34 protein-coding genes are annotated in these 40,765 nt (G+C 75.1%); 14 read left to right on the top strand and 20 right to left on the bottom strand.

The window, feature by feature from the left end; translation table 11 throughout:
• From CCE01nite_RS14555 to CCE01nite_RS14545, 3 genes are all read left to right on the top strand, one after another.
• Positions 1–963: carbohydrate ABC transporter permease (locus CCE01nite_RS14555; protein WP_218026481.1), on the top strand; the 963-nt coding region annotated here is incomplete at its 5' end.
• Positions 960–1,853 (top strand): carbohydrate ABC transporter permease, encoded by an 894-nt coding sequence (locus CCE01nite_RS14550; RefSeq protein WP_141372622.1) that lies wholly within the window; start codon positions 960–962, stop codon positions 1,851–1,853. The genes CCE01nite_RS14555 and CCE01nite_RS14550, both read left to right, overlap by 4 nt.
• A gap of 128 nt (positions 1,854–1,981) precedes the next feature.
• Positions 1,982–4,678 (top strand): beta-xylosidase/alpha-l-arabinosidase, encoded by a 2,697-nt coding sequence (locus CCE01nite_RS14545; RefSeq protein ID WP_141372621.1) that lies wholly within the window; start codon positions 1,982–1,984, stop codon positions 4,676–4,678.
• Between the two features lie 18 nt (positions 4,679–4,696).
• Here the strand turns inward: CCE01nite_RS14545 and CCE01nite_RS14540 are convergent, their stop codons facing one another.
• Positions 4,697–6,496: a CYTH and CHAD domain-containing protein gene (locus CCE01nite_RS14540; protein ID WP_141372620.1), complete on the bottom strand. Its 1,800-nt coding sequence runs from the start codon at positions 6,494–6,496 to the stop codon at positions 4,697–4,699.
• 163 nt (positions 6,497–6,659) lie between these two features.
• Here CCE01nite_RS14540 and CCE01nite_RS14535 point away from each other — a divergent pair, with 163 nt between their 5' ends.
• Together CCE01nite_RS14535 and CCE01nite_RS14530 are read left to right on the top strand one after the other, a co-directional pair.
• A complete protein-coding gene (locus CCE01nite_RS14535; protein ID WP_034629583.1) occupies positions 6,660–8,927 on the top strand; it encodes an esterase-like activity of phytase family protein in 2,268 nt (755 codons plus the stop codon).
• Between the two features lie 197 nt (positions 8,928–9,124).
• On the top strand, positions 9,125–9,361 hold the full coding sequence (locus CCE01nite_RS14530; protein ID WP_034629589.1) for a helix-turn-helix domain-containing protein: 237 nt from the start codon (positions 9,125–9,127) through the stop codon (positions 9,359–9,361).
• A 99-nt stretch (positions 9,362–9,460) separates the two neighbouring features.
• On the opposite strand, the gene CCE01nite_RS21390 is transcribed toward CCE01nite_RS14530, so the two are convergent.
• Entirely contained in the window at positions 9,461–9,616 is a 156-nt protein-coding gene (locus CCE01nite_RS21390) for a hypothetical protein (RefSeq protein WP_157464185.1), read from the bottom strand.
• 218 nt (positions 9,617–9,834) lie between these two features.
• Here CCE01nite_RS21390 and CCE01nite_RS14525 point away from each other — a divergent pair, with 218 nt between their 5' ends.
• Together CCE01nite_RS14525 and CCE01nite_RS14520 are read left to right on the top strand one after the other, a co-directional pair.
• Positions 9,835–10,323, top strand: coding sequence for a hypothetical protein (locus tag CCE01nite_RS14525; RefSeq protein WP_034629594.1), 489 nt, complete (start codon positions 9,835–9,837; stop codon positions 10,321–10,323).
• 94 nt (positions 10,324–10,417) lie between these two features.
• Positions 10,418–12,562: a SpoIIE family protein phosphatase gene (locus tag CCE01nite_RS14520; RefSeq protein ID WP_052104096.1), complete on the top strand. Its 2,145-nt coding sequence runs from the start codon at positions 10,418–10,420 to the stop codon at positions 12,560–12,562.
• Positions 12,563–12,599: 37 nt separating this feature from the next.
• On the opposite strand, the gene CCE01nite_RS14515 is transcribed toward CCE01nite_RS14520, so the two are convergent.
• From CCE01nite_RS14515 to CCE01nite_RS22425, 8 genes are all read right to left on the bottom strand, one after another.
• Positions 12,600–13,784 (bottom strand): hypothetical protein, encoded by a 1,185-nt coding sequence (locus tag CCE01nite_RS14515; RefSeq protein ID WP_052104098.1) that lies wholly within the window; start codon positions 13,782–13,784, stop codon positions 12,600–12,602.
• A 10-nt stretch (positions 13,785–13,794) separates the two neighbouring features.
• A complete protein-coding gene (locus tag CCE01nite_RS14510) occupies positions 13,795–14,586 on the bottom strand; it encodes an amino acid ABC transporter ATP-binding protein (RefSeq protein WP_034629599.1) in 792 nt (263 codons plus the stop codon).
• Positions 14,573–15,238 (bottom strand): amino acid ABC transporter permease, encoded by a 666-nt coding sequence (locus tag CCE01nite_RS14505; RefSeq protein WP_034629603.1) that lies wholly within the window; start codon positions 15,236–15,238, stop codon positions 14,573–14,575. Before CCE01nite_RS14505 ends, CCE01nite_RS14510 begins: the two co-directional genes overlap by 14 nt.
• 34 nt (positions 15,239–15,272) lie before the next feature.
• Complete coding sequence (locus tag CCE01nite_RS14500) at positions 15,273–16,103, bottom strand: amino acid ABC transporter substrate-binding protein (protein WP_034629607.1); 831 nt, start codon at positions 16,101–16,103, stop codon at positions 15,273–15,275.
• Positions 16,104–16,201: 98 nt separating this feature from the next.
• Positions 16,202–19,780: an urea carboxylase gene (gene uca / locus CCE01nite_RS14495; RefSeq protein WP_034629611.1), complete on the bottom strand. Its 3,579-nt coding sequence runs from the start codon at positions 19,778–19,780 to the stop codon at positions 16,202–16,204.
• Positions 19,781–19,783: 3 nt separating this feature from the next.
• On the bottom strand, positions 19,784–20,533 hold the full coding sequence (locus CCE01nite_RS14490) for an urea amidolyase associated protein UAAP2 (RefSeq protein WP_084142675.1): 750 nt from the start codon (positions 20,531–20,533) through the stop codon (positions 19,784–19,786).
• Positions 20,530–21,399, bottom strand: a complete 870-nt coding sequence (locus CCE01nite_RS14485) for an urea amidolyase associated protein UAAP1 (RefSeq protein ID WP_034629613.1) — start codon at positions 21,397–21,399, stop codon at positions 20,530–20,532. The genes CCE01nite_RS14490 and CCE01nite_RS14485 overlap by 4 nt, the downstream gene beginning before the upstream one ends.
• Positions 21,400–21,614: 215 nt before the next feature.
• Positions 21,615–22,340, bottom strand: a complete 726-nt coding sequence (locus CCE01nite_RS22425; RefSeq protein WP_084142676.1) for a TetR/AcrR family transcriptional regulator — start codon at positions 22,338–22,340, stop codon at positions 21,615–21,617.
• Positions 22,341–22,500: 160 nt separating this feature from the next.
• Here CCE01nite_RS22425 and CCE01nite_RS14475 point away from each other — a divergent pair, with 160 nt between their 5' ends.
• On the top strand, positions 22,501–24,042 hold the full coding sequence (locus tag CCE01nite_RS14475) for a high affinity choline transporter 1 (RefSeq protein WP_034629616.1): 1,542 nt from the start codon (positions 22,501–22,503) through the stop codon (positions 24,040–24,042).
• 195 nt (positions 24,043–24,237) lie between these two features.
• On the opposite strand, the gene CCE01nite_RS14470 is transcribed toward CCE01nite_RS14475, so the two are convergent.
• A complete protein-coding gene (locus CCE01nite_RS14470) occupies positions 24,238–25,653 on the bottom strand; it encodes a glycoside hydrolase family 10 protein (protein WP_174774699.1) in 1,416 nt (471 codons plus the stop codon).
• A gap of 323 nt (positions 25,654–25,976) precedes the next feature.
• Positions 25,977–26,654 (bottom strand): NAD(P)H-binding protein, encoded by a 678-nt coding sequence (locus CCE01nite_RS14465; RefSeq protein WP_034629649.1) that lies wholly within the window; start codon positions 26,652–26,654, stop codon positions 25,977–25,979.
• A gap of 68 nt (positions 26,655–26,722) precedes the next feature.
• Here CCE01nite_RS14465 and CCE01nite_RS14460 point away from each other — a divergent pair, with 68 nt between their 5' ends.
• Entirely contained in the window at positions 26,723–27,610 is an 888-nt protein-coding gene (locus tag CCE01nite_RS14460; RefSeq protein WP_052104104.1) for a pentapeptide repeat-containing protein, read from the top strand.
• A gap of 21 nt (positions 27,611–27,631) precedes the next feature.
• Positions 27,632–28,936: a cation:proton antiporter gene (locus tag CCE01nite_RS14455; protein ID WP_084142678.1), complete on the top strand. Its 1,305-nt coding sequence runs from the start codon at positions 27,632–27,634 to the stop codon at positions 28,934–28,936.
• Positions 28,937–29,101: 165 nt separating this feature from the next.
• Here the strand turns inward: CCE01nite_RS14455 and CCE01nite_RS14450 are convergent, their stop codons facing one another.
• The 3 genes from CCE01nite_RS14450 to CCE01nite_RS21385 form a co-directional block, all read right to left on the bottom strand.
• Positions 29,102–29,755 carry a DUF1684 domain-containing protein gene (locus tag CCE01nite_RS14450; protein WP_034629651.1) on the bottom strand — a complete coding sequence of 218 codons (654 nt, stop codon included), beginning with the start codon at positions 29,753–29,755 and terminating at the stop codon, positions 29,102–29,104.
• A gap of 210 nt (positions 29,756–29,965) precedes the next feature.
• Positions 29,966–30,793: a class F sortase gene (locus tag CCE01nite_RS14445; protein ID WP_141372618.1), complete on the bottom strand. Its 828-nt coding sequence runs from the start codon at positions 30,791–30,793 to the stop codon at positions 29,966–29,968.
• A 16-nt stretch (positions 30,794–30,809) separates the two neighbouring features.
• Positions 30,810–31,463 (bottom strand): DUF4142 domain-containing protein, encoded by a 654-nt coding sequence (locus tag CCE01nite_RS21385; protein ID WP_052103527.1) that lies wholly within the window; start codon positions 31,461–31,463, stop codon positions 30,810–30,812.
• Positions 31,464–31,701: 238 nt separating this feature from the next.
• On the opposite strand from CCE01nite_RS21385, the gene CCE01nite_RS14435 reads away from it, so the two are divergent.
• Positions 31,702–32,163: an NUDIX hydrolase gene (locus tag CCE01nite_RS14435; RefSeq protein ID WP_034625531.1), complete on the top strand. Its 462-nt coding sequence runs from the start codon at positions 31,702–31,704 to the stop codon at positions 32,161–32,163.
• Between the two features lie 31 nt (positions 32,164–32,194).
• On the opposite strand, the gene CCE01nite_RS14430 is transcribed toward CCE01nite_RS14435, so the two are convergent.
• Genes CCE01nite_RS14430 through CCE01nite_RS14420 form a run of 3 tightly spaced genes read right to left on the bottom strand, consistent with a single transcriptional unit; the run spans position 32,195 to position 34,547 of the window.
• Positions 32,195–32,941: an MBL fold metallo-hydrolase gene (locus CCE01nite_RS14430; protein WP_034625526.1), complete on the bottom strand. Its 747-nt coding sequence runs from the start codon at positions 32,939–32,941 to the stop codon at positions 32,195–32,197.
• Complete coding sequence (locus tag CCE01nite_RS14425; RefSeq protein WP_034625521.1) at positions 32,938–34,107, bottom strand: zinc-dependent alcohol dehydrogenase; 1,170 nt, start codon at positions 34,105–34,107, stop codon at positions 32,938–32,940. Before CCE01nite_RS14425 ends, CCE01nite_RS14430 begins: the two co-directional genes overlap by 4 nt.
• Positions 34,104–34,547: a hypothetical protein gene (locus tag CCE01nite_RS14420; protein WP_034625516.1), complete on the bottom strand. Its 444-nt coding sequence runs from the start codon at positions 34,545–34,547 to the stop codon at positions 34,104–34,106. The genes CCE01nite_RS14425 and CCE01nite_RS14420 overlap by 4 nt, the downstream gene beginning before the upstream one ends.
• Positions 34,548–34,703: 156 nt before the next feature.
• Between CCE01nite_RS14420 and CCE01nite_RS14415 the strand changes: the two genes are divergently transcribed.
• Positions 34,704–35,426, top strand: a complete 723-nt coding sequence (locus tag CCE01nite_RS14415; RefSeq protein ID WP_034625513.1) for a GAF and ANTAR domain-containing protein — start codon at positions 34,704–34,706, stop codon at positions 35,424–35,426.
• Positions 35,427–35,433: 7 nt separating this feature from the next.
• A complete protein-coding gene (locus CCE01nite_RS14410) occupies positions 35,434–36,927 on the top strand; it encodes a PP2C family protein-serine/threonine phosphatase (RefSeq protein ID WP_141372616.1) in 1,494 nt (497 codons plus the stop codon).
• A gap of 7 nt (positions 36,928–36,934) precedes the next feature.
• On the opposite strand, the gene CCE01nite_RS14405 is transcribed toward CCE01nite_RS14410, so the two are convergent.
• Positions 36,935–37,951: a magnesium and cobalt transport protein CorA gene (locus tag CCE01nite_RS14405; protein ID WP_034625509.1), complete on the bottom strand. Its 1,017-nt coding sequence runs from the start codon at positions 37,949–37,951 to the stop codon at positions 36,935–36,937.
• Between the two features lie 135 nt (positions 37,952–38,086).
• Positions 38,087–38,863: a class I SAM-dependent methyltransferase gene (locus CCE01nite_RS14400; protein WP_034625506.1), complete on the bottom strand. Its 777-nt coding sequence runs from the start codon at positions 38,861–38,863 to the stop codon at positions 38,087–38,089.
• A 204-nt stretch (positions 38,864–39,067) separates the two neighbouring features.
• Here CCE01nite_RS14400 and CCE01nite_RS14395 point away from each other — a divergent pair, with 204 nt between their 5' ends.
• Positions 39,068–40,729, top strand: a complete 1,662-nt coding sequence (locus CCE01nite_RS14395; protein WP_034625503.1) for an ABC transporter substrate-binding protein — start codon at positions 39,068–39,070, stop codon at positions 40,727–40,729.
• Positions 40,730–40,765 lie beyond the last annotated feature (36 nt).

The raw sequence follows: 40,765 nt of genomic DNA, 5'->3' as shown, positions 1-40,765 counted from the left end.
GACCGGGCTCCCCGGTCGGCGGCACGCGCCGCGGGCGGGCGGCCGCGTGCCTCGGTCTCCGTGGAGTGGCGCAAGCGCCTGGAGATCCTCTTCTTCGTCACCCCGGCTCTCGCGCTGTTCGCCCTGTTCGTCGTGACGCCGGTCCTCCAGGCCGTCCGCTACTCGACGTACAAGTGGAACGGCCTCGGGCCGATGGACGACTTCGTCGGGCTCCAGAACTACGCGAACGCGCTGCGCGACCAGGTCTTCACCGACGCGGTCACGCACAACCTGATCATCATCGTGCTGTCGATCGTGATCCAGCTGCCCCTGGGCCTCGCGATCGCGCTGCTGCTCAACCGGGAGATCCGGGGCCGCGCGGCGATGCGCGTCATCATCTTCGTCCCGTACGTCCTCGCCGAGGTCGTCGCCGGTGTCGTGTGGCTCATGCTGCTGCAGCCCGGCGGGCTCGTGGACGCCGTGTTCGACGGGCTCGGGCTCTCCGGTGCCAAGGAGCTGTGGCTCGGCGACCCGAAGATCGCGCTCTACACCGTGATGGTCGTGCTGACCTGGAAGTACCTGGGCCTCGCGATCATCCTGTTCCTGGCCGGGCTCCAGGGCGTGCCGACGGACCTCTACGAGGCCGCGCAGCTCGACGGGGCGTCGTGGTGGCAGGTGCAGCGCCGGATCACGATCCCGCTGCTCGGCCCGACGATCCGGACGTGGGGCTTCCTGTCGATGATCGGCTCGCTGCAGCTCTTCGACATGGTGTGGATCCTCACCAAGGGCGGCCCGGCGAACTCGACCATGACCATGGCGACGTACCTGATCAACCAGGGCACCAACCGGAGCCTCTACGGCTACGCGTCGGCCGTCGCGGTGCTGCTGTTCGGCATCTCGCTCGTGCTCGCGGCCCTGTACCAGTACTTCGTCCTGCGCCGTGACAACCAGGACGCCCCCAAGCCGAGGAAGGTCCAGCGATGAGCGCCCCTGCCGTGACCCCCGCCCCGGGCCGGCCGGCTGTGCTGGAGACCCCGCGTCGCCGGCGCGGCTCGTCCGCCACCGGCGGCAACCCGCTCGTCTACGCGGCGGCGCTCGTCGTCGTCGCGGCGACGCTCGGACCGGTGCTGTACGCGATCCTCGGCGGCTTCCGCTCGAACGCGCAGCTCGCCGCCGAGCCCGTCGGCCTGCCGGACCCGTGGGTCGTCAGCAACTACGTCAACGTGCTGACGTCCGCGAGCTTCTGGCGGTACGCGTTCAACTCGACGGTGATCTCGCTCATCACGACCGTGATCGTCGCGGTGTTCGGCGTCATGGCGGCGTACCCGCTCGCGCGGTACCAGTTCCGGGGCCGGGCGATGCTCACGACCGTCTTCACGATGGGCCTGCTGTTCCCGCTGACGGTCGCGATCATCCCGCTGTTCCTGATGATCCGTGACCTCAACCTGAACAACACGTTCTGGGGCGTCGCGCTCCCGCAGGCGGCCTTCGCGCTGCCGATGACGATCGTGATCCTGCGCCCGTTCCTCATGGCGCTGCCCAAGGAGCTCGAGGAGGCGGCCATGATCGACGGCACGTCGCGCGTCGGGTTCTTCTGGCGGATCCTCCTGCCGCTCTCGGGCCCCGGGCTCGTGACCGTCGGGGTGCTCGCGTTCGTCGCGTCCTGGAACGCGTACCTGCTTCCGCTGCTCATCCTGAGCGACCCGACGACGCAGACGCTGCCGCTCGGGGTCGCGAGCTTCTCGAGCGAGCACGCGCAGGACACCGCGGGCGTGCTGGCGTTCACGTCGCTCGCGATGATCCCCGCGCTGGTGTTCTTCCTCGCGATGGAGAAGCGCATCGTCAACGGCCTGCAGGGCGCGGTCAAGGGCTGACGCCCGCCCGCCCGGACCGGACCACCACGGACCCCGGCCGCGCGCCCGTCACGGACGGGCGCCCGGCCGGGGGACCGCCGCCCGGCGTGCGTCCGCCGCCGGGCGCTCCTCCAGTGAGGACACGAACCGTGACAGACACCGACCTGGGCGTCGTGCGCCCGGACCGCACCACCGACGGCCCCTGGAGCGACCGGGTCGTCGCCCTCCTGCAGCAGATGACGCTGCGCGAGAAGCTCGCCCAGCTCGTCGGGCTGTGGGTCGGCGCCGGCGCGGACGGCGAGGTCGTCGCTCCGCTCCAGGACGCGATGATCGGGGAGCAGGCGCCGCCGTTCGAGGAGTTCGCCGGCGAGGGGCTCGGCCACCTGACCCGGATGTTCGGCACCCGTCCGGTCGAGCCGGAGGCCGGCAGGCGCGCGCTGCGCGACGCCCAGCGCTGGCTCGTCGCGAACACCCGTCTCGGCATCCCGGCGATCGCGCACGAGGAGTGCCTCACGGGGCTCGCTGCGTGGCGCGCCACGACCTTCCCGACGCCGCTCGCATGGGGCGCCAGCTTCGACGCCGAGCTCGTCGAGCGCATGGGCGCCGCGATCGGCACGAGCATGGCGGACCTCGGGGTGCACCAGGGGCTCGCGCCGGTGCTCGACGTCATCCAGGACCCGCGCTGGGGCCGGGTCGACGAGTGCATCAGCGAGGACCCGTACGTCGTCGGCACGATCGGCACGGCGTACGTGCGCGGGCTGCAGAGCGCCGGCATCATCGCGACGCTCAAGCACTTCGTCGGGTACTCGTCCTCGCGCGCCGGGCGCAACCTCGCGCCGGTCCACGCCGGGCCGCGCGAGCTCGCGGACCTGCTGCTCCCGCCGTTCGAGATGGCCGTGCTCGACGGCGGCGCCCGCTCGGTCATGCACTCGTACGCGGAGGTCGACGGCGTGCCCGCGGCGGCCGACCGCACGCTGCTGACGGCGCTGCTGCGCGAGCAGTGGGGCTTCGACGGCACGGTCGTCGCCGACTACTTCGGGGTCGCGTTCCTGCACACCCTGCACGCCGTCGCGTCCGACCTCGCCGACGCCGCGCGCCAGGCGCTCGAGGCCGGCGTCGACATCGAGCTCCCGACGGGCAACGCGTTCCTCGAGCCCCTCGCCGCGGCGGTCGAGTGCGGCGAGGTGTCGTCGGGCCTCGTGGACCTCGCGGTGCTGCGGGTGCTCACGCAGAAGGAGGACCTAGGGCTGCTCGACGCCGACTTCGGCGCGGAGCCCCCGCGGACCCGGATCGACCTCGACCCGGCCGAGCACCGGGCGCTCGCCGCGCGGCTCGCCGAGGAGTCGGTCGTGCTGCTCACCAACGACGGCGTCCTGCCGCTGCGCGAGCCGGCCCGCGTGGCGGTCGTCGGGCCCAACGCGGACCGCCCGGAGGCGCTGTTCGGGTGCTACTCGTTCGTCAACCACGTGCTGCCGCAGCACCCGGGGACCGAGCTCGGCATCGACGTCGCGACGGTGCTCGGCGCGCTGCGCGGCGAGCTGGCCGGCGCCGAGGTCACGTACGCGCGCGGCTGCGAGGTCGACGACGACGTGCGCGACGGCATCGCGGCCGCGGTCGACGCCGCCCGTGGGGCCGACGTCGCGGTCGTGGTCGTCGGTGACCAGGCGGGCCTGTTCGGACGGGGGACGGTCGGCGAGGGCTGCGACCGCGACAGCCTCGAGCTGCCCGGCGTCCAGCGCGAGCTCGTCGAGGCCGTCGTCGCGACGGGGACGCCGGTCGTGCTCGTGCTGCTCACCGGGCGCCCGTACGCGATCGGGTGGGCCGTCGAGGGCTGCGCCGCCGTCGTGCAGGCGTTCTTCCCGGGCGAGGAGGGCGCGTCCGCGATCGCGGGGGTGCTCTCGGGGCGGGTCAACCCCTCGGGCCGGCTGCCCGTGAGCCTGCCGAACTCCGCGGGCACGCAGCCGTACTCTTACCTGCACCCGCCGCTCGGGGGTGCGTCGTCGGTCAGCAGCGTCGCGACGGCGCCGGTGCTGCCGTTCGGCCACGGGCTCGGCTACACGACGTTCTCCTACCCGGGTCTCGTGCTGCGCGAGTCCGAGGTCCCCACGGACGGCACGATCCACGTCGCGGTCGACGTGCGCAACGACGGCGACCGCGCGGGCGCCGAGGTCGTCCAGCTGTACGGGCATGACGTCGTCGGCTCGGTCACGCGGCCCGTCGCCCAGCTCCTCGCGTACGCGCGTGTCGAGCTCGCGCCGGGCGAGCAGGCCACGGTGCACCTGGCCGTGCCGGCGACCCGGCTCGCGTTCAGCGACCGCAGCCTGCGCCGCGTCGTCGAGCCCGGGGCCGTGGACGTGTGGGTGGGCCGCTCGTGCGTGACGGCACGGTGCCGGGGGAGGCATCCTCGGCGTGCGGGTCGCCCCGCACCCGCACGCCCACGCGCCCCGCCCACCCGTCGCCCCGGAGGTCCCATGGCCCGCGTCTGCTTCCTGTCCCGGATCCGCCCCGACCGGGTCGACGCCTACCGCGAGCGGCACGCCGCGGTGTGGCCGGAGATGCTGGCGGCGCTGCGCGAGACCGGGTGGCGCGACTACACGCTGCACCTCGCCCCGGACGGGCTGCTCGTCGGGGTCGTCGACGTGGACGACTTCGACGCCGCCCGGGAGGCGATGGCGGCGCGCGAGGTCAACGCGCGCTGGCAGGCGCAGATGGCGGAGCTGTTCGGGTCGGACGGGCCGCCCGACGAGGGCTTCGTCGTGCTCGAGTGCGTGTTCGACCTCGACGCGCAGCTCGCGGCGGCGGACGAGGGCGCGGCGGCGGGCGAGGACGGCGCAGGGCTCGACTGACCGCGGCGCGGCGCGGGCTCAGCGCAGCCAGCGGCGCAGCGCCGGCTTGCGGGCCCGCTGCCACGCGGACCGGAACGCGCTCAGGGCCTCGGCCGCGCGCACCTCCTCGTGCGCGTGCAGGCGCCCGAGCGCGAAGGCGGTGCCGGTGCTGGGGGCGAGGGCGGCGAGCTCGTGCAGGCGGCGACGGGACTCGACCGTGTCGTGGTGCGCCCCGAGGCTCTCCTGGAGCGCCTCCATCGCCGCGGCGTACGCGTGCGCGCCGCCGCCGAGCGCGCCGTCGACCGCCTCGGCGGCGTAGCGCGAGCGCTTGGCCGCCTTGCGCGCCTCGTGCAGCAGCACGTCGCGCGCGTCCCCGGATGCGGCCGCCTCGCGCCCGGCCGCCTCCCCGCGCCCGGCTGCGTCCGCGCGCCCGGCTGCGTCCGCGGGCCTGCCTGCGTCCCCGGTCCCGGCGGCGTCCCGGGCGCCGACCGCCTCGGCGCGCCGGACGGCGGCCTCGGCCTTCTGCCACGTGCGCTCCACGAGCCGGGGGAGCACCGTCCGGGCGCGCCGCGACCCACGGTGGCGCAGCGGCGGCGCCGCGAGGAACGCGTCGAGGGCGACGAGCAGGGCGGCGTACCGGTCGCCGTCGAGCTCGGCGAGCGCACGGGCACGCGCGTCGCGCCATTCCGCGTCGAGCGCGGCGGTCACCCAGCGCTGCGCCTCCACGGGGCCGGCGTCGGGACCACGCGCACCGTCCCCGGGGGCGTCGCCGAGCGGCTCCACGCCGGTGCTGGAGCCGCGGTCCGCGGCCGCGCCGGCTCCGGTGCCCCCGTCGGCGCCGGCGTCGCCGCTGTCCGTGGCCGTCGGTGCCCCCGCCGCCCACCCGCGACGGTCGTCGGCGAGATCGGCCGTGATCCGCTCGGCCAGCACCTCCGCGTCGCGCGCCGCCCCCAGCGCGCGGGCGAGCTCGCGCAGGTCCGCCCGCAGCGGTGCCACGGCGTCGTCGAGGAAGAGCGGCCCGAAGCTCGTGAGCGCGCTGCGCAGGCGGCGCGTGGCGACCCGCATCGCGTGGACGCTGCCCGGCGACCCGAGGCGCACCGGGAGGTCCTGCGCCGCCATCGTCTCGACCTGCGCGCGGACGTGGGCGAGCACGACCTCGCCGCTCGTGGCCGAGCGGCGGAACGTGCGCGGCGGCGTCGGCCCGGCGTCGTCGACCGCGACGTCGAGGACGCGCCGGAGCTTCGAGGCGTCCGGGACGGCGCGGAGCCCAGCTGCGGTGAGCAGCGTGTCGACCGCGGCGAGGTCCGCCGGACCGCCGTCCACGACCTCGACCTCGACCTCGCGCCACTGCGTCGTCGCGTCGGGCCGGACCCCGGCGTCGCTCGCGTCGCCCGCGAGGCGTGCGCCCTCGACGCGGTCGTCGGCGACCTCGACGAGCACCGTGCCGTCCGCGTCCGCGACCCGGTGCACCGTGCGCCGGGTCGTGATGCGCGCGACCGGGACGAGCGGCACGCCGCGGGTCCGCCCGCGCACGAGCCGCTCGAGCTCGCGGGGGACCCGGTCCGCCGCGCGCCCGAGCGGCAGGCGCAGCTCGGAGCGGGTGTTCGGCGCCTCGGGGACCTTGAGGTGCCACCCGGCGTCCGTGCCCCCGGTCCGGCGGCGCAGGGTGAGCCCCGCGCGCGCGAGCCGCAGGTCCGCCGTGTCCACGTAGGTCGCGCGCAGGCGGTGCGTCGCGACGGTGACCGTGTGCCCGCGCGGCAGCGCCCCCACGAGGTCCGGGAGCACCGCGTCGCCGTCCACGGCGTAGGTGGTCTCGAGCTCGCGGTGCACCTCGGCCATCAGCCCGTTCTACCCCCGTCCCGGGACGCGCGCGTCCCGGAGGCCCCGGGGGCGGCCCGGACCCGGGGTCGAGGCTGCCCGAAGGTGCCGGTTCACCCGATCGTCACCGCGACCATGCCGTGCGTTGTGGCACGCGTCGGCGATCGGCAGTTCCATCGGGAGCATGAGACGCAGAGCAGCCCTCCCTCTCCTCGCGGTGCCCCTGACCCTCACCCTGGCGGCGACCCTGCTCGCCCCCACGGCGGCAGCCACGCCCGAGACGTTCGACGAGCGGTCGGCAGCGGCGAGCACCGAGCGCGGTGACCGCCGGTCGACCACGACGCCCACGCTCGTCGCGCGCGCGACCCTCTCGGCCGACGTCCTCGCGGACGGCCCGCCCTCGGGTGCGCTCGCGACGCCCGCCAACGGCCGGCAGGGCCCGTTCCCCGGGCAGGTCGTGCCCGGCTTCTCCGGCATGGTCGACGCGGGCGACGGCACCTTCTGGGCGCTGCCCGACAACGGCTTCGGCACCAAGGCGAACTCCGCGGACTTCCTCCTGCGCGTGTACCGGGTCACCCCGCAGTGGCAGACCGCGGACGGCGGCCCCGGCGCCCTCGAGCTCGGCGAGCACCTGTCGCTGAGCGACCCGCACCGCCACGTCGACTTCCCGATCGTCAACGACGCGACGCCGGACCGGCTGCTCACGGGCGCCGACTTCGACGTCGAGTCGATCGTGCGCGCGCCCGACGGGACGTTCTGGATCGGCGAGGAGTTCGGCCCGTTCGTCCTGCACGTGGACTCGGGCGGCGCCCTGCTCGCGCCGCCCGTCCCGCTCCCGGACGCGAAGTCGCCGCAGAACCCCTACCTCGCGCCCGGCGAGACCGCGCGGCTGCGGGCCAGCAACGGCTTCGAGGCGCTCGCGGGCTCCCCGGACGGCAAGTACCTCTACCCGATCACCGAGGGCGCGTTCGTCGACGACCCCGACCAGCGCCGCCGCACGGTCTACCAGCTCGACACCCGGACGGGGGAGTACACCGGCCGCACGTGGGCGTACCAGACCGACCGCGCCGCGAACGTCGTGGGCGACGCGTTCATGACGAGCCGCCACGAGCTGCTCGTCGTCGAGCGGGACAACTTCGACGGCCCGGCGTCGGTCACCAAGCGCGTGTACGGCATCGACCTGCGGCACCGCGAGCGCGACGGCTACCTCGAGAAGACCCTCGTGCTCGACGCGCTGAAGATCGCCAACCCCGACGGCATCGGCGCCGGCGACGGCTACGGCACGGGCGACCCGTTCGCGTTCCCGGTGCAGTCGTTCGAGACGGTCGTGCGCCTCGCGGACGGGCGGCTCCTGATCGCCAACGACAACAACTACCCGGGCAACGCCGCGCGCGTGCCGGGGACGCCCGACGACACCGAGGTCGCGCTCGTCGAGCTGCGCCGAGCCCGCCCCGAGCAGCCCGGTGAGATCACCGTCGTCGGGCACCGCGGCGCGTCGGGCTACCGGCCCGAGCACACGCTCGCCGCCTACGAGACCGCGATCCTGCAGTGCGCGGACTACATCGAGCCCGACCTGGTCTCGACGAAGGACGGCGTGCTCGTCGCCCGGCACGAGAACGAGATCGGCGGGACGACGGACGTCGCGACCCGCCCGGAGTTCGCGGACCGCCGCGTCACCAAGACCATCGACGGCGCGGCGATCACCGGGTGGTTCACCGAGGACTTCACGCTCGCCGAGCTGCGGACGCTGCGCGCCAAGGAGCGCATCCCGGCGACGCGCCCGGCCAACACGGCGTTCGACGGCCTCTACGAGATCCCGACGCTCGACGAGGTCCTCGACCTCGCCCGCCGGTCCACGACGTGCGACGGGCAGCCGGTCGGCGTGTACCCGGAGACCAAGCACCCGACGTACTTCGACTCGATCGGGCTGTCGCTCGAGGAGCCGCTCGTCGCGGAGCTGAAGGCGGCCCGCCTCGACGGGCGCCGCGCCCCGGTCATCGTGCAGAGCTTCGAGACGGGCAACCTGCGCGAGCTCGACCGCATGACCGGCGTGCGCCTCGCGCAGCTCGTCAACTGCTCGGGCGCGCCGTACGACCTCGTGGCGGCGGGCGACCCGCGCACGTACGCCGACCTGGTGACCCGCACGGGGCTGCGTGAGATCGCGCGGTACGCCGACGGCGTCGGCCTGTGCAAGGACGTGATGATCCCCCGCGACACGGACGGCACCCTGGGACAGCCGACACGGGTGATCGACGACGCGCACCGTGCGGGCCTCGTCGTGCACGGCTGGACGTTCCGGGCGGAGAACCAGTTCCTGCCGGCCGACCTGCGCAGCAGCGCCGACCCCGCCGCCTACGGCGACCTCGCGAGCGAGATCCGGGCGTTCGTCGACGCGGGCATGGACGGGCTGTTCAGCGACCACCCGGACCTCGCGGTCGCGGCGGTCGGCTGACCGCACGGGCACGGCCAGGGGCGGCCGGCGGCTCACGCCGCCGGCCGCCTCAGGGTGGGTGGGGCGACTCGCCCACGAACAGGTGAGAAGAAGTTCACGAAACCGCGTCATAGCGGTGGCGGTGGTGCCTCTCAACGGGTGACAGACGCTCGAGCACGACCCGACGGACCGGGTCGTGCCGCCCCCGGAGGAACACCATGAGCACGATCGAGGCCACGCGCACCCTGATCACCCCCCTCGCCGAGCCGCTGACCCGGCGCGAGCGCGTCGTCCTGGCCGAGCTCTCGGAGGACGTCACGCTCGAGGAGATCGCGGCGCGCCTGTGGGTCTCGCGCAACACCGTGAAGTCCCAGGTGCGCAGCGCCTACCGCAAGATCGGCGTCTCGACGCGGGCCGAGGCCGTCGCGTGGGCGCGGGCGGCCGGCCTCAGCTGACCGGCAGGACCGGGTGGCGCGCGTCCTCGACGACGTGCGCCGCACCGGAGGGGCGAGGGTCCCGGCGCCTCGGACGGCGCTCGGACCCGGGCCGACCGGCTACAGGCCGGCGAGGCCCGTGACGACGTCGACCGCGGCGGGACCGGCCACGAACACGGCCGCCACGAGCACGACGGAGACGACGAGCCGGCGACCACCCGCGGCCGGGTCCTCGCCGGCGCCGGAGAACATCGTGTAGGGATGCGTGTCGTGCATGAGGGTCCCCCTCCGAGCGGCCCCGTCCTCGTCGACCGGGCACTTGCGACAAAGCGTACGGCCACCGCGGCCCGACCCGTGCACACCGACCGTCGGCGCGTCGCGCGCGCGGTCCCGCGGCGCCTGCGCGTGCACGCGGCGCCCGATTCGCGCACTCTGGGACCGACCCGGTCGGCCCCCGGCCGCCCCGGGTCTCGGACCAGGGACGGAGAGGCGTGATGGCAGGACGGACGGAGCTCGCGGGCTCGGCGTGGCGCACGGTCACGGAGCAGTGGCCGCGCGTCGTGCAGACGTGGCGCCTCGTCGACGACTTCCTCCGCCAGCACCCCGAGCTGCCCGCAGCCGCGCAACGCACGCTCGAGGCGGGCCGTGCACGCCTGGCCGCCGCCCAGCAGCAGCGCTCGCCCGAGGCGCGCGTGCGGGCGACGCTCGCGACGGTCCGCAGGCTCGCGGACGAGTGCGTGGCGCACGCGCCGGACGACGCCGCGCTCGCCGAGCAGGTCGCGGCGTGGCGCCGGGGAGCCGACCGCATCGACCAGGCGCTCACGCTCGTCGCGGCCCGGCGCGGCCTGGCCCGACGGCGGATGCTCGCGCGCGTCGTCGAGCGCACGGACGCGCTCGCGGGGGAGGCGTTCGACCAGCTCGTGGCAGACACGGGCCGGCAGCAGCCGTCGCCCGGCACCGGGGCCGACGTTCCGTCCGGGTGACGTCCGTCGCAGTGCGCGGGTGCACGCGTGATCGTCGGGGATGATGGACGCTCACGCTGCGGGTCCACCGTCCGGCGCACATGCAGGAGGTCGGATGGTCAGCCAGGGTGCGCGCGCGGACGACGAGGCGGGGCCCGACCCGGCACTGCTGCTCGGTGAGCTCGCGATCGAGGCGGCCGGCATCGGCACCTACGACTGGGACCTGCGCACGGGCCGGATCCGGTGGGACGCCCGGATGCTCGAGCTGTTCGGTCACGACGAGACGACGTTCGACCACACGTTCCAGAGCTTCCAGGCTCGCGTGCACCCGCACGACCTGGCCACGGTCGAGACCCTCCTGGCCGAGGCGATCACCGCGTGCAGCGACTTCGAGATGCAGTACCGGGTCGTGCTCGACGACGGTGCGACGCGTTGGGTCGTCGCGCGCGGGCGGGTCCTCGCGGGCCCGGACGGCACCGCCGCCCGCGTCCTCGGGGCGGGCTACGACGCGACCGAGCGCCACGACGGCGAGGCGCGCGTCGCGCGGATCCTCGAGGCCATCCCCACAGCGTTCTTCTCGGTCGGGCTCGACTGGCGGTTCACGTACGTCAACGCGGAGGCCGAGCGCCTGCTCGGGCGCACGCGTGACGAGATGCTCGGCGGCGACCTGTGGGAGCTGTTCCCCGCGGCCGTCGGGTCTGAGTTCGAGCGGAGCTACCGCGGGGCCGTCGCGACCGGCGAGGCCGTGGTGTTCGACGCGTACTACCCCGCGCCGCTCGACGCCTGGTACGAGGTGCGGGCCTGGCCCGGGCCGGACGGGCTGGCCGTCTACTTCCTCGACATCACCGCGCGCCGGCGCGCGCAGGCGACCGCCGAGACCGCGGTCGCCCGGGCGGCGCTCACCGCGGCCGTCACGTCGAGCCTCGCCGAGACCCTCGACGCGGAGGAGGCCGTGGCGCGGCTCGCGCAGCTCGTCGTGCCCGCGCTCGCTGACTGGTGCGTGGTGACCCTCGTCGACGACGACGAATCCCGCGGTCCGCGCCGCCGGATCCGCGACGTGGGCTCCTGGCACGCCGACCCGGCGACCCGGGCGCTCGCCGCCCGGTACTCCGAGGTGCGGCTCGCGGCGCTCGCGGACTCCGCGTTCCTCCTGCGGGCGCTGGGCACCGGCGAGGTCGTCGACGTCCCGCACGGTGCGACGGAGGCCATCCGCGGGGTGCTCGCGCCGGGCGAGGCCGCGGACCTCGTCGCGCGCCTCGCGCCCGAGAGCGCGACGATGCTCCCGCTGCGCGGGCGCGGTCGGACCGTCGGGGCGATGAGCCTGTTCAACGGCGCGGAGCGCGGTCCGATCGGCGACGAGGACCGCGCGACCGCGGTCGAGGTCGCGGGCCGGGCCGGGCTCGCGCTCGACAACGCGCGCCTCTACCGCCGTCAGCGCCAGGTCGCCGAGGAGCTCCAGCGCTCACTGCTCACGGCCCCGCCCGAGCCGGACCACGTGCAGATCGTCGTGCGCTACGAGCCGGCCGCCGAGGCCGCGAAGGTCGGCGGCGACTGGTACGACGCGTTCCTGCAGCCGGACGGCGCGACGGTGCTCGTGATCGGCGACATCGTCGGGCACGACATCACCGCCGCTGCAGCGATGGGCCAGGTGCGCTCGATCCTGCGCGGGATCGCCGTCGCGACCGGCGCCGCGCCGGGCGAGCTCGTGGCGACGGTCGACCGGGCGCTGCGCACGCTCCAGGTCGGGACGCTCGCGACCGCCGTGGTCGCGCGCATCGAGCAGACCGACGACGAGCGCGCCCGGGGCGTCACGCACGTGCGCTGGTCCAACGCCGGGCACCCGCCGCCCATGGTCGTCAACCCGGACGGCACGGTCCTCGTGCTCTCCGGGCTCGGGCCCGACCCGCTGCTCGGCGTGCTCCCGGACTCCCGGCGCACCGAGTCCGAGGTCACGCTCGACCGCGGCGCGACCGTCCTGCTCTACACCGACGGCCTCGTCGAGCGGCGCGACCGCGGGCTCAAGGAGGGCATGGCGCTGCTGCGCGACACGCTCGAGGAGGTGGCCGCGCTGGGCCTCGGGCTCGACGAGCTGTGCGACGAGCTCATGCGCCGCATGCTGCCGTCGCGTCCCGGCGACGACGTCGCGCTCGTCGCGGTCCGGCTGCACCGCCAGGACCGGCCGCGCCCGGCGGAGGCCGGACCGAACGTCGTGCCGCCCGACGTGCCCGACACCCCCGAGATCACGCCGCAGCCGGGCTGACGGCTCGCGCCGTCCCCGAGCTGACGGGCTCGGCGCGTCAGGGCGTGGACCCGTCGTCGAGCTCCTCGCGGAGCCGGTCGACCTCACCCTGCGCGTCGTCCCGCGCCGCGGCGGCGTCGTCCGCGGCCTCGCGCGCGGTCCCTACCTCCGCATCGAGCTCGGCGCGCCGCGCGCGCAGGCGGGCGAGCCGCTGCTCCGCCTCGGCGATCTCGCGGACCGTCGCCTCGTGCCGTCCCTCGGCGTCCTCGACGGTGCTGTCGGCGGCGGCGAGGGCACGCTCGGCCGAGGCGAGCTGCTTCTCCGCACGCGCGAGGCGTCGACCGACCTCCGCGCGACGGCGCCGCTCGGCCGCCGCACGCTCGCGCTCCGCGGCCCGCTCGGCGGCGGCCCTCTCGCGTTCCGCCCGTTCCCGCTCCGCCTGCTCGGCGGCGGCCCGCTCCTGCTCGGCCCGCTCCTGCTCGGCCCGTTCGCGCTCCGCCCGTTCGCGTTCCTTCGGGTCTGACGCCTCGGCTTCTGCCCGCGTGTCGTCGCCGTCGGCCTCCGCTCTACGGCGCCGACCCCGGTCGGTCGACACCGCAGGCGTACGCGCGCCCGACCGCCCGGGCGCCCGTCCGGCCGCCGCACGCCGCTGCCGCGCGGCCTCGAGCTCGTCGACGTCGGCGTCGGCCCGGCGGCGGGTCCGCGGGGCCGGCTCTGAGTCCTCCCCGTCCGCCGGCGCGTCGACCGGCGCCACCGCCCCGTCGACGTCCACCGGGCCGAAGCCCGTGCTCTGCAGGTCCGCGACGAGCAGCCCGGAGCGCACGGCGTCGGCCGCGTCGGGGTCGGCCATCGCCGCGTGCAGGGTCGCATGCACGTTCTGCGCGATCGTCGGGCTCACCGGGTGGCCGGCGTCGCGCGCCGCGGCCTCGGCGCGGCGGCGGACCTCGACGAGGAGCTGGTGCTGCTGGCGGTTCAGGTCGCGCAGGTCGGCCCCGGACAGCGACGCCTGGGCCTCCCGCAGCGCGGCGCCCATCGCGAGCAGCTGGTCAACCAGGTCCGGTTCGCGGCGGACGAGCAGGTTGACCGCCCAGGCGGCGGCGCTGGGGCGGGGGAGCGCAGCCAGCCGGGTCGCGAGTGCCCGGTCCATCGCGGCGCGGGCCTCCTTGGCGCGCGCGTTGCGGGCCGCCGTGAAGTCGGCGGGGGCGAGCCCGTACAGCTCGTGCGCGACGTCCCGGAGCTCCACGCGCGCCGCCTCAGAAGGGGTGCAACAGCCGGCGCAGGAACTGCTGCGTGCGCTCGTGCTGCGGGGCCCGCAGCACCTGCGCCGGGTCGCCGTGCTCGACGATGGTGCCGCCGTCGACGAACGCGACCTCGTGGGCGACCTCCCGGGCGAACTGGAGCTCGTGCGTGACGATGACCATGGTCCAGCCCTCGAGCGCGAGCTCCTTGATGAGTCCGAGCACGTCGCCGACGAGCTCGGGGTCGAGCGCGGACGTCGGCTCGTCGAACAGCAGGAGGCGTGGACGCAGGGCCAGCGCGCGGACGATGCCGACGCGCTGCTGCTGCCCGCCGGACAGCTCGAACGGGTAGGCGTCGCGCTTCTCGGAGAGCCCGACACGCTCGAGCAGCCCGAGCGCCTCGCGCGTCACGTCGGCGACCGGGCGCCGCTGTACGACAACAGGGCCCTCGAGCACGTTCTCGAGGACCGTCTTGTGCGGGAAGAGGTTGTAGTGCTGGAAGACCATCGCCGAGCAGTCGCGCAGCGTCGCGAGCGCACGCGGCGAGGGAGCGCTGGCGAAGTCGAGGCGGACGTCGTCGCCGACGGTGATGGTGCCGCCGTCGGCGGTCTCGAGGCCGTTGAGGCAGCGCAGCGCGGTCGTCTTGCCCGACCCGGACGGGCCGATGAGCGCGAGCACGCGCCCGCGCTCGACCGTGAGGTCGACGGACCGGAGCACCGTGTTGTCCCCGAAGCTCTTGCGCAGGCCGCGCACGGTCAGCAGCGGCTCGCCGACCCCGGACGAGGTGGCGCCGTCAGTGGGCGACATAGCGGTCCAATCGCGTCTCGATCCGCGTCTGCCCGGCGGACAGCACGAGGCAGACGACCCAGTAGACGAGGGCCGCCTCGAGGTACACGAGCATGAACTCCCCGCTGAACGCCGCGATCTCCTGCGCGTTGCGGAACAGCTCGGTGACGAGGACGACCGAGGCGAGCGACGTGTCCTTGACGAGGCTGATGAACGTGTTGGAGAGCGGCGGCACGGACACGCGCGCCGCCTGCGGCAGGATGATCCGGCGCAGCGCGAGCCGCCGGGACATCCCGATCATGTACGCCGCCTCCCACTGGCCCTTGGGCACCGAGAGGATCGCGGCGCGGATGACCTCTGCCGCGTAGCCGCCCACGTTGATCGAGAACGCGGCGATCGCGCTGGGCCAGGGGTCGATCACGACGCCGACCGACGGCAGCCCGAAGAACACAAGGAAGAGCTGGACGAGCAGCGGCGTCCCGCGCACGAGCGAGATGTACGCCCGGGCGGTCCCGGCGGCCCAGGCGTGCCGGGACAGCCGCATGAGGGCCAGGACCAGCGCGAGCACGAGCCCGATCACGAACGACACGATCGCGAGCGGGATCGTGCCCGTGATCGCGCCCGAGGCGATCGGCCAGAACGACGACGCGAACAGCTCCCACGTCTCGTTCACGGCGCGCGCCCCGCGGCGGGTCCGGGCCGCGCCGTCAGCGCGTCACGTCCTCGCCGAAGTACTTCTCGGAGATCTCGGCGAGCGTGCCGTCCTCCGTGAGCGTCGCGAGCGCCTCGTCGATCCGCTCCTTGAGCGCGTCGGCCCCCTTCGGCAGTGCGAACGCGCTTTGCGAGGACTCCTCGGTCTCGACCGCGATCGCGAGGCCCTCGGCCCCGCCCTCCTGCTGCGCGTCGAGGAACGTGAGCTTGTCGTTGATCGTGGCGTCGACCCGGCCCTGCTGGACGAGCGCAGCGGCCTGCGCCCAGCCCTCGACGGCCTCGATCGTGGCGCCGGACTCCTCCGCGAGCGTGTGCCAGTTGCTCGTGAGCGACTGCGCGGTGCGCTTGCCCGCGAGATCCTCGAACGACGTGATGCCGGTCTCGCCCTCCGGCACGACGATCACCCCGGTCGACACCGTGTACGGCGTCGAGAAGGTGTAGGACTCCTCGCGCTCCGGGGTGATCGAGACCTGATTCGCGATGACGTCGAACCGCCCGGCCTCGAGGCCCGCGAAGATCGCGTCCCACTGCGTCTCCTCGAACTCGACCTCGACGCCCATCTCCTCGCCGACGGCGCGCGCGACCTCGACGTCGAACCCGGTGAGGTCGCCCGACCCTCCCTCGTGGAACGAGAACGGGCGGTACGTGCCCTCGGTGCCGACCGTCAGGGTCCCCGAGTCGAGGACCTGCTGCAGCGAGTCGTCCCCGCCACCGGTCGCGGGGCTCGTCCCGGAGCCGGCCTCGGGCTCGCCGGACGAGCACGCGGCGAGGGACAGGGCGACGGCGGTGGCGACAACGGCGGTCCGGATCAGGGCGTTCGTGGGCATGGTCCGATTCGACCACACGCGCGCGGGAGGCGCCGGGGATGATCGGCTGGCGGTCGCGTGCGGATCCTCACGTCGCCGCCGGGGAATATCCGCGGGTGTCAGGCGGCCACCTCCTCGCGGACGACCACGAGCGCCTGGCCCGGACCGACCTGGTCGCCGGGGGCCACGGCGACGTCGACGACGACCCCGGCGGCGCGCGCCGTCACGGGTGCCTCCATCTTCATCGCCTCGAGCGCGAGCAGGACCTGGCCGGCCTCGACCCGGTCGCCCGGCGCGACGTCGACGCGGAACACCGTGCCCACGAACGGCGCGTCGACGCTCGCGCAGCCCGGGGGCAGGGCCGCCGCCTGGGGAGCCACCGCGAGCGCCGGCTCGGGCCGCGGGTCGAACTCCCCGGCGGCCTCCCACGCGGCCCGCTCGTCCGCGAACGCCGCCGACTGCCGCGCCTGGAACTCCGCGATCGAGCCGGCCTCGTCGCGCAGGAAGCGCTCGTGGTCCGCGAGCACGAACTCGCCCTCGTCGATCCGCACGTCGAGCCGCCCGGCGGCCATGTCGGCGCGCATGTCGAGCAGCTCGTCAGCCTCGACGGGGAACCACCGGATCCGGTCGAAGAACCGCAGCAGCCACGGCGTGCCCGGCTCGAACGGCCCGCGCTGGCGGTGCGTGTCCCAGACCTGCACGGTGCGCCCGACGAACTGGTAGCCGCCCGGGCCCTCCATGCCGTAGATGCACAGGTAGGCCCCGCCGATCCCCACGGCGTTCTGCGGGGTCCAGGTCCGCGCCGGGTTGTACTTCGTGGTGACGAGCCGGTGCCGCGGGTCGAGCGGCGTCGCGACGGGCGCGCCGAGGTACACGTCGCCGAGCCCGAGCACGAGGTACTCCGCGTCGAAGACGGTGCGGTGCACGTCGTCGACCGAGCCCAGGCCGTTGATGCGGCGGATGAACTCGATGTTCCACGGGCACCACGGGGCGTCGTCGCGCACGCCCGCCATGTACCGCTCGGTCGCCTCGCGCGTCGCGGGGTCGTCCCAGCTGAGCGGGAGGTGCACGGTGCGCGACGGCACGACGAGGTCGCTCGTCGGCGGCAGCTCGTCCTCGGCCTCCTGGACGAGGTCGAGCATGGTGCGCAGCGGGAGGACGTCGGGGTCGAGGTGCACCTGGAGCGAGCGGATCCCGGGCGTCAGGTCGACGATGCCCGCCCGCCCGTCGGCGGCGATGCGCTCGGCGAGCGCGTGCACCCGCAGGCGGGTCGCGAGGTCGAGCTGCATCGGCCCGTACTCGATCAGGAGGTTGTCGTCGCCCGAGCGTCGGTAGGTCACCGCCGGGCGGTCCGTCGAGGCGTCGAGCCGCCCGAGCACGCCGCCGTCGTGGTGCGCCGCGCGGGAGGACACCGGGACGGTCAGCGGCGCCTGCCGCAGGACCTCGGCCCCCGGCTCGTCGACCGGCACGAACTGCACGGTGTCGCCCGGACGGAGCTGCCCGAGCTTCCACAGCTGGCCCACGGCGACCGTCGCGGGGCACGTGAAGCCGCCGAGGCTCGGTCCGTCGGGGCCCAGCAGGATCGGGACGTCGCCGGTGTAGTCGACCGCGCCGACCGCGTACGGGGTGTCGTGGATGTTCGACGGGTGCAGGCCGGCCTCGCCGCCGTCGGGCCGTGCCCACACCGGCTTGGGCCCGACGAGCCGGACGCCGGTGCGCGCCGAGTTGAAGTGCACGGACCAGCGCGCGGCGTAGAACGCGGTCACGTCGTCGGGCGTGAAGAACTCCGGGGCCGCGTGAGGGCCCTCGAGCGCGCCGATCTGCCACGCGTCGGTGACCGCCGGGCGACCGTCCGCCGGAACGCCGGCGGGTGCGGGCGCCGCGGCGTCGGGGGTCCCGAGGGCCAGCAGGTCCCCGGGCCGCAGCGGCCGGCCGGTCGCGCCGCCGATCTCCCCGAGGTCGAACGTCGCCGCGGAACCGAGCACCTCGGGGACGTCGAGCCCGCCGCGGACCAGCACGTACGCGCGCATCCCCGCGGTCGCCGTGCCGACGTCGAGCACGCCGCCCGCGGGCACCTCCACGGGTTCCCACTGTGCGACGGGCTCGCCGTCGAGCGTCACGGGCGTCGGCGCGCCCGCGACCAGCACGGTCGCCGGGGTCGCGAAGCGCAGCGACGGTCCCGTCATCGTGCACTCGAGCCCCGGCGCGCCCTCCGCGTTGCCGAGCGCGCGGTTGCCGAGCCGGAACGACAGGTCGTCCATCGGGCCCGACGGCGGGATGCCGACGTGCCAGTACCCGGTGCGCCCGGGCCAGTCCTGCACGGTCGTGAGCATCCCGGCGCGCAGGACCTGGACGCGCGGCGAGGCGTCGCGCACGTGCGCGAGCGTCGCGGTCGTGTGCGTCGCGGCGAGCACGTCGCCGTCGCGGGCGATCGAGCGCAGCAGGCCGACGTTGGTCGCGACGCCGTCGACCCGGGTCCCGGCCAGGGCCTCGCCGAGCGCCGCCCAGGCCGCCGCACGGTCGTCGCCCGCGACGACGACCTTGGCGAGCAGGGGGTCGTAGTGCGTGCTGACCTCGCTGCCGGCCTCGACCCAGGTGTCGACCCGCACGCCCGCCGGCGTCCGCACGGAGGTGACCGTCCCGGCGCTCGGCACGTGGTCGTGGTCGGGGTTCTCGGCGTAGACGCGCGCCTCGACCGCGTGGCCGCGCGCGACGAGCGGGGTCCCGACCACCGACGTGTCGCCCTGCGCGAGCCGCAGCATCCACGCGACGAGGTCGACCCCGTACACCGCCTCGGTCACCGGGTGCTCGACCTGCAGGCGGGTGTTGACCTCGAGGAACGCGACCTCCTCGCGCTCGGCGTCGTAGACGTACTCGACCGTGCCCGCCGAGCGGTACGCGACCGAGGCGCACAGGTCGTGCGCCGCCGTCGCGATCGTGCTGCGGACGTGGTCCGGGAGCGCCGGCGCCGGCGCCTCCTCGCACACCTTCTGGTTGCGGCGCTGGAGCGAGCAGTCGCGGTCCCCGAGCGTCACGACCGTGCCGAGCCCGTCCCCGAACGCCTGCACCTCGACGTGCCGAGCCGCGGTGATGAGCCGCTCGAGGAAGACCCCGGCGGTTCCGAAGCTCGCGCCCGCGACGCGGCGCACGGCCTCCCAGGCGTCCGTCAGCTCGTCCGGCCCGTGGCACGCGCGCATGCCGATCCCGCCGCCGCCCGCCGTCGCCTTGAGCATGACCGGCCAGCCGATGGTCTCGGCCGCGGCGAGCGCCTCGTCGAGCGTCCCGAGCAGACCCGTCCCCGCGAGCATCGGGACGCCGACGGCGCGGGCCGCGTCGCGCGCGGTGTGCTTGGACCCGAACAGCTCGAGGTGCTCGGGGCGCGGGCCGACGAACGCGATCCCGGCGGCCTCCGCCGCGCGCGCGAAGCCCGCGTTCTCCGAGAGGAAGCCGTAGCCGGGGTGGATCGCGCCGGCGCCCGTCGCGAGCGCCGCTTCGACGATCCGGTCCGCGCGCAGGTAGCTCTGCGCGGCGGGGGCGGGGCCCAGCAGCACGGCCTCGTCGGCCAGGTGCGTGTGCGCCGCGCCCGCGTCGGCCTCGGAGTACACCGCGACCGTGCGCAGCCCGAGCTCGCGTGCGGTGCGCAGGATGCGGACGGCGATCTCGCCGCGGTTCGCGACGAGCAGCGTGTCGAACGTCATGGGTCAGCCCTCGCTCGGGTCGGTCACGACCATGCGGACCGGCGTCGGGTCGAAGCCGTTGCACGGGTTGTTGACCTGCGGGCAGTTGGAGACGACGACGAGCACGTCCTTCTCCGCGCGGAGCGTGAGGCTCAGGCCCGGCGCCGAGATGCCGTCGACGATGCCGAGCGCGCCGTCCGGGTCGACCGGCACGTTCATGTACCAGTTGATGTTCGAGACGAGGTCCCGCTTGCCGAGCCCGTGCCGGCCGCCCTCGGCGAGGAAGTTCTCGACGCACGCGTGCTGGCCTGCGGTGTGGTGGCCGTAGCGCAGCGTGTTCGACTCCTTCGAGCACGCACCCCCGAGCGTGTCGTGGCGCCCGCAGTCGTCGGCGACGAGCGTCATCATCGGCGCGTGCTCGCAGTCCCGGAGCACGCTGCCCGTCGTGAGGAACACCGAACCCTGCGCCTGGATCGTGTCGGGCGCCGAGTACCGCAGCGACGTGTCGTGCGCGTCGAAGGCGAGGAAGTCGACGGCCTGGTTACCGCCGAGGTCGATGATCGTCAGGAGCTGCCCGCGCCGTACGACCGCAGACCACGGCGCGCGTGCGGGGACGACGGCGTCGAGCACGACGGCGCCGGTCGCTGCCGCCGGCAGCGCCGCGGGAGCGCTCGGTCCGGTGCCTTCGGGGGCGGTACCTGCCGGTGCGGTGCCCGTCGGTGCGGCGGCCCCCCGTGCGGCGGGCGGCAGGGCGGGGGTGTCGGTGGTGGTCATCGGGTGGCTCCTGCCGTCGGGCGAGCGGTGCGGGCGGCGACGTGGGCCGCGGTCCTGTCGAGCGCGCGCCGGCCCTCGGGGGTCGCGTCCCAGCGCGGGTCGGACGGCGCGGTCGGGTCCCCGCGCCACGCGAGCACCTCGAGCGGCGTGCACGTGAAGCGCTCGCGCGGGTCGAGCGGGTGCGCGGTGTTGGCGACCAGGAGGATCAGCGGCAGCTCCGCGACCAGCGTGACGGCGGCCCCGGCGCCGGCCGAGCCGCGGTGCTGCGGGGCGCCGTCGTCGTCGACCCGCACGCCCTGGAAGAACGAGATGCTCGGCGGCAGGTCGCGCCGCGTGAGGTCGTGCTTCGCGCCGGCGAGCGCGAACAGCTCGCGCCCGGCGGGGGAGGGGCCGTGCGCCGCGCCGTCGCCGTACCGGGCCTCGTTGCGGGCCCGCGTCGTGGTGCCGAACAGGGTGTCGTGGTGCCCGGAGGTGTCCGCGACGACGCTCGCGAGCGCGCGCCCCTGGTCCGAGAGCAGCAGGTGCCCGGTGGTCAGGTACACCTGCCACTGCACCTTGACCGTGTCGGCGACGTTGAGGCGCTCCCACGGCTGCTCGGCGTGGAACGCGAGCACGTGCGCGCACGCGTCCCCGTCGAGGTCGGTGAGCCGCACGTGCGTGCCCCGGGCGACCGCCAGGTGCGTGTACCCACCGCCCGCGACCGTCTCGGCGTGCACCAGGTCCTCGGGGGACACGCCGTCCGGCGGGGTCGGCCATGCGCTCGCGGGCACGACCGGCCGGGTGCGCACCGTCCCGGCGGCGGCGCCCTCCTGGGCGCGGGCGTGCTCACGCGCTCCCGCGGTCGTGGACGTGCTGGATGCCGTCATGGCGGCCCTCCCCGTGGTTCCTGTCGGCTGACAGGAACACAGTGCGAGGCGCGCGTTCCCGCGGGGTCACCGCCGTGTGTCCGGTGCGTTAAACCCTCGCGGGGCCGGTGACGGCGCCCGCCGCAGGTCGCCCGACGCCGGCACCGCGCGCCGACGGCGCTGCCGTGCCCGTTCGCCTCCGGGGGCGCCCCAGCGGCGGCCGCTGCCCGCGACCGTCAGGCCGTGCGGCGGGCGTCCGACGCGCGCTCGATGCGCACCAGCCCGGCCTCGTCCCAGCCGAGCACCCGCAGCGCCGAGCGCGCCACCGTCGTGACCAGGACGCCGCTGTCGAGGACCGGTCGCGCCCCGCCGTCCGCGCCGCCGCCATCCCCCTCCGTGCCGCCCGCCTCGCGCCCCCGCACGCCGATCACGCTCTCGACGAGCCCGAACACGACGTCCGTCAGCACGTCGAGCGGCCCGAGCATCGCCCCCGGTGCCGCCGCCTGCTCGACGAGCGTGCCGTACGCGTCGCGCAGCCGGGCGCGCTGGGCGCGGAAGTCGGCGAAGCGCTCGGCCCGCACCTCGGGCAGCAGGTACAGCGCGCCGACGTTCGCGGGGGCGTCGAGCAGCAGGCGGCAGTCGACGGTGACGAGCTCGTGCAGCCGGACCGCGGGGTCGCCCCCGTCGGCGAGCAGCCGCTCCGCCGCGTCGAGCGACGGCGTGACCGTCCGGCTCAGCAGCTCCGCGAGGATGTCGGCCTTGCTCGCGAAGTGGTAGTAGAGCGACGCCTGCCGGATCCCGACCGCCGCCGCGATCGCGCGCGTCGACGTCGCGTCGTACCCGCAGTCGACGAAGAGCTGCGCGGCGGCGCGCAGGATCTGCTCGGGCGCCGGGAGGTCGGGGTGGGCCGAGACGCCCACGCGGGGACGGCCCTTGGCCGGTGCTGGTGCCACGGTCGCCATGCTAGGTGCCGCCGTCGGGGGCCCCGTGCGCCGGCGGCGGGGGTGGGCGAGGCGCGGGGAGCGGCGTTAACACGCTTGTTTCGTGGCGGCAGCACCGCCGACACGGCCCGGGTGGTCAATGTTCCTGTCACTTGACAGGCACACGTCCCTCGGAGGACCCATGATCATCGCCGGTGTCGGGCTCAGCGTCCTCGCAGTCGTCCTCGTCGGGATCGTCGTCGCCCGCAAGGTCGACGGCGACAGCGCCAACTACCTCGTCGCGGGCCGCCGGCTCGGGACCCCGCTCGTCGCGGCGTCGCTCATGGCGGCCGCCGTCGACTCCAACGCGACGGTCGGCAACACCGACCTCACCGCCTCGTTCGGCTTCTGGTCGGGTGCCTCGCTCGCCCTCGGCCTCGCGATCTGCCTGCTGCTGACCGGGCTCTTCCTCGCCCGGCCCATGAACCGCATGGGCCTGTTCACGCTCGCCGACTTCTACCGCCTGCGCTACGGCCGCGGCGTCGAGGTCGCGTCGTCGGTCCTCATGATCTTCGCCTTCGCGATCCTCATGGCCGGCAACCTCGTGGCCTGCGGGTACCTGCTCGAGCGCTTCCTCGGGCTCGACTACACGCTCGGCGTGCTGCTCGCGGTCGCCCTCGTGCTCGTCTACACGGTCGGCGGCGGGATGTTCTCCGACGCCTACACCGCCGCGATCCAGATCGCGATCACCGTGGTCGCGACCGTCGCGCTGCTGTGGTGGGTCGGCGCGACGATCGGCTTCGAGATCCCCGAGGGCATGGGCCCGTTCGACCTCGGGCAGCTCTCCTCGACCGACCAGGGCGCGCCGATCAACTGGGCCACGCTCGTCTCGCTCGGCATCGGCGACATCGTCGCGATCGACTTCATGCAGCGGATCTTCGCCGCGAAGAACCCCGAGGTCGCGCGCCGCGCGTGCCTGACCGGCGCCGCGGGGACGGCCGTCGTCGGTGTCGCGTACGCGCTCGTCGCCCTGAGCGCCGCGTCCGTGCTCGGGCTGTCGATGGACGACGGGCCCGTGCTGTTCCAGCTGCTCGACGACCACGCCCCGACCGGACTGACGATCCTCGTCCTCTCGGGCATCGTCGCCGCGTCGTTCTCCACCGCGTCCGGCGCGATCCTCGCGACCTCGGCCGTCGCCGTGCGCAACATCCTCGGGGTGCGCCGCGTCGTCGACGCCGGCCCCGACCCGCTGCTGCGCTGGACGCGCGTCGCGATGGTGCCGGTCGTGATCGCGGGCGTGCTCGTCGCGCTGCGGGTCGCGCAGACCGGGATCCTGCTCACGCTCGCGTTCGACCTCATGCTCGCGGGGCTCGTCGTGCCGTTCCTGCTCGGGATGTTCTGGAAGCGGGGCGGCACCCGGGCGGCGGTCGCGGCGCTCGTCGTCGGCCTCACGGTGCGCATCACCCTGTTCGTGCTCACGCCGACCATGTACGGCGTGCCGAACGACGTGCTGCACGTGCCGAACACCCTGGTCGACGCCTCGTTCGACGGGTGGCCCACGTTCTACGGGGCCGTCGCGTCGCTGCTCGCGTACGTCGTCGCGGCGCTCGTCTGGCCGCGGACCGTGACGGAGGAGGCCTGGGCGCTCGCGGACGGGCTGCCCGTCGAGGCGGACGCGGCGGACGCCGCTGCACAGACGGAGCCGGTGCCCGCCCGCGAGGCGTCCGCCCCCGTCACCGCGTGAGCGCGGAGGTCCTGCCGGCCGGGTGCCGGCGCGGCCCGGGTCCGCGAGGCCGGCGGACGTGCGGCGCGCGGGTCCGGACGCGATGACGGGCGGGTCGGCACCTCTCGGTGCCGGCCCGCCCGTCCTTCAGGTGCTCACGTCAGCCCGCGGGACCTGTCCCGTCACGAGGGCCCGTGAGGCTCGGGGTGACCTGCCTCAGGAGGCGCTGCAGGTCACGCGCGGCCAGGTCCAGTCGCCGCCGTGCAGCACGGTGAAGCCGAAGCTCGTGGTCTGACCCGCCGCGAGCGTGCCGTTGCCGGCCGGTCGCATCGTCATGACCTTGCCCGAGCTGTCCCAGCTCGGCGTGCCGCTCCAGGTCGAGGTGATGCGCTGCGCCTGGCTGACCGTCACGGTCGACGTCCAGCTCGTGATCGCGCTGTTCGCCCGGATCGTGACGACCCCGTTGAAGCGGTCGCCCCACTTCTGGCCCTCGGAGTACGTCGCGGTGCAGCTGCCCGTGCCGGTGACCGGGGGAGTGGTCGTGGTGGGCGACGGCTGCGGCGTCGTCGGGTTGGGCGTCGGGTCCGGCGTCGTGGTGCCGCCCGCGTTCAGGGCGTTGAGCGTCGAGGTGTACGCGGCCTTCTTGTTGCCGGACCCGTCGAAGAGCAGCGGGGTGCCCGACGCGCGCCAGGAGTCGGTGTCCCGGACGCCCCAGACCGTGACGCCGGTGCAGCGCGCGACGGAGAGGCACGCCTGGTGGACGCCCGCGTACTGCTGGGCCTGCGAGCTGCCGGAGCCCTCGATGTCGAGCTCGGTGATCTGCACGTCGACGCCGAGCGCGGCGAAGTTGCGCAGGGTCACGTCGTAGTTCGACGGCACGGGGTTGCCGGAGTTGAAGTGCGCCTGGAAGCCGACGCAGTCGATCGGGACACCACGCGCCTTGAAGTCGCGGACCATGGTGTAGACGCCCTGCGTCTTGGCGTGGCTCCAGTTGTCGGTGTTGTAGTCGTTGTAGCAGAGCTTGGCGGCGGGGTCGGCGGCCCGGGCGGCGCGGAACGCGGCCTCGATCCAGTCGTTGCCGGTGCGCTGCAGGTTCGAGTCACGCCGCGCGCCCGACGAGCCGTCGGCGTACGCCTCGTTGACGACGTCCCACGCGTAGATCTGGCCCTTGTAGTGCGTCGCGACCTGCGTCACGTGGTTGAGCATCGCGTTGCGCAGGGCAGTCCCGGACATGTTCTGCATCCAGCCCGGCTGCTGGGAGTGCCACGCGAGGGCGTGGCCGCGGACGCGCTTGCCGTTGGAGCGGGCCCAGGACACGATCCGGTCCCCGCTGGAGTAGCTGAACTGGTTCTGCGACGGCTCGGTCGCGTCCATCTTCATCTCGTTCTCGGCCGTGATCATGTTGAACTCGCGGTTCGCGATGGTCGTGTAGGTCGAGTCGCTGAGCTTGTTCGCGGCGATCGCGGTGCCGTAGTACCGGCCGCTCTCGGCGGCGGCGGCCTGCAGCGTGCTGCCGGCTCCCTGGGCGGGGAGCGTGGCGCCGGCGAGGGTGACGGCGAGCGCGGCGACGAGGACGGCTCCCGTCCGGCGGCGGTGGGTCGAGCTCGGGGGGCGGAGCCCTGATCGGTTCATCGATTCCTCCATCTGTACCGCCGGGGACGACGATGACCCCGGCGGGGACGACAGAGTTGTGCACGCTCACAATTCCCGTCAATAGCGGCGAAAGTTGCGACAACGAGGTCAGGGCGGCGCAGGTCGCCGGTGGGAACCCTCCCAGGGTATGTGACCTGCGGTGTTACCTGACCTGCGGAAAGACGTGCCTAAACGATTTTTCCACACAACTGCTGACCGCCGAAACTATCGGCGGCCGCTGTCGGTCATGGTTCGATCGTCGCGGGACGCCCGCGGGCGTGCCCCAGCCAGGCCGCGCGAGCCCCTCACCAGCGGCGGGACCCTCAGATGGAGCCGTCGCCCGGCTCCGAGCGACCGGCCGCCTGCACCGCGGCGTCCACGACGTCGTCCCCGCTCACGAGCTCGAGGACGAGCCCGATGCTCGACGCCTCGTCGAGCAGGGACAGCAGGACCGCCGCGACGTCGTCCCGCGGGACCGACCCGCGTCCGACCTTCGGCTCGAGGGAGACGCGCCCGGTCCCGGGGTCGTCGGTCAGCCCGCCGGGACGCAGCACCGTCCAGTCGAGCGGGCGGCGACGCACCTCGTCCTCGGCCGCCGCCTTGGCGCGCAGGTAGGCGGCGAACACCTCGTCCTGCACCCCGTCCACCTCGTCGACGCCCATCGAGGACACGAGCACGTACCGGCGCACGCCGGCGAGCAGCGCGGCGTCCGCGAGCAGCACGGCGCCCCCGCGGTCCATCGAGTCCTTGCGGGCCGCGCCGCTGCCCGGGCCGGCGCCCGCCGCGAAGACCACGGCGTCGGCGCCGACGAGGTGCGCCGCGAGCTGCTCGGCGCTCGCACGCTCGAGGTCGAGCACCACGGGGACGGCGCCGTCGGCGGTCACGTCCGCGGTGTGGTCGGGGTTGCGGACGAGCGCGACGGGCTCGTCGCCGCGGGCGGACAGGAGACGGGACAGGCGGCGGGCGATCTGGCCGTGGCCACCGGCGATGACGATGCGCATCCGGCCACGCTATGCCGCGCCTCCCGGCCGTGCCCGGTGGTGGTCCCTCGGTGCGGCACGATGTGCGGGTGGACGCCGACCCAGCCGCACCTGCCGAGCCGCTCGCGCTGCGGGCCGACTGCGCGCGGTGCGCGGGCCTGTGCTGCGTCGTGCCGGCGTTCGTCGCGTCGTCGGACTTCGCGTTCACCAAGCCGGCCGCGACGCCGTGCCTGCACCTGCAGCCCGACGCGCGCTGCGGCATCCACGCCCGGCTGCGCGAGCGCGGCTTCCCGGGGTGCACCGTGTACGACTGCTTCGGCGCGGGTCAGGACGTCGTGCAGCTCACCTTCGGCGGCCGCGACTGGCGGTCCGACCCCGCGCTCGCCGAGGAGATGTTCGCGGTCTTCCCGGTCGCGCGCCAGCTCCACGAGCTGCTCTTCTACCTCACGGCCGCCCTCGATCTCCCCGGCGCCGCCCCGGTGCACGCGGAGCTCGCCCGCCACCTCGCCGAGACCGAGCGGCTCGCGCGGTCGGCCCCGTCGGTGCTGCGCGCCCTCGACGTCGGCCCGCACCGCGACGACGTCGCCGCGACGCTGCGCCGGGCGAGCGCGCTCGTGCGGTCGGCCGTGGGCCCGCGGACCGCCGACCACCGCGGAGCGGACCTGCTCGGCGCCGACCTGCGCGGGGTCGACCTGCGCGGTGCAGCCCTCGCCGGGGCGCTGCTCGTCGGGGCGGACCTGCGCGGCGCGGACCTGCGGCTCGCCGACCTCGTCGGTGCGGACCTGCGCGGTGCCGACCTCGCGGGAGCCGACCTCACCGACACGCTCTTCCTCACCCAGTCGCAGGTGAACGCCGCGCGCGGGGACGCCGCCACGCGCCTGCCGACCGGGCTCGAGCGGCCCTCGCACTGGTCGGCCGAGCGTCTGCCGGTCCCGCCGCGCTCGCGCGCCACGAGGTCCCGGCGCGCGCGGCGCTGATCCCGCGCCTACGCTCACGCGGTGATCGAGTTCGAGGGCCCGGGCGGCCTCTTCGCTGCCATCGGCCTCGCGACCCTCGCGGCCGCCCTCCTGCCCCGCATCCTCGGCCGGGCGCCGGTGTCGATGCCGATGGTGTTCCTCGCCGCCGGCTTCGTCGGCTTCACGGTCCTGCCCGGGCTGCCCGACCCCGACCCGCTCGAGCACGGCAGCATCACCGAGCACCTCACCGAGGTGTGCGTGATCGTCTCGCTCATGGGCGCGGGGCTCGCGCTCAACCGCCCGCTCGGGTGGCGGACGTGGTCGACGACGTGGCGCCTGCTCGCGATCGCGATGCCGCTGTCGATGCTCGCGGTCGGCGTGCTGGGCTGGGCGGTCCTCGGGCTCGGCGCCGCGAGCGCCGTGCTGATCGCCGCCGCGCTCGCCCCGACCGACCCGGTGCTCGCGACGGAGGTCCAGGTCAGCGAGCCGGTCACCGACGGCGAGGCCGCGGACGACGAGGCACGCTTCGCGCTCACGTCCGAGGCCGGCCTCAACGACGGCCTCGCGTTCCCGTTCACGTACCTCGCCATCGCGCTCAGCGCGGCCGCCGCGGCACAGGAGGGACCCGGTGAGTGGGTCCCGGAGTGGCTGCTGGTCGACGTCGCCTGGCGGATCGGCCTCGGGGTCCTCGCCGGGGTCGCGGTCGGCTGGGCGCTGGGGCGCATCTTCTTCTCGACCGTCGCGGACAAGCTCGGGCTGACGGAGAAGGCCGAGGGGTTCGTGGCGCTGGCCGCGACGTTCCTCGCGTACGGCGCCGCCGAGCTCGCGGAGGGCTACGGGTTCGTCGCGGTGTTCGTGTGCGCGTGCACTCTGCGGACGGCCGAGCGCCAGCACGGCTACCACGCGGTGCTGCACAAGTTCGTCGAGCAGATCGAGCGGCTGCTGACCGTCGCCGTCGTGGTGCTGCTGGGCGGGGCGGTCGCGCGCGGGCTGCTCGACGAGCTCGGCTGGGCGGAGGTCGGGGTCGCGGCGGCGTTCCTGCTCGTGATCCGGCCGCTCGCGGGGTGGATCGCGCTGACCCCGGGGAAGACCGGGCCCGGCGAGCGCGCGGTGATCGCGTTCTTCGGGGTGCGCGGCGTCGGGACGCTCTACTACGTGGCGTACGCGCTCGAGCACGCGACGTTCCCCGGCGAGGGCGAGCTGTGGGGGATCGCGGGCCTCGTCGTCGTCGGGTCGATCGTGCTGCACGGCATCGGCGCGACGCCCGTGATGGCCGCGCTCGACCGCCGCCGCGCGCGCGCCGCCGACGAGAAGGACGAGGTCACGATCGCGGGCACGCCGGTCTGACAGCGCGGGCACGCGGGTCCGGCCTCGCGGGCACGCGGGTCCGACGTCGCGGGCACGCGGGTCCGGCGTCGCCGGAACGCGGGTCCGGCGTCGCGCCTCGTGCGCGGGGGCGTGCGGGCGGGCCGGTGCCGCGCCCGCGCGGCTGTCGCCCGGTGGAGCCGGCGCTCAGGACGCGACGAGCGCGGCGTGCGGGACGAGCTCCCCGACCGGCACGGGGGCGTCGAGGGTGTTCTCGGGCGGCGCGAGCGGGCACGCCCACGCGGGGTCGTAGGCGCACGACGGGTTGTAGGCGAAGTTCAGGTCGACGACGACGCGAGCGCCGGGGCCGCCGGTGCTCCCGAGGTCGGCGCCCTTGGTCGTGTCCAGCACGTACCGGCCGCCGCCGTAGGTGCCGCCGGGCCGACCCGCCGTGGCGTCCTTGCACGGCACGAACAGCCCGCCGCCGTAGCTGCGCAGCGCCCACAGCGACAGCGTCCCGAGCGCACCGAGCGCGACCCGGCCGACCTCCTCGAACGGCACGACGCCGTCGGTCCCCGTCGGGACCTCGAGCCGGCGGCCCGGTGCCGTCAGCACCTCCGCCTCGAAGCGGAACGCCGGGTCGTACGGCGCGACGTCGAGCCCTGCGAACGCCGCCCTGGCGGCCGGGTCGAGGGGCGACGCCGGGTGCTCCGCGAACAGCTCGTCACGGCCGGTGACCCACAGCGCGTGCCCGACGACCGGGTCGTCGACCGCGGCGTGGCGCACCTCGGCGTAGAGGCGGGCGACGCGGCGCCGCCAGTCGACGACGTGCAGCGCGTCGTGCGCGGGGGAGGTGGTCACCGGCCCACGGTGCCACGTCCGTGCCCGGCGCGGGTGTCGAGGGGCGACCCGGCCCGAGGGCCTGTGCGCCGGACGACGCCACGACCTCGGTCATGGGCCTGCGCCGCACGCGGGGTGGGGCCGCCGGTGGTGCGGCGCCCCACGCACAGCGCACCGCACGCGCAGCGGCGCGGACGCGGCGGTGCAGCGGGCGCCGGACGCCCGCCTCGCTCACGCCGGGACGGCGTAGACGACGACGTTGTCGGCGTAGTGCCCGGTCCGGGTGTCGAACGCGCCGCCGCACGTCACGAGCACGAGCTGCGGCGCGCCGTCGGTGCGGAAGAGGTCGGTGGGCAGCCCGTCGTCCTTGCTGAACGTGCGGCGCGCCGCGACCCGGTACGTCGCCGAGCCGCCCTGGCCGTCGGTCAGCGTCACCGTCGCGTCGACCGGCAGCACCGCGAGCGCGCGCATGACGCCGAGGTCGCCCGGGACGTCGAGGTGCCCGACGAGCACGGTGCTGCCCGCCGCGGCGCCCACGCCGGGCCCCGACTGCCACCAGCCGAGCACGTCCGGGTCGTCCGGGACGACGATCGCGCCCGTGGGCTCGACCCCGACCGGGACGACCTCGACGGGGCGGTCCCGCCCCGCCACCTCGAGGTGCACGGGCACCGCAGCGGGCTGCGCTGCGGGCACCGCGACAGGCTGCGCCGCGGCGGGCGCGGGGGCCGGCGCGGCGGGCGCGGGCGGGGCGGGCAGCCTCGTGACCCACGACGGCCCGGAGGTGCGGGGGTCCGCGTCGCCCCGCAGCGGTGGCGAGGCGGCCACCCCGGCCGGACCCCGGTCGTCGAGGCCACCGCTCGTCGTGCCCGAGTCGGGCACGACCCCCGCGTCGGCGGCGGCGAACTCGCCGGGCTGCAGCGCCAGCCAGCCCCCGACCGCGACGGCGGTCACACCGGCGGCGGCGGCGAGCCGCACGCCCAGGCGCCCCGGTGCGCGGTCCGGGGCACCGGGCGGGGGCACGCGGCCGGCGGGCGGACCCGTCGGCCGCGTGCCGGTCATGCCCGTGCCGTCCCGCTCACGCGTGCCGGCGACGGACCGCGACGAGCGCGGTCAGGGCGAGCACGAGGAGACCGGCGCCCGCGACCGCGAGACCGAGGTCCTGCGTCGAGGTCGCCGCGTCGCCGCCCGACCCGGCCGGGACCGACGTCGGCACCCCGAGGGCACCCGCCGCGGCGAGCGCCATGTCGAGGTGATGCTGCACGACCGGTGCGGACGCCGTCGCGAGCGCCTGGACCGACGGCTCGGCGCCCTCGGCGAGCTCCTCCTGACCCAGCGCGAGCGTGGCCCGGTGGGACTCGATCTGCAGCGCGACCCACGCCTTGTCGAACTCGGCCCCGCTGAGCGACTGCACGCGCGCGAGCGCGGCGGCCTGGCTCGCGCTCGGGGCGTCGGGCAGGGTGACCGCGAGCTGCTGGGCGACCGGCACGAGCTGCCCGTCGAGCGTCTGGTGGTCGGTGATGAGCATCTGACCCATCTCCTTGACCTGCGGCGTGGTCGCCTGAGCGAGAGCGGCCTGCCCCGCGGCGATCTCGGCGAGGTTGCCCTGGTGGGCTCCGACGAGGAACTCCTGGTCCTGCGCGTTGGGTGCGGCGGCCGCGGGCCCGGCCGCGAGGGCGATGCTGCCCACGGCGGCGACCAGGACGACGGCGGTACGGCGGAGGAGGTGCATGGGGACCCCTTGCGTGTCTTCATCGACGACGCCACGTCTGCCCGAGCGACCCGTCCACTGTGCAGCACGTCCGCCGCGAGCGCGCGCCGTACGCCGCGGGTGCCGTGGGTCCGGTGGGTCCGGGCTAGCGTGGGCGACGCCGCACGGCAGGCGCGGGACGGCGCCCACGGCGGCACGCACGGTGCGGCGACGGGCCCGGCTCGCGGGGCACGGCACGCACGACGGAGAGGGGCGGGACGTGGCGACGAGTGCGGGGCTGCTGCTGCACAGGCGCGTCGACGGGCGCGTCGAGGTGCTCCTCGGCCACATGGGCGGGCCGTTCTGGGCGCGCAAGGACGCGCGCGCGTGGACCATCCCGAAGGGCGAGCACGCCCCGTCCGAGGCGCCGCTCGACGCCGCCGTGCGGGAGTTCACCGAGGAGGTCGGTCAGCCGCCGCCGCCCGGCCCGGACGTCCCGCTCGGCGAGGTGCGCCAGCGCGGCGGCAAGGTCGTCGCGGTGTGGGCGCGCGAGGGCGACCTCGACCCGGACGCCGGCACACCCGGGACGTTCACGATGGAGTGGCCGCCGCGCTCGGGCCGGCAGGCGACGTTCCCGGAGCTCGACGTCGTGCGCTGGTGGCCGCTCGACGAGGCGCGCCCGCGGGTCGTGGCCGCGCACGAGGAGTTCCTCGACCGGCTCGTGGCCCACCTCGGGGACTGACGCGGCCGCCCGGACCCACGACACCACCGCCTCACGACGGCCCGACGGACCTCGCCTCCGCGGCGGCCGCCCGGACGCCCCCGGTCCACGGCTCGCCGTGCCCCGGCAGCACGAGTCCCGCGCGGGTGCGGGCCAGCGCGTCGAGCGAGCGCAGGGCGAGCCCGCTGTCGGCGGTCGCCGCGCCCGCGATGATCCGGGGGCCGGTGTGCGCGGTGTAGGGGTCGAGCGTCACGAGCGCGTCGCCGGAGAACAGCACGTCGCGGTCGCGCACGTGCAGCGCGCAGTGCCCCCACGTGTGCCCGGGGCTGAACACGACCTCGGGCTCGCCGGGCACCGGCAGCCGGACGCCGGTCGGCATCGGCCGGACCTCGCGCACGGCCCGGACCTGGAGCGCCCCCGCGCGGACCATGCCGCCGAGGATCGGCACGGCCCTCGGGTGGCGGAACGGGTACGACGCCCGGGTCCGCTCGTGGTCGTAGCGGTAGGGGTGGCGCGCGAGCTCGTGCTCGTGCAGGTGGCCCCACACGGTGACGCCGCGCCGGCGCAGGCGCTCGGCGATCCCGAGGTGGTCGAAGTGCGCGTGGGTGAGCACGACGGCGTGCAGGTCCTCGGGCCGGCGCCGCAGCTCGCGCAGTGCCGAGCCGAGCACGGGCCAGACGGCGGGCAGCCCGGCGTCGACGAGCGTGAGCCCACCGCCCGAGCCCTCGAGCAGGTAGCAGCTGACGTGGCCGACGTCGAGGCGGTGGACGCCGTCGGCGACGTCGCGGTGGAAGCTCATGGCACGAACACCGACCTCACGCAGCCGTCCTGCTTCTTCTTGAACAGCTCGTAGCCCTTCGGACCGTCGTCGAGGGACATGACGTGGGTCGCGAGGTGCTCGGTGACGAGCTCGCCGCGCTCCATGAGCTCGAGGAGCCGCGGGATGAAGCGCTGCCCGTGCATCTGCGAGCCCTTGACGGTCAGCCCCTTGTTGACGATGGCCCCGAGCGGGAACGTGTCGACGACGCCCGCGAAGACGCCGAGCACGAACACCGTGCCGCCCTTGCGCGCGTGGTAGACCGCCTCGCGCACGGCCGTCGGGCGGTCCGACTGCAGGCGCAGCCACTGCTTCGCCTTGTCGTACGCGTAGGCCGGCCCGGTCGAGTGGGCCTCCATGCCGACCGCCTCGATGCACACGTCCGGCCCGCGCCCGCCCGTCGCCTCGAGCAGCGCCTCGCCCACGTCGACGCGCGAGTAGTCGAGCACGTCCGCCCCGATGTGCCGAGTGACCTGCTCGAGGCGCTCGGGCAGCCGGTCGATCACGAGCACGCGCTCGGCGCCGAGCAGCATCGCGGCGCGCGCCGCCATCTGCCCGACCCCGCCGGCGCCCCAGACCGCGACGACGTCGCCGGGGGAGACCCCGCCGTCCTCGGCGCCCATCCACCCGGTCGGCGCGGCGTCGGACGCGAAGACCGCACGCTCGTCGCTCACGCCGTCCGGCACCCGGAACGCCCCGACGTCCGCGAACGGGACGCGCACGTACTCGGCGTGGCTGCCCGCGTTGCCGCCCATCGCGTGCGAGTACCCGAAGCAGCCGCCAGGCGCGAAGCCCCACAGCGTCTCGCCGATCACCGGGTTGGTGTTGCCGTTGTCGCACGCGGCGTACAGGCCGTGCGCGCAGTACCAGCACCGCCCGCACGAGACGAACGAGCACACCACGACGCGGTCGCCCACGTGGTGCGTGCGGACGCCCGGGCCGACCTCGACGACCTCGCCCAGGAACTCGTGGCCGATGACGTCGCCCGCCTGCATCGTCGGCATGTAGCCGCTCAGCAGGTGCAGGTCGGAGCCGCACGTGACGGTCCGCAGGACGCGCACGATCACGTCCTGGTCGTTGAGGATGCGCGGGTCCGGGACCTCCCCGACGGCGAGCTTGTTCACGCCCTCCCACATCAGCGCCTTCACAGCCGGCCTCCCGTCTTGGCCTTGCGCAGCGCGAGCCGCAGGGGGAAGTTCGTGAGCGTCGCGCGGGACGTGCCGAGGTCGTCGGGCCGCAGGACCTCGCCCGTCTCGAGCAGGCAGCGCGTGTCGCGCAGCGCCCGCCGCACGTGCTCGTCGAGGTCGCGCGCGTCGGACCCGGACAGCCCGCTGTCGGGGCGCACCCGGGCAGCGAGCTCGGTGCCGCGGTCCCCGGGGGCGACGGAGACGCGCAGCTCGACCGCCTCGCCGAGCTCGGCGAGCGGCCGGGGGCGGCCCGCCGCGGTGACGTCGACGTCCGCCGGGTCGCGGTGGATCGTGACGACGTGCCAGCGGTCGGGGACGGCGCCGCTGCGGCTCCGGGCGGCGGCGAGGGCGCCGAGCGCGAGGACGCCGGCGACGGCGCCCAGGGTGGTCCTGCGGGTCATGGAGCTCCTTCGAGCGTGGGCCGGACGGGGCCTCCGCGCTGCAGGAAGGACTCCTCACGCTGCCACCGCGCTCCGGGGGCTGCAACCGAGAGGATCCGGGAGAAGCCGGGCGTTGGGTATACCGTCGAGGGGTCCGCTCCTGGGGCAGGAGGCACCGTGGCACCCGAGGTCCCCGCTGGTGACCAGCTCATGACGGTGTTCGCGCGCATGGGCGGGCTCCTGCTGTCGGAGGACACCGTCGGCTCGACGCTGACCCTCCTGACGTCCGTCGCGACGCACGCCGTGCCCCGTGCGGCGGGCGCCGGGGTGACGCTCACCGGCTCGGGCGGCGGACCGCAGAGCGTCGCCGCCTCCGGCCCGCTCGTCCTGACCGCCGACGCGCTGCAGTACCAGCTCGACGAGGGCCCGTGCCTGGCGGCGTGGGCGGACCGCGCGGTCGTGCGGGCCGACGACCTGGGCGCCGAGGACCGCTGGCCGCGGTGGACCCCCGCCGCGCGCGCGGCCGGCGTGCACGCCGTCGTCAGCGCCCCCCTCGTCGCCGGCGACGCGGCGGTCGGTGCCCTCAAGGTCTACGGCGCGTCGCCCGGGGCGTTCACCACGGGCGACGAGCACGTGCTGGCGCTGCTCGCCGCCCAGGCCGCGGTGCTCGTGACGAACGTGCAGAGCTACCGCCGCGCGGGCCGGCTGGGGGAGGACCTGCGGGCGACGCTGCGGAGGCGGGACGTCGTCAACCAGGCCAAGGGCGTGATCATGGGCCGCGACGGGACGACCGAGGAGGCCGCGTTCGCGCACCTGCTCGCGCTCGCGCACCGCGACGGCGTCTCGGTGCACGACGCGGCCACCCGGCTCGTCACGGGCGCGCACCGCCGGACGCGCTGAGCCCGCCGTGACCGTCTCGGAGAACCGCCAGCGGCACGCGATCCGGGCGGTCATGCAGCGCGCGGGGCTCACCACCGAGGACGTCTGGGTGCGCTGCTTCGCGCTCGGGGGCGACGCCGACCCCGTCGAGCTCGACCTGTTCCTCGACGGCCTCGGCACGCTCCCGGCCCTGGAGCGGGACGTCGTCGCGTCGGTCGTCAACGAGGCCCTCGACGAGCTCGCGCCGGCCGCCCGGGCGCCGTACGTCCGCCGCGGCCGGGAGCCCGCTCGCGACGCCGGCGCGCTCCCGGCGCTCGTCGAGCTGCTGCGCGGGGCGCACCTCGCGCCGCCGGACCGGCTCGCGACCGTCGTCGACCGCGCCGCGCAGGCGCTCGGCGTGCGCGCCGTGCTGTACCTCGTCGACTACGCGGGCACGCGGCTCGCGCCGGTCCCGGGCGGCGCCCACGCGGGCGGGCGCACCACGCTGAGCCTGCACGGGACGCTCCCGGGCCGCGCGTTCCGGATGCTCGAGGCGCAGTCCTCGACGTCGGGTGGCCGGGCGCGGCTGTGGATCCCGGTGCTCGACGGCGTCGAGCGGCTCGGCGTCCTCGACGTCATGGTGCCCGACGCCGCCATGCTCGAGGACCCGGCGCTGCACGAGCAGTGCTGGTGGTTCGCGCACTACCTCGGGCACGTGCTGACCGGCGTCAGCCGCTACGGCGACGGCCTCGACGGCGTGCGGCGCAGCGAGCACCGCACCGTCGCGGCCGAGCTCGTCTGGCAGCTGCTCCCGCCGCTGACGTCGGGGACGGACCGCGTGCTGGTCAGCGGCCGGCTCGAGCCGTCCGGGTCCGTCGGCGGGGACGTGTTCGACGTCGCGCTGTCCGAGGAGCACGCGCACGTCGCGATCTTCGACGCCACGGGCCACGACCTCGGCTCTGGCCTGGTCGCCGCGACCGCGGTCTCCGCGTACCGCAACGCGCGGCGCGAGGGGCGCTCGCTGTTCGACCAGGCGCAGGCGGTGCACACCGCGCTCGTCGACCAGTTCGGGGGCGCGACGTTCGCGACCGGGGTCGTCGCGCGGCTCGACCTCACGACCGGGCGGCTGCGCTACGTGGCCGCGGGCCACCCGTACCCGCTCGTGCTGCGCGACGGGCGCGTCGTGCGCACGCTCCAGGACGGTCGCCGGACGCTGTTCGGGCTCGAGGCGACGCACGTGTCCGTGGGGGAGGAGCAGCTCGAGCCCGGCGACATCGTGGTGCTGTACAGCGACGGGATCACCGAGGCCCGGGACGCGCGCGGCGTCCCGTTCGGGGCCGACGGGCTGCGCGGCTACCTGGAGCGGCAGTCGGGCACCGGCACGCCGCTGCCCGAGGTCGTGCGCCGGCTGTGCACCGAGATCCTCGCCCGGCAGCGGGGCGTCCTGCAGGACGACGCGACGCTCGTGCTCGTGCACTGGACCACCGAGGGTCAGCTCCGGCTGGACCCGCGCCCGGGCTCCGGGGGCCCGCCGGGCGCCTGAGTCCCGCTCAGAGCCACTTGCGGGCCCGGAAGACCGCGAACAGCGCGAGCGAGCCGGCGACCATGAGCGCGAGCGCGAGCGGGTACCCGTAGCGCCAGTCGAGCTCGGGCATGTGCTCGAAGTTCATCCCGTACACGGTCCCCACGAGCGCGGGCGCGAACAGGATCGCCGCCCAGGAGGAGATCTTCTTGACCTCCTCGTTCTGGTCGAGGCTCGCCTGCGTCATCGCGCGCATCTCCTCGTTCTGCCGCTCGGCGACGACGGTCGCGTTGACGGTGAGCGCGTTCTGCAGCAGCGCCCGGAACGCGTCGACGCGCTCCACGACCCGTACGACGTGGTCCTGGACGTCGCGCAGGCTGCGGCGCAGCTCCTCGTCGACGTCGTACTTCGAGGCGCCGGCCGCGAGCCCCTCGAGCATGTCGAGCAGCGGGTGCGTCGCGCGCTGGAACGCCATGACCTCGCGGAACAGCTCGTAGATGCGCCGCGAGACGTTCGGGTCGCCCGCGAACAGCTCGTCCTCGATCTCGTCGATGTCGTTCTGCAGCCCCGCCACGACGGGCGCGTACTCGTCGACGACCTCGTCGAGGATCGCGTAGAGCACCGCCTCGGACCCGCGGGCGAGCAGCCCGGGCGTCGCCTCCATGCGCCGGCGCACGCGCGCGAGGTCGGGCGACTCGGCGTGCCGGACGGTCAGCACGAAGTCGCGCCCGGTGAACACGTGCAGCTCGCCGAACTCGACGCGCTCCTCGGAGTCGATGTACCGCGCAGGCCGCAGCACCGTGAAGAGCACGTCGCCGTAGCGCTCGAGCTTGGGGCGCTGGTGGGCCTTGACGGTGTCCTCGACCGCGAGCGGGTGGATGTCGAACTCGTGCGCGACCGAGGTGATCTCGAGCGTGTCGGGCCGGTACAGGCCGATCCACGCCATGCCCTTCGCCTCGCGCAGCGTCTCGAAGGTCTGCGACAGGGAGCGGGGCTCGCTGTGCCGGCGCCCGGTGACGTAGACGGCGTTGTCGACGACGGTCATGGTGCTGCCTCCCTCGCGGCGCGCGGCGCGGCCGGCCGTGCTGACGGCCGGCCCGGCGCCGGCGCCCCATCATCCCCCGGGCACGCGCTCCCGGGCCGCGGACGCGCGCCCGGGGGGTCGGCGGCGCGGCCGAGGTCAGGCCGGGCGGACGAGCCGGGCGCTCAGGTAGCGCAGGCTGCCGTCCGCGAAGCCCTCGTGGTTGCGCGTGCCCTCGAGCCCGGCGAACGGCCGGAAGACGCGCTGGAACGGCCGCGGGATCCACGCGCGCACGAGCTCGGCCTTGCGCGCGTCGTCGAGCCGGAGCGCGTGCAGCACCTCGGCGGTGATGTCGCGCTGGCGGACCGGCACGAGCCCGCTCGACGCGAGCTGCGCCCGGGTGGCGACGACGTCCTCGGCGCTGCGCAGGTCGGCCCACACGAAGGTCCCGCCGGGGCGCAGCACGCGGTGCACCTCGGCGACGAACTGCTCCACCGAGCCGTAGCAGTGCGACGACTCGACGTTGACCACGACGTCGAACGAGGCGTCCGGGAACGGCATCGCCTGGGCGTCCCCGCGCACGAACCGCAGCCCCGGGCCGCGGCGGTCGCGCCGGGCGAGCCCGACCGCGGCGCCCGAGAAGTCGAGCCCGGTCGTCGACCGCGGGGCGAGCGACCGCGCGACCCACGACGCCCCGCCCCCGCGCCCCGAGCCGACCTCGAGCACGTCGGTGCCCGCGACGTCGACGCCCTCGAGCGTGTGCGCGTAGAGCTGGACGCACAGCCGGTCGACCTCGTCCGCGGGCTCGAGCACGAGCGGTGGAGCCGCGTCCTCGAGCGGGGCGTAGCCGTAGTTCATGAACGCCCACTCGGGGCGCCGCACGCGCGCCGCGAGCAGCTCGTAGCAGGCCCGCCAGGCGAGCTGTCGCAGTCGCATGCCGGGCACGCTACCCGCGGGCCACGTCCCACCCGAGGGGCGTCCGTTTGTTCAGGTCACGATCGTGCATCGAGATGGTCTCGGGTCGACACCACGCGTTTACATACTTACTGACTCCTCGGTAAGTTCACGCCGCGCACCCTCATCGTGGAGAGCGCCCTGGGGTCGCGGCCGCACCGCACCCCGCACATCGAAGGAGAAGCAATGAAGCTACGGTCCTCCCTCGTCACCCTGAGCGTCGCGACGGCGCTCGTGCTGACCGCCTGCGCGTCGGGACAGGACGGCGCCGCCGACAACCCTGCGCAAGAGGGCGCCGCCCTGACGATCGCGAAGCCGGACGGCGCGATCACCACCGAGTCCCACAACCCGTACCTGGGCGACTCGTCGGCCTCGAAGTACGGCTACGCCAAGGTGATCTTCGAGCCGATGGCGCTCGTGAACCCCACCGGCGACCTCGGCACCACCCCGTGGCTCGCGGAGTCGGTGGAGTGGAACGACGACTACACCGAGCTCACGGTCGTCCCGCGCAGCGGCGTGACGTGGAGCGACGGCACGGAGTTCACGGGTGAGGACATCGTCTTCACCTTCGACCAGTACCTCAACGGCACGCTCACCGACACCTCGGGGCTGAACTACGAGGGCGCGACGGTCGACGGCGACACCATCACCCTGAAGTTCGCGAACTCCCTCTACACCGCCCAGGCGCGCGCGCTGCACACCCCGATCGTGCCCAAGCACATCTGGGAGAACATCGCGGACCCCAACACGGACCCGCTGACGGAGGACGGCCTGGCCGTCGGCACCGGTCCGTACGTGCTGGACTCGTGGTCCACCGAGTCGGTCACGCTCACCGCGAACCCGACCTACTGGGGCGGCGAGCTCGCCGTGCCCGAGCTGCACTACATCTCCTACGGCGACAACGCCGCCCTCACGACCGCGCTCGTCTCCGGCGACGCCGACTGGGCGCAGGCGTTCATCCCGCAGATCGAGGACAGCTACCTGTCCGCCGACGAGGACAACCACTTCCTGGCCTCGCCCACCGCGGGCTCCGGCACGCTGTTCATGAACCTGCAGACGAAGCCGTTCAACAACGTCGCGCTGCGCAAGGCGCTCGCGTGGACCATCGACCGCCAGGACTACGTCGACGTCGCCCGTGAGGGCGCGAGCGAGCCCGTCTGGAGCGTCACCGGGCTCGGTTCCGTGCTGGCGGACGAGATCGTCCCCGAGCTCGCGGACGAGTCCTACTCGGTCGACGTCGACAAGGCCCGGCAGATCCTCACCGAGGCCGGCTACACCTGGAAGGACGAGGCCCTGATCGACCCCGACGGCGAGCGGGTGTCCTTCTCGATCTCCGTGCCCGCCGGCTGGAGCGACTGGAACACGGAGCAGGCACTGATCGCCGAGGAGCTGAACGAGGCGCTCGGCATCGAGGTCGTCGTGGACCAGCCCGACTGGGGCGGCTGGGACGCCGCCCGCCAGGAGGGCACCTTCCAGGCGATCATCCACTGGCTCGAGGACACGGGGAACGCGTACGGCCTCTACACCTCGACGATGGACCCCAAGTGGATCGTCGACGGCAAGGCGCAGTTCAACTTCGGCCGCTTCGAGGACCCCGCGGTCACGCAGGCGCTGAACACGTACGCCACTGCGGCCTCCGACGAGGACCGGGCGGCCGCCTCCGCCGTGCTGCAGAAGGCGTTCGTCGAGCACGTTCCGGCCATCCCGCTCGGCTCGCACCCGCTGCTCGGTGAGTTCAACACCCGCAACTACGTCGGGTGGCCGTCGGAGGAGGACGCGTACGCGTCCGCCGACCCGACGCAGCCGGGGATCGTCCAGGTCCTGACGAACCTGGAGCCCGCCGAGTAGATCCGGTCCACGACGGGGCGGGTGCCGTGCGCACCC

This window comes from Cellulomonas cellasea (genome assembly GCF_006538745.1).
GTDB lineage: Bacteria > Actinomycetota > Actinomycetes > Actinomycetales > Cellulomonadaceae > Cellulomonas_A > Cellulomonas_A cellasea.
Note: the sequence above shows the minus strand (reverse complement) of the source record. Positions and strands in the feature narration are given on the sequence as shown.

What these genes read in the sequence shown, in the direction of transcription:
- CCE01nite_RS22425 (WP_084142676.1), bottom strand. Translation starts at nt 22,340, where the DNA reads ATGGCGACCGTGGCACCAGCACCGGCCAAGGGCCGTCCCCGCGTGGGC.
- CCE01nite_RS14430 (WP_034625526.1), bottom strand. Translation starts at nt 32,941, where the DNA reads ATGAGCTTCCACCGCGACGTCGCCGACGGCGTCCACCGCCTCGACGTC.
- CCE01nite_RS14465 (WP_034629649.1), bottom strand. Translation starts at nt 26,654, where the DNA reads ATGCGCATCGTCATCGCCGGTGGCCACGGCCAGATCGCCCGCCGCCTG.
- CCE01nite_RS14400 (WP_034625506.1), bottom strand. Translation starts at nt 38,863, where the DNA reads ATGCGACTGCGACAGCTCGCCTGGCGGGCCTGCTACGAGCTGCTCGCG.
- CCE01nite_RS14395 (WP_034625503.1), top strand. Translation starts at nt 39,068, where the DNA reads ATGAAGCTACGGTCCTCCCTCGTCACCCTGAGCGTCGCGACGGCGCTC.
- CCE01nite_RS14525 (WP_034629594.1), top strand. Translation starts at nt 9,835, where the DNA reads ATGGCAGGACGGACGGAGCTCGCGGGCTCGGCGTGGCGCACGGTCACG.
- CCE01nite_RS21385 (WP_052103527.1), bottom strand. Translation starts at nt 31,463, where the DNA reads ATGCACCTCCTCCGCCGTACCGCCGTCGTCCTGGTCGCCGCCGTGGGC.
- CCE01nite_RS14550 (WP_141372622.1), top strand. Translation starts at nt 960, where the DNA reads ATGAGCGCCCCTGCCGTGACCCCCGCCCCGGGCCGGCCGGCTGTGCTG.
- CCE01nite_RS14530 (WP_034629589.1), top strand. Translation starts at nt 9,125, where the DNA reads ATGAGCACGATCGAGGCCACGCGCACCCTGATCACCCCCCTCGCCGAG.
- CCE01nite_RS14535 (WP_034629583.1), top strand. Translation starts at nt 6,660, where the DNA reads ATGAGACGCAGAGCAGCCCTCCCTCTCCTCGCGGTGCCCCTGACCCTC.
- CCE01nite_RS14520 (WP_052104096.1), top strand. Translation starts at nt 10,418, where the DNA reads ATGGTCAGCCAGGGTGCGCGCGCGGACGACGAGGCGGGGCCCGACCCG.
- CCE01nite_RS21390 (WP_157464185.1), bottom strand. Translation starts at nt 9,616, where the DNA reads ATGCACGACACGCATCCCTACACGATGTTCTCCGGCGCCGGCGAGGAC.
- CCE01nite_RS14500 (WP_034629607.1), bottom strand. Translation starts at nt 16,103, where the DNA reads ATGCCCACGAACGCCCTGATCCGGACCGCCGTTGTCGCCACCGCCGTC.
- uca (WP_034629611.1), bottom strand. Translation starts at nt 19,780, where the DNA reads ATGACGTTCGACACGCTGCTCGTCGCGAACCGCGGCGAGATCGCCGTC.
- CCE01nite_RS14420 (WP_034625516.1), bottom strand. Translation starts at nt 34,547, where the DNA reads ATGACCCGCAGGACCACCCTGGGCGCCGTCGCCGGCGTCCTCGCGCTC.
- CCE01nite_RS14475 (WP_034629616.1), top strand. Translation starts at nt 22,501, where the DNA reads ATGATCATCGCCGGTGTCGGGCTCAGCGTCCTCGCAGTCGTCCTCGTC.
- CCE01nite_RS14510 (WP_034629599.1), bottom strand. Translation starts at nt 14,586, where the DNA reads ATGTCGCCCACTGACGGCGCCACCTCGTCCGGGGTCGGCGAGCCGCTG.
- CCE01nite_RS14490 (WP_084142675.1), bottom strand. Translation starts at nt 20,533, where the DNA reads ATGACCACCACCGACACCCCCGCCCTGCCGCCCGCCGCACGGGGGGCC.
- CCE01nite_RS14540 (WP_141372620.1), bottom strand. Translation starts at nt 6,496, where the DNA reads ATGGCCGAGGTGCACCGCGAGCTCGAGACCACCTACGCCGTGGACGGC.
- CCE01nite_RS14470 (WP_174774699.1), bottom strand. Translation starts at nt 25,653, where the DNA reads ATGAACCGATCAGGGCTCCGCCCCCCGAGCTCGACCCACCGCCGCCGG.
- CCE01nite_RS14445 (WP_141372618.1), bottom strand. Translation starts at nt 30,793, where the DNA reads ATGACCGGCACGCGGCCGACGGGTCCGCCCGCCGGCCGCGTGCCCCCG.
- CCE01nite_RS14485 (WP_034629613.1), bottom strand. Translation starts at nt 21,399, where the DNA reads ATGACGGCATCCAGCACGTCCACGACCGCGGGAGCGCGTGAGCACGCC.
- CCE01nite_RS14405 (WP_034625509.1), bottom strand. Translation starts at nt 37,951, where the DNA reads ATGACCGTCGTCGACAACGCCGTCTACGTCACCGGGCGCCGGCACAGC.